The organism is Yersinia alsatica (assembly GCF_025133195.1).
GTDB classification, from domain to species: domain Bacteria; phylum Pseudomonadota; class Gammaproteobacteria; order Enterobacterales; family Enterobacteriaceae; genus Yersinia; species Yersinia alsatica.
Genome location: NZ_CP104006.1, coordinates 57672 through 115342, shown reverse-complemented (window position 1 = coordinate 115342; position 57671 = coordinate 57672). Strand labels below are relative to the sequence as shown.

Sequence of the window (57671 nt, the reverse complement as noted above, 5' to 3'; positions counted from 1 at the left end):
GAGTATAAGGGTGGCGTGGGTTATTAAAAATGGCCTCTTTGCTGCCTTTCTCAACACAACGCCCCAAATACATCACCATCACTTCGTCAGCAATATGTTCCACCACAGACAGGTCATGGGAGATAAAGACATACGACAGCCCCAACTCCTGCTGTAAATCCATCATCAAGTTCAATACCTGCGCCCGCACTGACACATCCAGTGCAGAAACCGGCTCATCGGCAATCACCACATCAGGATTCAACATCAAACCCCGGGCAATGGCGATTCGCTGGCGTTGCCCGCCCGAGAACATATGCGGATAGCGATCATAGTGCTCAGTTTTCAGACCAACCTTTGCCATCATCGCCAATGTTTTTTCGCGACGTTCTTGGCGATTGAGCTGGGTATTGATTTGCAGCGGCTCTTCCAGAATCTGCCCCACTTTCTTACGCGGGTTCAAAGAACCATACGGGTTCTGGAACACAATCTGGATTTTCTGACGTCGTAGCTTTTCAGCACTTTCATCTGGCTTGAGTAAATCCTGACCTTGGTAGTAAAGCTCACCGCCGGTCGGAATTTCTATCATGGTCAGTAAACGGCCCAGTGTGGATTTACCACAGCCAGACTCCCCAACCACTGCCAATGTTTTGCCCCGTTCCAAGGTGAACGAAACCCCATCCAGCGCCTTAACCAAGCGCTCCGGCGCAAAGAACCCTTTTTTGACCGGATAATATTTTTTTAAATCGATGGCTTGCAACAGAGGCTTTGATGCCTGTGATTCATTTTTCATTTCAGTTGATTGGCTCATAAGGTCGGCCTCCCCGCATCATCGAGCGGTGTATGGCATTTAACCTGACGCCCCGCCGGCCCCAGTAATTCGGGTTCTTCACGGCGGCAACGATCATTAGCATACGGGCAACGTGGATTAAGCAGACAACCTTCAGGCCGGTCATATTTGCCCGGAACCACACCCGGTAATGATGCCAACCGCGCTTTATCCTGGGCAAACTCCGGGAGCGCCCGCAATAATGCCTGGGTGTAGGGATGACGTGGCGCACGGAAAATTTCGGATGACTTGCCGGTTTCGACCACCTGACCGGCATACATCACAATAATATGATGAGCTGCCTCGGCAACCAGTGCCAAGTCATGGGTAATCAGCAATAGCGCCATATTTTCTCGCTGCTGTAATTCCAGCAGCAATTCAATAATCTGCGCCTGAATAGTCACATCCAGAGCCGTCGTCGGTTCATCGGCAATCAGCAACTTAGGCCGACAAGCAATGGCCATCGCAATCATCACGCGCTGGCTCATCCCACCCGACAGTTGGTGCGGGTACACGTCCAGCCGCGAGGCCGGATCAGGGATTCCCACCAGTGTCAGCAAATCGACTGCTCGCTGATGACGGGTTTTGCGGTTGCCCCCCTGATGCACCTTCAGCGCTTCCATGATCTGGAAGCCGACGGTGTAACACGGGTTAAGACTGGTCATCGGGTCTTGGAAAATCATCGCGACTTCCGAACCCACCAGCTGACGCCGCTCTTTTTCCGAAATCTTCGTCAGGTCGCGGCCATTAAACTCCAGCTTATCGGCCATCACTTTGCCGGGGTAATCAATCAGCCCCATGATTGCCAGTGAGCTGACTGATTTACCGGAGCCGGATTCACCGACGATCCCAACCACCTGACCTTGATCAATACTGTAACTGATACGATCTACTGCTTTGAACGGCGCGCCTTCGTCACCGAAGTGCACCGACAATTTGTCTACATTTAAAAGTGCCATCTCTCTCTACCTCTGTTACTGCTTGAGTTTGGGGTCGAGAGCATCACGCAGGCCGTCCCCCATCAGGTTAAACGCCAGAACCGTCAGCAGAATCGCCACACCGGGGAAGGTCACGACCCACCAGGCGCTTTGTGCGAACTGCAACACATCAGAGAGCATGGTGCCCCATTCTGGTGTTGGCGGTTGTGCACCCATACCGAGGAAGCCAAGAGCCGCCATATCCAGAATGGCGTTAGAGAAGCCGAGAGAAGCCTGCACGATTAACGGCGCAAGGCAGTTTGGCAAAATATTGATAAACATCTGACGCATCGAACCCGCGCCAGCCACTCTGGAGGCCGTCACATAGTCGCGATTGACCTCAACCAGCACCGCGGCCCGTGTCAACCGCACATAGTGCGGCAAGGCAACAAAGGTTAGCGCCAAAGAGGCATTCACAATCGAAGGCCCGAATACCGCCACCAAGACTAATGCCAGCAGCAAGCTTGGCAGTGCCAGCATGATATCGACAACACGCATAATGATGGCATCGACGATACCGCCAAAATAACCGGCCAATAAGCCGAAAATGACGCCCATGACTAGCGACAGCACCACTACCAGACAGCCAACCAACAGCGAGAGGCGAGCGCCATACATCAGGCGGGACAAGACATCGCGGCCCACATCATCAGTACCGAGAATAAACTTCCAGCTACCACCCTCTTCCCAGACCGGCGGTTTTAATAATGCATCACGGAATTGCTCTGCCGGGCCGTGCGGGGCAATCCAGGTTGCGCCTGCGGCAATCAGCAGCATAAGAATGATGTAAAACAGGCCGATAACAGCCCCTTTATTGCGCTTGAAATAGTGCCAAAACTCCTGCAAAGGAGTCATCGGCTTCGGCGCACTTTTTACTGTCGACTCAGTAAGTTGAGACATTTTGCGCCCCTTATTTCTTGTGACGAATACGCGGGTTAACTACGCCATAGAGCACATCTACCAGCAAGTTAACTAAAATAATCATGATCGCGACCAGCAATACCCCACCCTGTACCACCGGGTAATCTCGACGTTGCAATGCATCCATCAACCAGCGGCCTAATCCCGGCCAGGAGAAGATGGTTTCCGTCAGAATGGCACCTGCCAGCATGGTACCGACCTGCAAGCCAATCACCGTGACTACCGGCAATAAAGCATTGCGCAGGGCATGGACCACAATCACGCGCATCCGGCTCAGGCCTTTGGCACGCGCCGTACGGATATAGTCTTCACCCAATACTTCCAACATTGAGGAGCGGGTCATGCGCACGATAACGGCGAGGGGGATGGTACCTAATACAATGGCGGGCAAAATCATATGCATTACGGCGTCTTTAAAGTCGCCGGGTTCACCCCAGATAAGGGTGTCAATCAGCATAAAACCGGTCAGCGGCAGACTGTCATCAAGGAACACAGTATCGCTAACCCGCCCCGAAACCGGGGTGAGGTTCCATTGCACCGAAACCAGCATGATCAACATGATGCCCCACCAGAAGATAGGCATCGAGTAACCGGTCAGGGAGATCCCAACGGCGGTGTGATCGAATATTGAACCGCGTTTGACTGCCGCCAGCACCCCGACAGGAATACCCACCGCGATAGCAAACAGCATCGCGCAGATCCCCAGTTCCAGGGTCGCTTTAAAGCGGGGAACAAACTCTTCCCAGACAGCAATACGGCTTTTCAGCGAAATGCCGAGGTCACCATGTAATACGCCATTCACATAATGGAAGTATTGTTGGTAGAGAGGCTTGTCTAGCCCCATTTCCGCCATGATTTGAGCATGGCGCTCAGCGGAGATACCGCGTTCCCCAGCCATGATGGTCACCGGGTCGCCCGGGATCATATGAACAAAAGCAAAGGTCAGCAAAGTAATGCCGATAAACGTTGGGATAACTAACCCCAAACGTCGGAGTATGAACTGCAACATATCCCGAACTCTCTGTGTAGAATGCCGAGCTGCTCGTGGGCAACCAAGCTTATTAAACCTCCCAATAAGTTATTTTACTTGCCATTTTGACCTAGGGCAGTGCTCACCACCGTCACGTACTGCGTGTACGCTCCAGTGTTTGCGCGCTGTCCATGCTCAAAATTTCTGCGGCAATGACACTCATTGGGCGAGGTTATATGGCTCACATCTGTATCTGTCTTAACCTAAATGAAGAAGCCGGTGCACATGCTATGCACGCCCACCGGCTCTACTTTCTAGATTAAAATTAATCCAGGGACACGTTCTCGAAATGGTGTTTACCCAACGGATCAACAACATAGCCTTTCACTTCTTTACGCACTGGCTCGTACACGGTTGAGTGAGCAATAATTAGCGCTGGCGCTTGATCATGCATGACAACCTGAGCTTGTTTGTAAAGAGCGACACGTTTGTCGTGGTCAGACTCAGCACGCGCTGGCTGGATCACGTCTTCAAACGGCTTATAACACCAGCGGGAGTAGTTGGAGCCTTGTTTGGCGGCATCACAGCTGAACAGAGTGGCGAAGAAGTTGTCTGGGTCCCCATTGTCCCCGGTCCACCCCATCATCACAGTTTCATGTTCGCCATCTTTAGCACGTTTGAGGTACTCGCCCCACTCGTAAGTCACGATTTTGGCTTTCACGCCAACTTTCGCCCAGTCAGACTGGATCATTTCAGCCATACGACGAGCATTTGGGTTATAAGGGCGTTGAACTGGCATAGCCCACAGGTCGATGGCGAAACCATCTGGCAGACCCGCTTCTTTCAGCAACTCTTTCGCTTTAGCCGGATCATATGGGTAATCTTTCACCTCATCGTTGTAGCCCCACATAGTTGGTGGGATCAGGTTCTTGGCCGCTTGGCCCGCGCCCTGATAAACCGCATCGATAATGGCTTGTTTATTAACCGCCATGGTCAACGCTTGGCGAACTTTCACGTTATCCAGTGGTTTTTTCTCAACGTTGAAGGAGAGGTAACCAACGTTCAGGCCCGGTTGCTCCATCAGGCTGATGGTTTTGTCTTCTTTCATGCGAGCAATGTCAGCCGGGTTAGGGTATGGCATAACCTGACATTCATTTTTCTGCAATTTCGCATAACGAACAGAGGCATCTGGTGTAATCGAGAAGACCAGACGATCAATTTTCGGTTTGGTGCCCCAGTAGCCATCAAAGGCTTTGTACAGGATGCGAGAATCTTTTTGATATTGCTGTAACTGGAACGGGCCAGTGCCGATTGGGTTCAAATCGACTTTTTCTGGCGTGCCGGCTTTCAGCATGCCGTCAGCATATTCAGCAGACAGAATTGACGCGAAGTCCATCGCCAAGTCAGCCAGGAATGGCGACTCTGGACGAGCCAGCTCGAAGCGAACCGTATTATCGTCAACTTTAACAATATTGGTGATCAAATCACCCATACCCATACCCTGGAAGTATTCATAGCTGCCGCCAGACACTTTATGGTACGGATGTTTATCATCTTTCTGACGCATGAAGGAGTAGATCACGTCATCAGCATTGAAATCGCGGGTGGGTTTGAAGTCTTTATTATCTTGCCACTTCACACCTTTACGCAGATGGAAAGTGTAGGTTTTGCCGTCTTCACTGATTTCCCATTTCTCAGCCAGACCGGGTTCAATTTCGGTCGTCCCGAGTTTGAATTCAACCAGACGGTTGTAGATAGGTACCGAGCTTGCATCATATGTCGTGCCAGAGGTGAAAAGCTGCGGGTTGAAACCTTCCGGAGAACCCTCAGAACAATAAACCAATGTTTTCGCTTGTACACTGGCCGCGACAGTCAGTGCAATCAGCCCAATACCGAATTTCAGTATCCCTGTTTTTCCCAAGGAAATCGTCATCGCTTGTGCTCCATTATGGTGATGTGTGTTGTGTGTACGGCCAGGCCCTATAATTTTTTAGTCCGCGGACTGTGCCGTTTTTGCCCATTAATAGCAGGGATGCGGGATTGAGATGCCGGATAAATGCTATCGCGACGACAATTTTGAATGAGTGGAATCAGCCAAACTGCTCTCGATTACTACCCCTGAGGGTACCAATTTGGCAACAGTTGATGGCAACGTCAATACGGTCTGAAAGGATTTATCAAGACAATGAGAAACAGCATGCAAACATAAAAAAAACTTCTTGTTAACATTATCAGCATTAAAATTTATGCTATTAGCAATTAACTAGAGGGATTAACTGGCTAGATTAAATAAAGCAGTTGCAACATCCACTGACAAACAAAAAAACTTTGTTGCGAATTGATGTCTATCTGTTCAGATTTTTTTGTAATATCGACAGAAAATAGATGGAAATGCTGTTGCCGCAGCCGATAAGTGACGTGAATGTTGTCACATACAACCGGAATCACGCACATCCTGCGTGCTGCTAAAAAAGCGAAATATTCACTCGGCAATAGATTATAGCCAACAGCCGCTATAACACACCGACCCGACGCACAATATTGGTGCCCCAAACCAGTGCATGGCATTTTACCTGGTAATAGAAGCGGTAAGGTTTACCGACATTGCCAAGACAATGGCGTCGCAATGGCAACACCGAATTGCAGCATTGAGCATGAGGATGGCTACATTGATGGCTTAGGGCTTAATCGTTCGATTGACTTCAATACCTGCGTGTATAATCCCCTCCTCGCTGATTAGTGTTTTATAACCCAGATCCACGTTTTTAAACGCGCTGATAATCCTACCTTTATTATTTCTTAACTCAGAGGCATCAATCTGTATATTCTGAGATGTCACTATTTGGCCATAATCGTTGGTTATTATTTTAGCCTTTATTCTGATGTCAGCAGGCCCAGAAAGCGCATTTGATTTAATGACACCATCCCAATTATTAAAAAACCCCTTAGCTTTAATCGACGTGTATCCACTGTTAGCATAGATGCTCCCAGCTCGGTTATTAACATTCCGCCCTGAAATCCTAATACCGAACTTCTCATTAGCCTGATAGTCCAAGCCGTGCCGCTCACTTTTAATCTTCCCATCTATATTATCAATATCGCCTACACTTCTGAGTTTTAACTTAGGGGCGTATATCCTACCACTGCTATTTTTAATAAATGATGTTGAAACTAAATTAGCCACCGTTTTAGCATCTATCATTCCTTTATTCTGGACACCACCACTATTGGCATAAAGGAATATTTTATTAGTATACATCCCGCCCAACTTAGTCACATCAATGGCAACATTAGCACTATTATAAGGGCAATTATCTCTCGGTTTAATATCAAATTTTTCACCAATATCAGTAAAACTAATATGGCTTTTCCCTATCACCGCCAAGATATCCTCCGCTCTGACTTCTCCTTCCACAGTGAGTGAAGTAGAAAATAAATTGAGAAAGGTATCTGAGCCATCATGGTGTTTTAGCCCATTTCGGCCAATACTCACCGCGCCTTGCTGAATATCATAACCCATTAAAATATCAGAATTAAATACAGGCACCCCGGTAGTAAGAGTGACATGGCCCATATTACTAAATTGACAGTTATTGCAATAAATCCCTGATGGGTTAGCAATAATAACATGGGCTTGAGAACCAATAACGGCCAAATCTCCATGCAACAGACTTGGCTTATTTGATGTTACTTCATTTAAAATAACCTTTGCTGTTTTATCGACTAAATTAGGGTTACCAACAAAGCCAGGAGCATCAATTTTCTGGTTATTAAAAAATAATTTATTATGCCCTGGACCAAACGTCAAACTGAGTTCATCGTACTTATTATGTGAAATCCCTTGTTCATTTGGTGTTACTATATTTATAGTCGTAAATATAGCCCCCTGACAATGAGCATTTTGAGTCATACATAATTTTTTATTCTCAATATAATGATGTATTTCTGGTTGCTGATCTTTGGGTGCTTGAGTGTCGGCAATAATATTGGCAAATGAGTAAAAGCTCATGGTTGCTAATAGACAGTAAATAATCAAGAATAATTTATGAATGAAAATTTTATATTTTTCTACTACATAGCAGTATATGCCCATTATTTTACCTCACTGCTTTTATAAAAATATAATTGTAGTGAGTTACATACTCAAATAATCAGCCAATGACCACAAGCTTAAAAATACAAAGTATATATATTAATTATGATATGCCCTACTTATATAAGGATCATTAGCTAGTATTGCCAATTAATCATAAAACCCAAAACTAAGGCATCAGTTTGAAAATTAGCCGGTTTATAGAGCGGAATGCCAACATTCAAATCATAACCAAATCGATGATAGCCACCGCGAATACCTGCAACAGCACCAACTAAAGTGTCACCAAGTAAGAATTGCTCCCCTTTTTCACTCACTTGACCATAATCCATCCCCATATAGAGCTGGCTACCAATATGTTGATTTACCCATACAAGGTCATTTTTCAAAAACCACCCTTGAGAACCGGTTAGCACATTGCCGGTCGAGAAGCCGCGTACTGAATTACGCCCTCCAATAGAGAATTGGTCCTGCATCTTAAGATTGGACCGTGAGTATTGATGGCTAAATTCAGGTTGAAAATGAAACCGCTGTTCACCCAGCATAAAAGGGATATCCAGCGCCGCGGTGACATTAACCAGCCTAGTTGCCTGGAATGCGGTTGTGCCTGCCGAAGAGCCGGAGCCAAACCATTGAGTGCCTTGCTGATAATTAATCCCCCCAGTTATCGTGGCCCAGTGGGTATAGTGAAGATGTCGAAAACCGAGTTGCCAATCGACAGTATCCTGTCGCTGAATTTCCAGTTCAATATCAGCAAAAAAACGATTGGATTTACGAATTAATGCGCCAGTGTAGCCCACCGTTTTATAGTTATGGCCTCGCATTAACAGCCGTTGAATTTGTATATCCAGGGATTGCCAATAGGTACGATATTCAAAGGCAGTATCGGCTATCAGTAATGTTTGATAGTAAGTCCCCTGACTACCCGTAATACTCCACAACCAATTCCCAAAGGGGACGGAGTAATGTAGCGAAAGGTAACCACTCCCCTTATCATGATGATTGTCCAACTCCCGGCTAGCAGACAGATAAACCAAGTCACTTAACGATAAGGGATTATCCAGAAATAACGTCGCTCCAGCACGATAGCGACCGACGGCATCATAGCCCGCATTATCAAGAAAAGTATTGATACGCCAGAAACGGGACTGTTGCCGATTCACCACAATCTGGCTAGTTAAATCCTCCTGATTTAATTGAATTTCCATAGTGGCATCTACCGACGGCAGGCGTTGCAGATTCTCCAGCCCTTGTTCAATATCGCGCAAATTTGCCAAGTCACCGGCCTTGCTCGGGAATAATGTATTGAGCTGTGCATAACTATCACTATTTTCATGATGCTCAATGCCATTCACTCGACCAGGAATTAAAGTCAGAGACAGTACCCCGTCGGCATAGCTGTCTTCCGTGAAAGTTACCTGTGAAGTGATATAGCCGTCATCCACCAGTTTCCACTGAAGATTATTCTGCAATGCTGATAGCCCTTTCTCACCCAAACAGTGTCCCTGAGCTTGTTTTGCCCATTGCGCTAACCGGGCAGCATTGGGAAAGGCACTCATATTAAGCAGCTCGACGCGGTCAATAACCAAACAGGATATTTCATCTGAAGAGATAACACCCTCCAGCGCAGCTGATTCACTCTTCATTTGAGTATGTGATAATGGCGGCGTGAGGCTATTTTTTAACTCTCGCTGCTGTTGTTCTAACATAACTGCTTGAGTTGAATTGACATCGGCATAAGTGATTAAGGGGAAAAAAAATATAAAACTCCGTAAAGACAATAAGATTACTGTTATCCATTTTTTATTATAGCCACGTGGAACACCCTCACTTACTGCTAGCAGCTTCATGCCATAAACTCCATTTCAATTAAATTTTGAAAACAGTTAGCCACAGATATAGCTAACTGTTTTGATAGATATATACTTATGGTTTATTTACTATGAGATTTTTCTATTAGAACTTAATTTCCTCTCGTTTATGTAACATCGTCTTAATTATATTTAACCTTTATATTCTCAACATACACAGTGTCATAACCACTACGATGTATACCTTTATCTTTTATTGTCATCTTTTTATCAGAGTTATAGATATCACCCTTAGTACTGATATATAGCTTACCATCTGCTACTTTCATATTCGGATTCTTTATCACATTAGCATCTGAAACAATACGTACCCTATTAGCATGCATCCCCCCAACTTTACTAATATCAACACTCGTGTATTTATTCACATTATCCAAACGTTCAGATATTTTCTTAAACCCGCTCGGATTCCCATCGGAATCTACTTTTATTTGATGGCCGCCGATCAGCATATCAATCTTATCTATATAAAAATCACCACTGGCTTTTAGATCATAGGAATACATTTTTAAATATGCGGAGTCACTTCCTTGGCTAGCTCCATGAATATTGATATTCCCTCCCATAACGTTGAACCCTTCAAGCTTTCCATGCTTAAATAATGGATTACCCGTGGTTAAAGTCACATTAGTCATTCCTGAACCTAAACACCCATTACAATCAATACCCGCTGGGTTAGCAATAATTACATGAGCCCTCTGTCCGGCAACAGTCACACTGCCAGTTAATTGACTTTTTTGATAAGAATTTACTTCATTTAAAATAACTTTAGCCGGTGCGCCTTTTAAATGTGGATTACCATTTTTTTCACTAAATAATTTATTATTCAGAGTGATTACGTCAGAAGTACCCGGGGTATTAAATTTAGTATATTTATTATGTGATAAACCATTGTCATCTGGTGATTGAATGTTAACAATTGTTTTATTTACATTTGTGCTTGAGCTACTATAACTATTGTGATGAAGAATGGGAGCTTCTTTTATATCTGGTTGTTGATGCTCAGGTGCACCCTTGTCAACCATGACATCAGCCGCATAAGAGGCAGAAACACCACAAAGTGAAAGGAATATAGAAAGAGGCAAGACTGATAGCTTTATTTTATTGTTTTCATGAACTGAATTCATATAATCACCTTATATATTAATTGGTTCGCTTATAATATTGTTTATATTGCCGATTAAAAACGACGATTAATTAGCGGTTTTTTATAAAACAAAGTCAATGCAGCAAAGTATATAAAATATATTATAAGAATGATAAATATAGGTTTTAAAATTAGTAATATATATAAGATAAAAAGAGATCATTGTGAAAACAAAGAGGGTTTATAGCAGTGAGGATTGAGAAAAAATGAGGTTAGATTAAATTCTATCTGAGCTAATTAAGAAAAAAACACAAAAAAACCCTGACGTTTCCGTCAGGGTTCTTAAATTTGGTCGGCGAGAGAGGATTCGAACCTCCGACCCACTGGTCCCAAACCAGTTGCGCTACCAAGCTGCGCTACTCGCCGAATTGGGCCGCATCTTACTGCTACACATTTGGGCCGTCAATCACTTTTTAACAACCCGCTGGCGACTGTTGTTAAAAGCATCACCAGCGGTTAAAACTGAATCACTCGGGCTATACCTGAGCTTCGGCGGTTTTTAGTTGAGGTGATTGCGCCCGCAGGAATGGCAGTAAGAAGAAGGCAGATAAACAAGCAGCAACTGAAATCACCACAAAGAAACCATTCCAGTGCCAAACCTCCATCACACGGGCAATCGGATAACCCGAAAGCGCGGCACCCAAGTATGCAAATAACCCAACAAAGCCCGTCGCAGCCCCAGCTGCATCCTTATGCGAACATTCTGCGGCAGCCATACCAATCAGCATCTGAGGGCCAAAAATAAAGAACCCAATGGCAAAGAAACATCCCGCCTGCAACACATAGCTGATACCGGGCATCACCCACAGTGATGCGACAGAAAGGAAAATACCGATGGCGAATATCAGATTCATTGGGCCACGATTACCACGGAACCATTTATCTGACCCCCAACCCGCGACCAGAGAGCCGATAAATCCACCCACTTCAAATAATGAAATGGCAGAGTTAGCGGTCATTAATGAATAGCCTTTCTCTTGAGTTAGATAGAGATTACCCCAGTCATTAATTGCCGTGCGAACGATATAAACCAACACATAGGACACCGCCAGCAACCAGATATATTTATTGGTTAACACATAGCGCTTCACAATCTCTTTGTTCGATAGCCCCTGACCTTCAGACTCCTGCACCAGTTCCATGGCATCATTGCGCCACTTACCCACACTTGGCAGCCCCATGGTGCTGGGCTTGTCTCGCAGACGCCAACACATCAGCAAACCAATGACCACACCAATAATACCGGGGATAATCATGCCGTAACGCCAGCTAAAGTGCAGAGAAATAAAACCAACTAACAATGGAATCAATGCGCCACCAAAATTATGCGACGTATTCCAGATGGCCCACCAGCTACCGCGTTCTGAGCGAGAATACCAACTAGTGAGTATTTTGGAACATGGCGGCCAGCCCCAGCCCTGAAAGAAAGCATTGATAATCCACAAGCTACCGAACACTAACAGTGAGGAACTCATACCAAACAGGATATTGATAACCCCGGTCATGACCAGGCCAATGCCCATAAAATAACGGGGATTTGAGCGGTCGCTAATCATCCCCGAAATAAATTTTGAACACCCATAAGTGATATAAAACAATGTACCTAAAATCCCAACATCTGACATCGTCAAGCCCAAGTCGCTGAGCATGGCTGGCATAATGAAGTTAAAGCTTTTGCGAGTGAAATAAAAAGCCGCGTAGCCGATATACATCGTCCACATTAATTGAATGCGCCAATATTTATAGGATGAATCAATCTGCTCTTGATTCGTTACCACCACTTCGCTATCGCGACTTTTGAGGAAAGACCACATGTTGAACCTCAGAATATTTTACAAGTGCAGTCATCATGCTGCGCACGCGCGCGAAACTAATTAGGGAAATTCCCGCTGCATACGAGAATATTTCTTAGTTTCCATCAATGGGTTAGGAAACTGTGGGTAGGATCACATTTAAACAAGTGCCCTGATCCACACTCAAGTTAAAACTTCCCCCCAGCGCGCTCACCCGCGATTGCATGCCACGTAGCCCATAACCCGGCGTTAGTGTAGCCAAATCTATACCTTTTCCATTATCCCGAATCGTCAGATATATCTGCTGGCTATCCTGCCTCGCATTAATCTCAATCCGACTGGCGGCACCATGCCGATAGGCATTGGTCACCCCTTCCTGACAAATCCGGTATAGCGTAATTTTGAGTGTTTCATCGATAGGATTATCATCAAGCTGCCAGTGTAATACACCGACAACAGATTGATCTTGCGGAATAAGCTCACGCATTAGTGCCGCAATGGCCGCCGACAGTGGTAAATTATTTAATGCCGCCGGCCATAATTTAGCTAATACATCATGGACACCGTCATAGACCCGCAATGCCTGTGTCTCTATCATTTCCGCACTGGTCAACACCGACTGCTGTGTAGTTAAGCGCTTAATAACACTGGCCTGAGTGCGGATAACCGTCACTGTCTGCCCGACCTCATCATGCAGTTCACGCGCCACATCACGCCGGGCGTGTTCCTCTGCTACCACCAATGCTTTGGCTAGCTCGCGATTTTCATTCAGCCGTATTTGCAATTGCTGGTTCAGCTCCCGCTGCCGCTGAATTCCCGCTCCCAGTAATAACCCCGTCAGGCTTTGTGCCAACAGTGATAACAGCAGGTCGCGGTGAGAATCTAATTGCAAAGGAGTATTGATTAATAACACCACGCCATTCAGTAATGTTGCGACAGATGCCCCCTGCCAACCATAACGATAAGCCATGAAAACAATAGGTATCGCCAAACAGAATGGGGCAAACAGGTATAAATCTGATTCAGTGACTTGATTCTGTAGCCAGATACTCAAGGCAAAGAGCAACAGATACCACATGATATGGTGCAAACGCAGATTAATAGGCTTATGAATTAGCCCCGGCTCTAAAGGTAGCCAAATCTGGCGTGCCAGATAGTGCCACAATAACAAGCACGTCGGCGCAATGGTGAAGCCACCGACTAACCCCAGTAATAAGGCCATTGCCCCTTGACCACTGGCAATTTGCCATCCCAAAGCCTGTATCAATACCGCCCCAACAATCACTGCACCTTGCATTAAGGGCCATTGCCATTCGTTCTGATTTTTCTGATGGCGTAATAACCAAGGGGAGGCAAAAAAGGCCAGCAACGTCGTCGCCAATAGCAGTGGAATAGCGCACCACAGCAGATCTACATAGCCAAACTGGTCAGTCAGCAACCACCATAGCAAGGCATCCCCGAGCAGAATTCCCGGCCAGTACTGACGCGGGCTTTGCAATAAAATCCCAATACGCAAGCCAAAGGGGAACAACAGCAATGCCTGTAAAGGGCGGTCAACAAGCTGGGTGCCGACTGACCATAAACAAAAAGCTGCAGTGGTATAGATAAAGAACAGTGCCAACACCATGACCAACCGCTGCATCATAGATTCAGCACCTGCTTCGCCAGTTCAACATTGTTATTAACACCGAGCTTGGCAAATAAGTTAGCGCGATGGACATGGACGGTTTTGGGAGATAGCCCAAGTAACTCGGCAATTTCGCGCACTTCTCTACCTTGCGCCAATAATATGGCGACCTCACGCTCACGGCGGGTCAAGGGATCGACTGCAATACGGGCGAGTTTTTGTGCAATTTCGGGCATCAGATACACCCCTCCACTGCCCACGGTTCGGACGGCAGAAACCAAATCTTCCGGTTTACAACGTTTGGTGAGAAAGCCGCGCGCACCGCGCTCTAAAGCCATTTCGACTAAAGCCGGGCTATCATGCATCGACAACATAATGACGCCCATTCCCGACGGGAGATCTTTCAATAAATCCAAGCCACTTTCATCAGGCATAGAAATATCACAAATACAGATATTCGCCTGCAAGCCCGGTAATCCGGCACGCGCCTGTTTTGCCGAGCTGAATTCTCCTACCACCTGAATATCATCTTCCAGAGAGAGAAGCTGGGCAAAACCGGAGCGCACAATGTCATGATCATCAATAAAAGCAACACGGTAGGTCATGGCAGACTCCAGCCGGGAAGGGATATGAGCTGAAGTATACCGCAACCTTATAATTGCGATGTGAATTGGTATCAAGGTTTACGCCATATCAGATGTTACCTACATCAATTGGCTATATTGCAGGCTGAGCCTGCCGGTCAGGTGCGCGGCACCAGTTATTCTCTGCATTAATTCCACCATCCGGTGAGGTATAACCTAAGCAACCCAGAATTGAGTCAAACAGTTCAACCTGACGGTGAGTTTTGCCGACCCGCTGCTCTGCCTGGAGCTGTTCGAAAGCAGTGAGGTGCTCCGGTTGTGCCAGAAATTTATCTGATGCCCAGACCATCAATGGCACTCTAAACTGCTCCGGTGGTGCCATTTCTCGTGGGGTGCCGTGGAAGTGAGAGTTATCGTCAATAGATTCGCCATGGTCGGCGGCATAGAACACTAAGGCTTTTTTATCTCGCATTTGGTCAATCACATTAGCGATAAATGAATCGGTATATAACACGCTGTTATCAAAAGCATTAACCAACTGCTGTTTGCTGCAAAAATCATCTACGCCCATACATTCCGGTTGATAGCGGGCATAGCTGCGGGGATAGCGCTGAGAATAAAGATAATGGGAGCCTTTGGTGTGGAGCACCACCAGATGCTTGCCCGCAGGATAACGCGCCAGTGACTCTTTCAACTCATCCACCAGCAACATGTCATCTACCGGCTTATCATCATTGCGCTTCTCGGAAGCGATCAATTCTCGGAATGAATAGTTATCGGTATTCGCATTATTGTAGAACCACATCTCGCTCTGCATCGCGAACAACTCGGAGGTGAAGCCCAGCGACTTCATCACCGCGAACACATTTTGCTCTTTCAGCGTGCGCTGAGGGTTATCTTCTGTGCCGCCCTCCCGCACAAACATACAGCGCAGTGAAAGTTTGGTCGAGGTGTCACAGGATGTGCCACGAAAAGCGACTAAATTCTTTTCTTTACTGAGACGAGGGGTGGTATCTCGTGGATATCCCAGCAAGCCCATATGGTCCCAGCGAGTTGTTTCACCAATGATAAACACAACATAAGTGTCATCAATACCAGCAGGTGCAACATAAGTGTGGTGCTCTGCGGGGTTGTACAAAGTTGCCGCGTCATACTGTTCATCGTATTGGGTATAAACGTATAAACCCAATGCCGCCAACCAGTTAGAAGGCAAGTAGGAGTGAGCAACCACACCACCATAGCTGGGTAAATCTACCGTTTTTAGCTGTTCATCAGCATGCTGCACTTTATCCAGATAGCGAATAGGCAACCAAACCAAGGCGACGGTAACCAGCATCAATAAGACCGGTTTAATACGTTGGCCCGGCGTGCGCAATTGCTCCAACAAAGTTAAGTGCAGGGTATTTTTCCAGATAAGCAGTAGAGGCAATGCGCTGACCAGCGCCATCCAAATGACAAAATGGAGGCCAATGACCTCTTTAGAGAGGTCGGTATCCGTGGTCAATACGGAAATAACGATGCCATAACCAATCACGACATTGAAAAAAGTCATGTAATAACTGGCGGCGACTGAAATTAATACCAGCAGGGTGGCAACCACGCGGTAAAACCACCGCCCACCAAGGGAGATAACCCGCATGACAAAGAAGGTAAACAGAATAATGGCTATCACTTCAGTGATAGCTGACACGACTTTTATGCCTTGAATACCTTGGCTAAAGGTGTCAAAACGACGATAAAAGACAGAAATATTCAGGAAAATACCAATATAAACTGCCAACAACAAAGAGATGCTTTGCTGCGATAAAGATTTAACTCTGTCCATATAACGCAAGGTCTCCAAAGACACTATTTGCGGCTTGAATCAATCAGACAGTGAACCCCTCCTCAGGTTCAGTGCAGAAAAGATAAGCGTGCTATTGATTTTAATTACAAGAATTATCTTAATCATTCTTAGTGAACAAATCCGCGAGCCAGCGCTTAATACGAGGAGTATATATTCGTCTATTTGTTTGAAAACAGGGGATAAGAAAATGTAAGAGAATCACGTAACACTCAGAACCCCACAAGATAATTCTCATGAGATTCTGAGGCGAATTATTGAGTTACTTGATATTCAGAGTGACGTCGATATTGCCACGTGTGGCATTAGAGTATGGGCAGACAACATGTGCTTTCTTCACTAAATCTTCTGCTACGCTGCGTTCAATTCCCGGCAAACTGATATCCAACTGAACTTCAATGCCAAAACCTGTTGGGATCGCCCCGATACCAACGGTACCTTCGATGCTGGCATCATCAGGTACTTTTATCTTTTCTTTTGATGCAACAAACTTCAGTGCCCCGAGGAAGCAAGCAGAGTAACCGGCAGCAAACAGCTGTTCTGGGTTAGTCACCGCACCACCTGCGCCCCCCATTTCTTTAGGAACACCCAATTTCACATCCAGCACGCCATCAGAGGATGTTGCCCGACCGTCGCGGCCACCAGTGGCTTTAGCTTTGGCACGGTATACGACTTTTTCAATAGACATAGTGCTTTCCTTTAAGGGTCATTAAATATGAATATACCCTGCATATCGGGGTATAGGCTTATGATACAACCAGTTAAATAACTTGCGATTAAATCGCACACTACTTAATTAGTTGCATACTAATAAGTGTAGAACATATCCCATACTTAGCCTCTGCAGGCCAAGTAATGCATCTGGGTTGGTAACGGTTATTTCTATCCAACCCAGCGACATCATTCAACTAATCAATAATATTTAGCCGTGCTGTAACAGCTTGCCACGTAAGGATTCAAGTTGCTGTTTAATATCAATTAACTGATCAACATCGCACTCGCTTGCACACATAATTGCTGCAGGAATTGACTGCGCCTGTTCACGTAAGTTTCTGCCCTGCTCAGTCAGACGAATGATGACCTGACGTTCATCATCCATGGCGCGTGAGCGAATTAATAAACCAGCACTTTCCATACGTTTCAGCAAGGGCGTCAATGTGGCGGAATCCAGAAACAACCGCTGACCAATATCAGAAACCGTTAATTCATCCCCTTCCCATAACACCAACATGACCAGATATTGCGGATAGGTTAGGCCCAACTGATTCAGCAACTTACGGTAAACCTTATGCAAGGCCAGATTGGCTGAATACAGGGCAAAGCACATCTGCTGGTCCAGCAATAACGGATTTTTCACCTGAAACTCACTGCGTGGTGGATCAATACACTCAATATAGATAGCGCACGATATAATAGCAAGCGTGTTTTTTATGAACGGCTAATCATGAAATGCGGGCTATAAAAAAGCCCCCAATTTGGGGGCTTCAGAAGCAATCTTATTTAGCCGGTGTATCTATCTTGTCGTCTATGCGCTGCAACATATACGGATAGAATGGGTTTGATGAAATTCGCATCAGTGAATCTAATCCAACCACCAGAACTGCACGCTCACCACGAGCAGCAAACGTCCCCAAGCTGATACCGTATTGGTCACGTGGATCGGGATAACGACCATATAACGAATCACTCATTGGGAATGGCAATGCCACATGAGATAACGAGAAGATATCCGGTGGATAAATCAGCCCAGTCGGCACGGACGTCTCGTTAGTCTCACCCGCCAGAGTAGTCAGCGCTACAGTTTCATTACTTTGCGGCGAAACGTTGGTGATCACCGTGGCACTGTAATTACGTGGTGGTGGCGGTAACAAGCGCGCCAAAGCAGTATAAGAAGAAGTTCTCAATAACGGGCCGAAGCTAGCCGCACGGTTCAAGTCGAACAGCACCACTTCGCTGCCATTTTTCGGCAAGTGGTTATAAAGCGCGGTCACTACTGCTCGGGTACTAACCGTCGAGTCCATTAATGACTGGAAAGTCAGGATTGGCGGTAACTCTTCCATCTTATTGTTTCTGGCATCGCGCGCAATTTGCTGTTGCAACACAGAAGTCAGTAAATACGACTGACGAGCAGCATTAACCGGGAATGAGTTGTATTTGAAAGGATTAAACTCTGGCACTATCCCCAGCCAAGCCGCTTTGGCAAAGGCAGGGAAAATAGCTGGCCAACCGGCAATACCCGCAAAACGCGCAAAGCTTGTTACGCCAATCATTGGAGATATCAATATGACCCGCGCGGGTTTTGCCAGTGTTGGATCATCCATTGAGTCCAACGTGTATTTCATTGCCAACGCGCCGCCATTAGAAAAACCAACAACATGCAGTGGTAAATCTGGGCCACTCAATGCTTTAGCTTCACGAACTGCCAGCCGTGTTGCCGCGAGCCAATCTTGCCACTCAACATCGGTCAGGCCCGCTGGCACAGTGCCATGAGCAGGCAAACGAATACCCACGGCAACATAGCCACGCTGACGATAGTTCTCTGCAATATGGCGCAAGCTGTAAGGGGTATCAGTTAAGCCATGCAGTAATACGACCGCACCTTTAGGTTTACCTTCGGGTTGCAGAATATAAGAACGGTTCCAATCATTTTTAAAATGAGGTGGATAAATCGCGCTACCAGAATAATAACGATTTAATGGAACCTGGGTTCTTGGTTCCAATTTTTCGGTAACATTAATCCGAACTTCATCAAAAAGATTATTTTCGGCTTTGATGTAATCCGCCCAATTGGCTTTATCAATTTCAGCGGCGCGCATATCGTGAGGAACAAACGTATGCCAAAGCTCAAGCTTCGGACCTCGTTGTGTATCGTAAATTCGTATTGCCAGTATGGTAACGGACATTACCACCAAAACCAGAACAATCCGTTTAATCCACCGCTTAATGGCTATGGCAGGCATGGGCCGTTACTCCGTATCTATATAATTTTTCACAATTGAGGTCAGTTTATCACCCTCTATCTACGCCGCTACTTTAAACGCAAAACATTATCTTGGTATATAGTGCGCTATTAATAAAATTAGTATGTAGTTATTACTGTCAAAGAAACCGTCTTAAACAGCTTAATTTCCCGTTATTCATCTCATTTCACTATAGTATTAAATAACCTTGTTTAGCTTTATTGCGGTAATTTCATATCAAAACCGCTCACTTGCTAGGATTGCCAACTATGAAAACGACTGAATCGGTGACCGAACAGCAACCAACCCGCCAGCGGAAAGTAGATTACTTTCGTTTCCATCGCCCACATGAGCATTTATCTAATCCTTTCGGTAATGGCTGGTTTGCCCTAAAAGCTGAAGCTTTCGCACGCTTTTTTGGCACACCGGTTTTTCTCGGCGCACAGACATTAATTGTGGTGGTATGGATTGGCCTGAATGTAATTGGCGTCGTCAAGTTTGACGTTTATCCCTTTATTTTGCTGAATTTAGCTTTCAGCTTGCAGGCGGCCTATGCTGCCCCACTCATTTTACTGGCACAGACTCGTCAAGCCGAGCGTGATAAAGCCAACGCCGACGCCGATGCACAACACCGTGAAGCGCTGGCCATCGCCAATGAAGAACGCCAAAAAATAGCGGCACAAAATACGGAGGTAATGTTGGAATTACTGCGGCAGAATACCGAATTAACGGCCCTGACTAACCAATTAACAACTCGCCTTGAGAGCATGGCACTGGAGTTACACCAGAAATTGGTGCTCAATCCCCCCACTCCGCCGCATGTCTGAAAATAAATCGGGCCACTCACCCTATGATTGTGGCCCGAAACAGTGTTATCGCGGCTACGCTTCGCGACTTTCTACCGGTTCTTGAATGATACGTGGTGGCGCTTTGCGCAACCAAATCCACCAGGCAAGTGTCATTAATGCCACCCAAGCCAGGCCGACATACATGGCAATTCGGGTGTCAGGGAAATACCCCAGAACCGCAATAATAAATACCATAAAGATAATGGTCAGAATCGGTGCTGCTGGCCAGAAGGGAACAGGGAAGGCCAGACGGGCAACATTTTCTTTGCTCATCGAGCGGCGCATCGCCACCTGTGATATCAGAATCATTAACCACACCCAGACCGTCGCAAAAGTCGCAATTGAAGCAATAATCAGGAATACATTTTTCGGAATCAGATAGTTCAACACCACGCCACATAACAGCGCAATTGCCATCACCAAAATAGTCATCCATGGCACACCATTGCGCGTCAGGCGGCTAAAGCACTTAGGTGCTAATCCTTCCTGTGCCATGCCATACATCATACGGCCCGCACCATAGATGTCGCTGTTGATCGCTGAAATTGCCGCAGTGATCACCACTAAATTCAGAATATTGGCTGCGGAGCTAATACCCAAGCTACTGAAAATTTCCACAAAAGGACTGCCATTTTGCCCAATACTATTCCATGGATAGATGGCCATCAGAACAAATAGGGTCAAAACATAGAACAACAGAATACGTACCGGAACTGTATTGATAGCGCGGGGCAATACTTTCTCGGGATTCTTCGCCTCACTGGCGGTTACCCCAATAATTTCAATACCGCCAAAAGCAAACATCACTACGGCAAATGAAGCAATTACGCCCGAAATGCCATTGGGCATAAACCCTTGATGAGACCATAAATTGCTGACCCCGGTACTCTCATGACCCGCACCAAAGCCAAACATCATAATCCCCAGTCCTGCTGCGATCATGGCGATAATCGCGGTCACTTTTAGCAGAGATAACCAAAACTCCATCTCACCAAAAACTTTGACTGAACAGAGATTTAGCGCGCCAATAAAGAAAATAATGCTCAAAACCCAAACCCACTGCGGGGCATCAGGGAACCACAGGCCCATATAAATCCCAAACGCCGTGACATCGGCCAGCGCCACAATAATCATCTCAAAGGTATACGTCCAACCGGTCAGAAAACCGGCCAGTGGCCCCAGATAGCGGCTGGCATAGTGACCGAAAGAGCCTGCAACCGGATCATGTACGGCCATTTCGCCCAGTGCTCGCATCACCATAAACACTGCAGCGCCACCAATCAGGTAAGCCAGTAATACTGCCGGCCCTGCCAGACGAATTGCCTCGGCAGAACCATAAAATAAGCCGGTACCAATAGCGGAACCTAACGCCATGAACCGGATATGCCGGGCACTAAGGCCGCGTTTCAGCGTGGATGAATCATTCTTCATGGTACATTCTCGCAAGATTTGTGCCCTTTCAGGCAGGGGTTCAGAGAGGGTGATCCCGGTTACCGGGATCACCTATAGGTCAATATAACGACTGCTTATTATTCGATTAGTTATTAAAGACTTGGTAGTAGATGCGGAGGCATCAATTCATTCATATGATGCTGAGCAATAAGTTGACTTGCAGCTTCAATATCGGGGGCAAAGAAACGATCTTTTTCGTAGTAGGCAACATGCTTACGTAACAAGTGGCGCGCGGGTTCCAGTGCATCTGATGTTTTCAAGCCTTTACGCAAATTCAGCCCCTGACACGCCGCCAGCCACTCGACAGCCAAAATACCGCGCACGTTCTCAGCCATCTCCCATAAGCGTTTACCTGCTCGTGGAGCCATAGAAACATGATCTTCCTGATTGGCTGAAGTTGGGATGCTATCGACACTCGAAGGGAACGCCAGCCCTTTGTTCTCACTAGTGAGGGCCGCGGCCGTGACCTGAGCAATCATAAAGCCAGAGTTTACACCGCCGTTTTCCACCAAGAATGGCGGTAACTGCGACATATGTTTATCCATCAATAGCGAAATACGCCGCTCGGATAACGAGCCAATTTCCGCCAATGCCAGTGCCAGATTGTCCGCCGCCATAGCCACCGGCTCTGCATGGAAGTTACCACCAGATAACACGTCGCCTTGCTCAGCAAACACCAATGGGTTATCTGACACTGCGTTTGACTCAATTGCCAGCACTTCTGCTGCCTGACGCATTTGGGTCAGGCAGGCACCCATGACCTGTGGTTGGCAACGCAAAGAGTATGGATCTTGCACTTTGTCACAATTTCGATGAGATTCAGAGACTTCGCTACGTTCGCCAAGTAAATGACGATAAGTGCTCGCGGCATCAATTTGCCCACGCTGGCCTCTCACTGCATGAATACGCGCATCAAATGGGCTGCGAGAGCCTAATGCCGCTTCCACCGTCAAGCTGCCAAAGACCGAGGCCGCAGCATACAGATCTTCTGCTTCAAATAAACCGCGCAATGCATAAGCGGTAGAAACCTGTGTGCCATTAAGCAGTGCCAGCCCCTCTTTTGCCGCGAGAGTCAGAGGTTGCAAGCCCGCTTTAGCCAATGCGGCGCGGGCATCCAGCCACTCCCCTTGATAACGAGCTTTACCTTCACCGAGCAATAACAAGCTCATGTGAGCCAGCGGAGCCAGATCACCAGAAGCCCCCACCGAGCCTTTTAATGGAATATGCGGGTAAACTTGCGCATTAACCAAGGTGATTAATGCTTGAATAACTTCTAGACGAATGCCGGAGAAACCACGAGCCAGGCTATTGATTTTTAACACCATAATCAGGCGCACAATAGCATCATCATTTGGTTCGCCAACACCTGCCGCATGGGATAGAACAATTGAGCGTTGCAGGTTTTCTAAATCTTCGGTCGCAATACGGGTCGATGCCAGTAGGCCAAAGCCGGTATTGATACCATAAGCTGTGCGCTTCTCTGCCAATATGGCCTGCACACAATCCACACTTTGTTGAATAGCCGCGTAAGCATTTTCATCCAGAGTGATATGAATTGGATGTTGATAAATATGCCGCAAGTCAGCCAGAGTCATCTGGCCGGGGCGCAGGGTCATGGTTTCGAGGGTTGTTTTCATTATTTTTTACCTTGAGTCGCGGCAACCATTGGCAGGTTCAACCCCTGCTCTTGTGCGCAATGAATAGCGATGTCATAACCCGCGTCAGCATGGCGCATCACGCCAGTCGCCGGATCGTTATGTAATACTCGGGCGATACGTTCTGCGGCCTCGTCACTGCCATCACATACCACCACCATGCCTGAATGTTGTGAGAAGCCCATCCCCACACCGCCACCATGATGCAGTGACACCCAAGTTGCACCACTGGCAGTATTTAGTAATGCGTTAAGCAGCGGCCAGTCAGAGACGGCATCAGAGCCATCCTGCATCGCTTCGGTTTCACGGTTAGGGCTGGCCACTGAGCCAGAGTCCAGATGATCACGACCAATCACAATCGGAGCCGATAATTCACCGGTACGTACCATCTCATTGAAGGCCAAGCCTAATTTAGCGCGCTGACCTAAACCGACCCAGCAAATACGAGCCGGTAGCCCTTGGAAGCTAATACGCTCACGCGCCATATCTAACCAGTGATGCAAGTGCTCATCATCAGGGATAAGTTCTTTAACCTTAGCATCCGTTTTATAAATGTCATCCGGGCTACCAGAGAGTGCGACCCAGCGGAATGGACCAATGCCACGGCAGAAGAGTGGGCGAATGTAAGCAGGAACAAAACCAGGGAAATCAAAAGCATGGATCACGCCCATATCTTGTGCCATTTGGCGGATATTATTGCCGTAATCAAAGGTCGGGATGCCCATATTGTGAAAGGCCAGCATCGCTTCAACATGTTCAGCCATAGAGGTTTTCGCTGCGTTAACCACCAGCGCTGGCTCACTTTCAGCACGTTGACGATACTCTTCCCAGCTCCAGCCTTTTGGTAAATAACCATTTAGTGGATCATGAGCACTGGTTTGGTCGGTCACCATGTCCGGGCGAACCCCGCGACGTACCAGTTCAGGTAAAATCTCGGCCGCATTGCCACACAAGGCGATAGAAACAGCATCACCCGCCGCGGTGTATTTTTTGATTCGAGCTAATGCGTCATCCAGATCAATGGCTTGTTCATCAACATAACGAGTTTTCAGGCGAAAATCGATGCGACTCTGCTGGCACTCAATATTGAGAGAACAAGCGCCAGCCAAGGTTGCTGCCAGCGGCTGTGCTCCCCCCATGCCACCCAATCCTGCCGTCAATACCCAGCGCCCTTTCAGACTACCGCCAAAGTGCTGTCGACCGGCTTCCACGAAAGTTTCATAGGTGCCCTGCACAATGCCTTGGCTGCCGATATAGATCCAACTGCCCGCAGTCATCTGGCCATACATAGCCAGCCCTTTAGCATCTAATTCGTTAAAATGTTCCCAATTAGCCCAATGAGGCACCAGATTCGAGTTAGCAATCAATACTCTAGGTGCATTACTGTGAGTTTTAAATACTCCCACCGGCTTGCCTGACTGGATCAGCAAAGTCTCGTCATCATTCAGATGAGTCAGACTTTCCACAATCTTGTCATAACATTCCCAGTTGCGGGCTGCACGGCCAATACCGCCGTAAACCACTAATTCTTTGGGATTCTCAGCGACTTCAGGGTCAAGATTATTCATCAACATACGTAGCGGAGCTTCAGTCAGCCAACTTTTGGCAGTAAGTTTTGTGCCACGCGAGGCTCGAATCTCATTATCACGGAATCTGTTTTGGGCAGTCACGGCAATTTCCTTCAACCAGTTTTTCAGGTATCGACGACATTACTTAGCTTGAGTATTTATTAACATATACTCGTATAGACAAGTACAATCAAGCAGCAAAAAAATGATGGAAGCTCGCTGTAACTCAAAAAAATAGGGACTATAATCACCTTTAAAATTAGTTGGTTATATAAAATCCCATTCTGTATTAAGACCAAGCGGGAGGATTTTTGACATGATTTCAGCAACCAAAGCAGCATAAAATTGGTTTGTTTTTGCGCACGAAGTCACATATATTTCACACGAATTTTACATTACATCATCAGAAATGCGGGATGCCTCGCGTGACAATTGAGGGATATTTGCCACTTAACTTAAGAAGGTCAGTAGCAAAGAGATAGCAGAAAGGGTCGATTAGAGTTGCGGTTTGCCCTAGTAACCCCTGCCAACCTATTTATTTGTGATGAGCCTGGCTATCAACGGGCGCCTGCTCTCGTTCCGTTAAACCATAGTCCCGCACTACCGTCGCAACCCGCAGACGATAACCGGCGAAGACGCCATCACGCCCAGCCTCTTGAGCCATTCGATGCTGTTCAATATTTCGCCATTGCTTAACCGCATCTTCATCACGCCAGAATGACAGCGACAGTAATTTTTGTGGGTGGCTCAAACTTTGAAAACGCTCCACCGAAATAAAGCCATCCATTTGTTCTAACAAGGGTTTTAATGCTGCGGCGTAGTCTAAATATGCATTGTATTCACCCTCTGCGGGTTCTACTTCAAAGATGACTGCGATCATAGGGTTACTCCTGCCAGTCGGGTCTTCAGAACAGCACGGTTTTGCTTCTAAAGTCAGTTCGCTATAGCCAAGTTATTAGCAACTAAGCCAGTGCTAATGAACTGCATTCGTTATGACGATATCGGCAATGTAATCAAATAGTTCGAAACTTTATAGTGCTCATTTTTAGCTGACGCTGCAATTCACTACCTCACATAGCCCCAACTCCATACCTATCTTCATAGCGAAATGTGATCCACTGCTGATTATTATTTACTCACCTGAACTATTATTTGGACATTATTAAATGCAAACGTTGTCATTATTCTCTGTGACAGCCTTAGTGTTTATATCTATTAATTTGTTTTGTATGAGATTATTTTTTTAATCATTTATGCAAACGTTGTCATTAAGGTAATGCATGGCCAATATAATTGATATTGCGAAGAAAACAGGTCTTTCTGCCTCAACCGTGTCACGCACCTTGACCCGGCCCGAGAAGGTCGCGGCAGCAACGCGTGAACGCGTGATGAAAGCCATCGATGAACTGGGCTATGAAGCCAATATCTTTGCCCGTAATCTTCGCCAAGGCGGCTCACAAGTCATTGGTTTGGTGGTGTCCGATATTCTCAACACTTTCCACGCTACCATTGTGAAAGCGGTACAGGACGTTGCTTATAAAGCAGGTTATACCCTGATTGTCGGCAGTACTGATGAAGACTCGCTACGTGAAGAGCAACTGATGACACAGCTGCGTAGCCATATGCTACAAGGCCTAATAATCACTCCAACACATAACACACGCGATAACTTACAGCGTTTTACCAATATTCCGGTGGTAGAAATAGACCGAATTTCAGGCCATGCCGGTAGCGATACTGTATTGCTGAATAATATCCTCGGGGTGAATATGGCAGCCCGTCACCTGCTGGACTTACAGCATTCCCGTATTGCTTATATTGGTGGTAGTACACAGACCATCACTTTTGCTGAACGTTTGGCGGGTTTTCGCCAATCTTGTCCCGAACAGGCCAATACCGATGTGATTGAAATTCCAGCAACAACATCACTGTTTGCCGATGCCTGCGAACAAACTCATCTGTTGATGTCCAAACCCGCCGCCCAGCGCCCAACGGCAATTATTGCAGCAAATAACGATATCGCCGCGGGTGTAGTGCATGCCATTTATCAGCGCAATATCAGAATGCCTGATGAAGTCTCAGTGGTCGCCTTTGACGATCCGGATTGGGCCAGCTTCTTCCCATGCCCACTCACAACAATTCGCCAGCCGGTATATGACATGGGGAAACATGCGGCTGAGTTATTAATAGAACGCCTACGAGGCAATATCAGCGGAGCTGCTGTTTCAGAACGTTTTGATCCACAACTCATTGTACGCGCATCAACAGCACGGCCTTATTGAGGCCCGCTTTTTTTGTTTTTTTAAACCAATACCAGGGAATTATTAGAGGATAAATGATGACTATAGCCTTACATACCATCCCATTAATTGAGCCAACTGCGGAGAACCTTGCCCCCTTTGCCCGTTGGGTCGGTCAACCCACAACCTCTCCCACATTGGCAAGAGGCGATATCGATTGTTATCACAACATTTGTGATGCCAATGATTTCAATGAGCATCCGGTCGCCAGCTACCTGATTTGTTATCCACGTCCGTTATTAATGGAGCAAATAGAGCGGCATCGCTTAATGGAAGAAGCTTTTATCCCCTTAAAGGGAGACAGTGTGATGGTACTTGGCGCTCCCGGTGAGCTTGATCCGCAAAAACTGGTCGCAGTTTATATGGATGGATCGTTTGGATTAATTCTTTACCGTGATACTTGGCATTTCGCTCCCTTTGCATTAGGACAACCAGCAACCTATATGCTGCTGTCAGGTAAAGATTCGGGGCCAGATATCGAAGTCGTTGATCTCGGTCCGTATCCTATTAGCCAACCGGAATATCAGGAGCGAAAATGAAACGGATTATTTGTTATGGCGAGAGTTTGATCGACTTTACTCATGACGGTCATGCTTTTATTCCTCACCCCGGCGGCTCACCCTATAACGTGGCTATTGCACTTGGTCGCCTGGGCTCACAGGTAGATTATTGCACGCAACTCAGTACCGATATGTTCGGCAATATGCTATTGCAGCATTTACAGCTCAATCATGTGGGCACCACCACCATTAGCCGTAGCCCAGCACCTTCAACATTGGCATTTGTATTAACTCATCCGGAGACTGAACCCGAATATGCATTTTATTCCCGTCAGGCCGCAGATGTTATTATTCAACCAGAAGATCTCCCCGCACCAATTGATGCAAAATTACATCATTTCGGGTCTATTTCTTTGATGCAAGAACCCTGTGGAACAACCTGGGAACATTATTTAACACAACTTGATGGTTTTATTTCTTTTGATCCTAACATTCGCTCAAGTTTAATTCCTGAACGCCAGGTTTATCTTGACCGATTTAATCGCATCACCCGGAAAATACAATTATTACGCCTCAGTCTTTCTGACCTTCAATGGCTTGCACCTAATGAAGCTGTTGAGCATTTTGTCGCTCGAATGTTTGCACAAGGCATTTTGATGGTGGCCATTACCAGTGGCAGTGATGGTGCTTGGGTTTATACCCCACAATCGAAGCAATACCAACCCGTCACACCAGTGGAAGTGGCTGATACCATTGGGGCTGGCGATACATTTACTGCGGGATTATTGTCAGTTCTGGTGGAGGGGATTGAAGGTAAAACCTTGGCGAAACTGAATGACAGTATGCTATTACGGGCACTGAAAACCGGCAGTATCGCAGCGGCATTAAACTGTTGTAATAAAGGGGCTAATCCGCCAACAGCAGATGAAATAAATAAATTGATGTAATTATTCACCCTCTTACAGATAAAAGATATGCCCTTCCATGGGTAGGGCCACTTTTATCTGAAAACAAAAAATCATGGGGTAATATTATGAGCATGAAAAATATGTTCACCACGCCTGATGGAAAAAACCACGGGTTTACATTCTTTCTTCTTACCTGTCTTTTTTTAGTATTAGGTTTCAGTACCGGGTTAATTGATATTCTGAATAAACATTTTCAAAATACCTTGCAGGTTTCTAAAGCTGGCTCTGCATTAGTACAATTTGCTAACTATATCGGTTATTTCGTCATGGCAATCCCCGCGGGGATACTGGCTCGACGTTATGGATATAAAGGCGGTATTTTTATTGGTTTAGCATTAATCGCACTGGGAGCATTCTGGTTTATTTCTGCTGCCAGCATCGGGGAATATTGGGCCTTTTTGGTCGGACTATTTATTCTGGCAACCGGCCTAACCTGCATTGAGACGATTGCTAATCCTTTTGCTACTGTGATGGGTTCACCTGAACAGGGCGCGGCACGTCTGAACTTATCGCAATCCTGTACCGGCATTGGCTTGATATTTGGCCCACTGATCGGCGGACACTTTATTTTATCGGCCACCGGCGATGTAAATACCAGTAATGATGCTCTATTCATTCCGTATATGGGCATTGGTTTGGCAGTCGCCATACTGGCACTGGTTTTTTTCTTCACAAAAATTCCAGATATCACCCCCGAATCGGATATTCCGCAAGAAGGATATGCCCAGAACACCCCTTCTTTATGGCAGCGCCCTCACTTTGTGTTAGCCATTATTGCCCAGTTCTTATATGTGGCGGGGCAAACCGGTGTATTTAGCTTCTTTATCAACTATGTTGTCGACCATTCCCCTCTATTTAGCCAAGTTGTCGCAGCATTTTTACCCGATAGCTGGAGCTGGCAATCACCTGATGGTTGGAAATTCACTGAACGAGGTGCCTCACAGTTATTGGCATTTGGTGGCTTTGGGTTATTTATGATCGGACGATTCACTGGCGGTCTGCTATTGAGCAAGATTTCAGCTCACAAACTGCTGTGGATCTTTGCCGCAATTGACTGTGTATTGATGGTTATCATTATGTTTGCTGAAGGCTGGTTGGCAGTAACATCACTGATTCTTAGTTTCTATTTCATGTCCATTATGTTCCCGACCATCTTTGCCCTGGGTATTTTTGGGCTAGGTGAGCAAACGAAAAAAGCCTCGTCCTATATTGTTATGTCGATTGTGGGTGGAGCCGTGATGCCGATGCTCATGGGCGGCATTGCGGATGCCTATTCAATGGCGCTAGGATTTATCATGCCACTAGGGTGCTTCGTTATTATTGGATTGTATGGAATATTTTGGACAAAACTGCATGCACAAAGCATCAGCCAGCTTAAAGCGATGCCCTTAAATCCAACGCCATAGCGAGAATATTCATAGTTTGTAGCTGAGTATTCTATTCAGTCCCCATGCCACCAACAGAATTCATGCCTGCTTGGTGGCTTCAACATTTTATAAATGACTTATGATAGGAATAAAGCCAGTCCAATACCTATAAACGACAAGTCATATCCATGCATCTAAGGTTGGTTTGTGCTAACTGCGATGGATAAAAGCTTTCACTGATTAGTGTAAAACCATTCTTTTCATAAAATGCAGAGGCATTAGGTGTTGAAGCAAGCAACAGTGTTGTGAAGCCCCGCACTCTGGCTTCATGCTTGATAGCATCCAGAATCAGAGTAGCCATACCCCGACCTTCAAATTCCGGTAAGGTGAAAATAGCCTCCACACTACCTGACGATAAATCCAGAAACCCCGTCGCAACAGGAACTTGACTGTTTGGATCATCAACCACGAAGAATGGATTATTCGCCACCGCTTGCCGGTATCCTTCAGGCATCAAATCCGGGGTCCATGCCGCCAATGTTTTGCCATCATAAACATCTCTACACCCATGCCTAATGGCTTGATTTCTCACCCACCAAAGCTGCTCTGCTTCATCAGGTGACGCTAACCTGGCTTGCATACATCCTCCTGTTTTTATTCGCTATAACTCCATTGTAAATAATAGCTGGCCCCAAAATGATAAAAGCCCCGACTAGATTTAGTCAGGGCTTTTAAGGTACTACACATTTAAAATTAAACATTAATCAACTTAATAACGTGATACTGACTTTCGTACTGTTTATAAAGATGTACATGATTTACAGGAATATTTTCGTTGGTAACTAACTATGCCCTCCAATATATTAACTGAATGGTAACATTCCCAGTCTAATTTAATTTAGCCATGTTTTTGATAACGCTAGCTAAATTAGTACACCACCCTCGCGATATATACTCTTTGTTACGTGGCTTTACTTTCGTCGCGATATTCTCGATCTCATACTGATGTACACAAATCGCGAACATTACTATTAACAACAAAGCCTTAACTCATCGCGTATCGTCCACAAAATGCGATTATGAAGATTTACTGCGTGACCTTAAAGCATCATCGCATGAGTCAATTATAGGAAAACTCATAGCGAATCTCACATAAAAAAATATTTCGTGACCTTTATCGCATTATTTAAATCTGCTACATGGACACCGGCTAAATAAAAGTTTGCTACTAATTGCACCGGTGTTGAATTCCAATCTACGTGTTATAGATGAGATGTCAATACTGTTTTTAAGCACATGTCTTTATTATCAGTACTATTGCAAAATTTATAGCGATTTATTGATTTAAAATAACTTCCATCATCGGCTTTAGGACAAAAAATACACAAAGACCTTGCCGCACTGTTTTATGGAAGCAAAAAAATTTTCCCATGAAAACTATGGGTTTTGAGAAGAGTGGTACGGAAGCGTTTTGACAAAAGATCATAGATAAGATTAACAATGAGTATATCTATCCTGTTATCTATCAAGAGATTGGTACGTTAAATGCTTAAGTGACGTGAGGTGGCGTGATTCTTAATCTTTAAAGGTATCCCACGATGCCTTTTTGTATTTTGGCGGTTATGCCGCAGTTTCTAGAGGCTCGTTGAGATCTTGATAGTTAATGCGAGAGAGGCCGCGTTTGTGGCAGGAGTGTGTGTGTAACACATCAGTATTAAAACTCAACCATAAATCATTTAATAAGATTTAAATTAGTTAATAATTAGATTTTTTGTTGACCATACATGCCTGCAGCCCTACTATCTAACCTTAACAGCGGATGTGATCACTTATAAAAGTGAGGAACCGATGGTCAAGGTTGACTGGTCGAAGAAAGCGGTTAAGCAATTACTTTCAATAGATATTAGATATCGAAAAGCTATCAGTGAAAAAGTTAATAAACTAACGAATTTTCCTGCTATTGATTTGGATATCAAAAAGTTACAAGTTGGTGATAATCAATATCGGATGCGTGTAGGGAATTACAGAGTAATTTTTCTGATTGTAGAGGGGACACCGGTGATATGCACAATCCAAGAGGTTAAGCGTCGAACCACGACAACCTATTAGATTAGGTATACGTTTTTCCCTCAAAGGCATGGCGTTGTTTCTCTAAACTAAGGTGAATCAGATGGCAAAACTACAATATATTCATGATGAAGCAGGAAAGCCTCAGTTTGTGGTCTTACCCATTGCCGATTATCAACAGCTTATCTCTAATGCGAAGTATGAGGATATTCCCTATATCGCTGATCACAATGATGACCAGACGATACCGAATGAAGTTGTACAAATTATGGTAAATGATGGTGTCAGTTTGCTGGCTGCCTGGCGTATCTACCGTGGCTTTTCACAATATGAAATCGCAGAATTACTTGGTACCACTCAATCCGCTGTATCACAGTGGGAAGCAGTAGATTCTCGTCCACAGAAGAAAACCAGAGAGAAGTTAGCGGCGATTTATAAATGCCGGGCAGAGCAGATGATTATGTAAATGCTGAAAAAGTGAAGATAAGCTTTTGGCGGAAGATCACAGGAGTTGAACCTGCCAAGGACCGCTGGCGGCCCCATCTGGATTTGAAGTCCAGCCGCCCCACCGGGGACGATGATCTTCCATAAGGAAAGATGGTAAGGGGGGGATTATAGCGTGTTTATTGTATGGTGCTATCCATTAGATAAGTATCATGAATAAATCACCCGACCAGACGGCGGGTAAAATTATCATCATCGGCACGGAAATGGCTAATAGCTGACTTCGCCATATTTATCACGGTGTTCTTTCGGGGTAATCGAATAGCCTTTTTTGAATACCGAATAGAAATATTGCAGTGATGGATAACCACACATTTGCGAGATTTCATTGATAGGCAATGATGTCGCCGACAGTAAATTGCGCGCCCGATCGAGTTTTTCTTCATGAATAACACCATGAATAGTCTGCCCAATGTCATCTTTAAAGCGCTTTTCCAAATTCGATCGCGACATTCCCACAGCATCCAGCACCTGCTCGACCTTAATCCCCTTACAAGCATGATGACGAATATAATGCATGGCCTGAATCACTGCCGGATCACGTAATGAGCGGAAATCAGTGGAGCGCCGCGCCATCACTTTAACGGGTGGTACCAGAATGCGCTGCAATGGCGGGGATTCTTGCTGTTTCTGGCGCTGGTTAAGGCGTTGATGCAGCATCTTGGCTGCCCGATATCCCATCTGCCGGGTGCCTTGCACTACCGACGACAGTGCCACTCGCGATAAATAGCGGGTTAACTCTTCATTATCAATGCCAATGACACTCAATTTCTCTGGCACTGCAATATCCAAATGCTCACACACTTGTAATAAATGGCGCGCTCTAGCATCAGTGACAGCAATAATGCCCGTCTGATGCGGCAACGTCTGTACCCAATCTGACAACCGGTTTTGCGTGTATTGCCAATTAGCGGGCGCCGTCGCCATCCCCTGATAAACCACGCCCTGATATTGCTCTGCTGCCACTAATTGTCGAAAAGCATATTCCCGCTCCTGCGCCCAGCGCTTATCACTGCTGGCAGGTAATCCGTAGAAGGCAAAACGATTTAATCCCTTCTCTTTCAAATGCATAAAAGCAGCCTCTACTAAAGCCGCATTGTCAGTCGCAATATAATCTACTGGCGGATAATCTTCTGCTTGATGGTAAGAGCCTCCCACACCAACAATCGGGACATCAACATTCGCCAACAATTGCTCTATCTGCCGATCATCAAAATCTGCAATGACACCATCACCTAACCAATCCTTGATATTATCAATGCGGCAACGAAAATCCTCTTCAATAAAGATATCCCAATCACATTGTGATGCTTGCAGATATTCGCCGACACCTTCCACCACTTGCCGGTCGTACACTTTGTTAGCATTAAATAGCAAGGTTATCCGGTAGCGTTTCTCAAACATGGAATAGCTCCTGAAATGAGTGGAATAGAGGAATTGAGTAGCAAAGAGATCAATGCAATATCGCATTGATCTCTTTGCCGTGGGATGGGGTTACACCCGCCGTTTTGTGGCGGAATCCATCCACACAGCCAACAGTAAAATGGCACCTTTGACAATGTACTGCCAGAAAGTCGGCACATCTAGCATGCTCATCCCATTGTCGAGAGAAGCCATAATAAATGCCCCCATGACTGCCCCGGCAACGCTGCCTATCCCACCGGCAAGACTGGTGCCGCCAATAACACAGGCGGCAATAGCATCCAGTTCGGCAATGTTCCCCGCAGAAGGTGAACCCGCCCCCAGACGTGAGCTGAGAATCAAGCCTGCCATGGCGACCATCAGGCCGTTAATCGCAAATACCGCTAATTTAGTGCGTTCAACGTTCACCCCAGACAAGCGAGCAGCATCAATATTGCCACCAATGGCATAGATCCGACGGCCAAACGCGGTGCGGGTCGCCATAAATATCCCAGCCAGCATCAATGCCGTAAGAATTAATACCGGAGTAGGAACACCACGATAATCATTCAATAAATAGATGGCACCAAGAACAATAACCGCGGTAATAGATTGGCGGGTCACATCCCCCTGTGGAGCCGCTACGGGTAGGCCCAACCGGATGCGGTGACTGCGCCGACGCCACTGCCAGGCAACAAACAGCATCAGACCAATGGCACCAATACCAAATCCGAGTCCATTCGGCAGATAACTTTGACCAATTTGTGACATGGCACTACTGGTTGGTGACACCGTGGTGCCGTTGGTGATACCAATCAAGATGCCGCGAAAAGCGAGCATCCCAGCGAGTGTGACAATGAACGAGGGCACTTTGCGATAAGCAACCCACCACCCGTTCCAAGCGCCGAGCAGCAGGCCCAATCCCAATGTCACCACGATAGTGAGCGGCAATGGCCAGCCGAGCCACACGTCAAAAATTGCCGCGATACCGCCCAACAACCCCATCATTGAGCCAACCGACAAATCAATTTCTGCCGAAATAATGACGAAAACCATCCCCACAGCCAAAATGCCGGTAATGGCGGTTTGCCGCAGTAAATTCGAGATATTTCTGGCGCTGAGATACGCCCCTTCGGTGGTAAAAGTGAAAAAAAGCATAATAACGGCAATGGCCGCCAGCATGACAAAAACCTGTAAATTAAGCGATTTTAGCCGAAATAATGGCTTTTTATTGCCATTTTCTGGTGTGTTTGCTTCAGTTTGATTAGCTTGCGACATGGGTTTCACTCCTGAGTGCGGCTTCCATGACCTTTTCTTGAGTCAGGTTATGGTTAATGAGATCAGCTTTAATGCGCCCTTGATGCATGACCAGCACACGATCACTTAATCCCAATACCTCCGGCAATTCAGAGGAAATCACAATAACCGCTATCCCCTGCTGGACCAATTGATTGATAAGCTTATAAATTTCATATTTTGCACCGATGTCGATGCCGCGAGTCGGTTCATCGAGAATCAAAATTCGTGGGTTCAACAGTAAGCATTTGGCAAGAATCGCTTTTTGCTGATTGCCCCCACTCAGGCGAGCAATTGCCAGTTCCGAAGAGGACGTTTTCACTTTTAAGCGGGCGAGGGACTGCACGATAGTTGATTGCTCTTTAGCGTCATCCAGCATGCTAAAAGCACCGGTAAAATCATCTAATGCAGCCAGTGTGATATTGGCCCCCACCCCCATAACCGGCACGATGCCATCTTTTTTACGATCTTCCGGCACCATCGCAATGCCCAGTTTCATGGCCTGCTGACAATTAGTGATGGTTACCGCCTGACCATCAATAAAAATATCCCCCTGCCAACGGCCTGGGTAGACACCAAACAAGCATTGCACTGTTTCTGTCCGGCCAGAACCCACCAGCCCGGCAACGCCAAGAATCTCGCCGCGTTTCAAGGAGAAAGATACCTCATCCACTCGACGGATATGGCGATTTACCGGGTGCCAGGCGCAGAGATTTTCTATACGGAGAATTTCTTCACCAATATGATGAGCTTCGTGGGGATAGAGCTCTTTTAGTTCGCGCCCCACCATCATGGCGATGATGTCATCCTCACTCATAGTTGCCGCCGGGCGAGTACCAATATGGCGACCATCGCGAATCACACAGATATGGTCCGATATAGCTTTCACTTCATTTAGCTTGTGCGAAATATAGATGCAGGCAATACCGTGATTACGTAGGTCACGAATAATATCCAGTAAAATAGCGGTTTCGCTCTCAGTGAGAGAAGCCGTTGGCTCATCCAGCACCAGCAGTCGCACTTGTTTGTTTAGCGCTTTCGCGATTTCAACCAATTGCTGCTGCCCTAACCCCAACTCACCCACCGCCGTGTGAGGGTCTACCACCAGTTTTACCTGTGCCAGCATCCGCTGGCAGCGCAAATACATGGCATCGTAGTCCATAATGCCGAAACGCCCCCATTCGGAGCCGAGGAACATATTTTCTAACACTGACATTTGCTTCACTAATGCCAATTCCTGATGAATTATGGCAATGCCTTTTTGCTCTGTATCACGAATATTTTTGGCCTGAAGCGTTTCACCTGCAAAAATTATTTCCCCTTGAAAGGAGCCTATAGGGTAAATACCACATAACACTTTCATTAGTGTGGATTTTCCAGAACCGTTTTCCCCGCACAAAGATAATACTTGTCCAGCCTCAAGTGTCAGGCTGATATTATCGACAGCTTTAACAACGCCGAATTGCTTGGTTATTTCTTTCATTTCTAGCAGGTAGGGCATAATTCCCCCATATAACCTTCGTACTTGAGGCTGTAAAGTGTTAGCCACAACCTCAAGCACTTTGGCATATATGAAATAACAGTTAATTTAATAAGCCAGATAAAACCCCGGCAGTAAATTAATTAATATCTGCTTTTTTGTGGAACCCATCGGCAATAACTGTACTATCGATATTGTTTTTATCCACAGAAATTGGCGTTAATAAATAAGCGGGGACATCCTTAATGCCATTATTTAATTTGCTGTTTGATTGCGGTTGTTCGCCTTTACCTAAGGTCACGGCAATTTCTGCAGCATCATTCGCTAATTTACTGATTGGCTTATATACCGTCATGGTTTGGGTGCCAGCAACAATACGTTTTATTGCTGCCAAATCAGCATCCTGCCCGGAGATAGCCACTTTGCCTGCCAACCCTTGTGCTGCCAATGCCTGAATAGCACCCCCTGCAGTGGCATCATTAGAGGCGACAACAGCATCAATATTGTTATTGTTCGCTGTTAACGCATTCTCCATGATTTTTAACGCATTTTCCGGTAGCCAGGCATCAACCCACTGGTCGCCCACAATCTTTATTTTCCCGTCTTTTATCAAAGGATTAAGGACATTCATTTGCCCCTGACGGAACAATTTGGCGTTATTATCGACTGGGGAGCCACCCATCAGGAAATAATTACCCTGTGGTACTCTTTCAACCAAACTTTTAGCTTGTAATTCACCGACTTTTTCATTATCAAAGGAGATATAAAAATCAATATCAGCATTATTTATCATGCGGTCATAAGCTAAAACTTTTATCCCTTCTCGTTTTGCTTCAGCAATAACATTACTTAATACTTGTCCGTTGTAGGGAATAATAACCAACACATCAACGCCGCGATTAATCATATTTTCAATTTGCGACATTTGAGTTTCTTCATTGCCATTTGCTGATTGGACAAATACTTTAGCGCCGAGAGACTCAGCTTTGTTAACAAAAATATCGCGGTCTTTCTGCCAGCGTTCAAGACGGAGATCGTCTATCGCCATACCGATTTTAATTTCTTTACTGAATCCGGGCTGGCTAATCATTACCAGTGCGGCGCAAGCGGAGAGTAAAATGTTCTTAAATTTCATCTTTCGGTACCTTTCTTATTGTGCAAGCAGGGTAAGAGAAACGGTAAACATCAACTGCAATAGGGATTGTTGACGCTTATTTGTCCATCGGCAATTACAGATTTTTATCCACCAATTATGTTTTTTGGTTTAATGTTAATTTTATGATAACGATCATGTTTTCTTTCCTACAAAATACATAATTCCAGCCAAAGATGTTATCAGCGCAATGAATATTAAGGTGTTTCTATAATTAATCGGTTATTTATGAGATCTACGCCACAATTAATAATTCTCTGAATTTAAGTGTGAAATAACGTAATTGAGAGAATGGCCAACAACTCCGAAGATAAAAGCTCACCAGCCCGGCGATGCGGGCCAGCTTCCAAGGAGTATTGCATGCAATCTTATTTTGATGAATTAGAACAAGTGCGTTACGAAGGCAGCCAGAGCGATAATCCGCTGGCATTTCATCACTACAATCCGGATGAAATTATCCTTGGTAAGCGGATGGCTGACCATCTGCGCTTCGCCGCTTGTTACTGGCACACATTCTGCTGGGCCGGTGCCGATATGTTCGGTAGCAATGCCTTTAACCGCCCATGGCAACAACCGGGTGATGCAATCACCTTGGCGAAACGTAAAGCTGATGTCGCTTTTGAGTTCTTCCACAAACTGAATGTGCCTTATTACTGCTTCCACGATATCGATGTTTCTCCAGAAGGGGCATCTCTTAAAGAATATCTGAATAACTTCGCAGTAATGACCGATGTATTGGCCGAGAAACAAGAGAGCAGCGGCGTAAAACTGTTATGGGGTACTGCCAACTGCTTCACTCATCCGCGCTACGGGGCCGGAGCTGCAACCAATCCAGACCCGGAAGTCTTTAGCTGGGCGGCGACTCAAGTCTTCACTGCCATGAATGCCACCCAAAAACTTGGCGGCGAAAACTATGTGTTATGGGGCGGGCGTGAAGGCTACGAGACACTGTTAAACACTGATTTACGCCAAGAGCGCGAGCAAATTGGCCGCTTTATGCAGATGGTCGTCGAGCATAAACACAAAACCGGTTTCCAGGGCACCTTACTTATTGAGCCAAAACCACAAGAACCGACTAAGCATCAATATGATTATGATGTTGCGACTGTTTATGGCTTCCTCAAGCAGTTTGGGCTGGAAAAAGAGATTAAAGTGAATATTGAAGCCAACCATGCCACTCTGGCTGGCCACTCATTCCATCATGAAATTGCTAGCGCCATTGCTTTAGGCATTTTTGGCTCGGTAGATGCAAACCGCGGAGATCCGCAACTCGGTTGGGATACTGACCAGTTCCCGAACAGTGTGGAAGAGAATGCGCTGGTGATGTTTGAGATCCTTAAAGCGGGCGGTTTTACCACCGGTGGCCTGAATTTTGATGCCAAAGTACGCCGCCAAAGCACCGACAAATATGACCTGTTTTATGGCCATATTGGGGCGATGGACACCATGGCGTTAGCCCTGAAAATTGCGGCCAAAATGATTGAAGATGGTCAATTGGATCAACGCGTCGCAAAACGCTATGCCGGTTGGAATACTGAATTGGGTCAGCAAATCCTGAAAGGCAAAATGTCGCTAGAAGATTTGGCGCGCTATGCCGGCCAACATAACCTGAACCCGCAGCACCAGAGTGGGCATCAAGAACAACTGGAAAATCTGGTGAATCGCTATATCTTCGGCTGATAGACCCAGCGAATAGATAGAGGTTTAGATATTCCCAAATAGTTAATAGGCATAATTGGCGCAGGCAGTTTGGGCCTGGACAGCGCACAGGAGCCGGAGCGTACACCTAGTACGTGAGGATTCTGAGCACTGCTCAGGCTCAAAATGGCAAGTGAGATAGCCTATATATTAAGGAAAACATATGTACATTGGCATCGATCTGGGCACCTCCGGCGTTAAAGCTATTCTGCTGGCTGAAAACGGGCAAGTGATTGCCAGCCAAGGTGCTGCGTTATCCGTCTCTCGTCTACATCCTTTATGGTCAGAACAAAACCCTGCCGATTGGTGGCAGGCAACTGATCAAGCCATGCAAGCCCTTGCCGCAAAAAATGATTTACAGCAGGTCAAAGCCCTTGGGTTGACCGGGCAGATGCACGGCGCAACCTTACTGGACAATCAGCGTCAAGTGCTACGTCCAGCCATTTTATGGAATGATGGCCGCAGTTACTCCCAGTGTCTGGCGCTGGAACAAGCAGTGCCGGAATCACGTCAGATTACCGGTAACTTGATGATGCCGGGCTTTACCGCGCCGAAACTGAAATGGGTGGCAGAACATGAGCCAGATATTTTCAGCCGGGTCGATAAAGTGCTGTTACCAAAAGATTATCTTCGTTTTCTTATCAGTGGTGATTTCGCCTCTGATATGTCAGATGCCGCCGGAACAATGTGGCTGGATGTCGCCAAACGTGACTGGAGCGATGAAATGTTGGCGGCCTGTGGTTTGAATCGCCAGCACATGCCAGCCCTGTTCGAAGGCAGCCAGATTACCGGTCATGTCAGCGCTGATATTGCAAGCCGCTGGGGAATAAAACCAGTGCCGGTAGTGGCTGGCGGTGGTGATAATGCTGCCGGAGCCATCGGCGTTGGTCTGTATCAAACCGGGCAAGCGATGTTATCGCTGGGCACTTCCGGTGTCTATTTTGCGGTCAGTGACGGCTTCCTTAGCAATCCCGCCAGTGCAGTTCACAGTTTTTGCCATGCATTACCGAATACCTGGCACCTGATGTCCGTCATGCTGAGCGCCGCATCCTGTCTTGATTGGGCTTGCCAACTCACCGGAGCCGAGAGTGTTCCCGCACTCATTAAAACCGTGGAAAATACGCCACCAGCAGACACGCCGGTGTGGTTCCTGCCCTATCTCTCTGGCGAGCGCACGCCTCACAATAACCCAAATGCTAAAGGGGCTTTCTGGGGCTTTACTCACCAACATGGTCAGGCAGATTTAGCGCGTGCGGTGCTGGAAGGAGTGGGATTCGCATTAGCCGATGGGATGGATGCCCTGCATGCCAGCGGGTTGCAGCCTAAATCGGTCACATTGATTGGCGGTGGCGCACGCAGCCCCTATTGGCGGCAAATGCTGGCGGATATCAGCGGCCAAACACTAGAATATCGCACCGGAGGGGATGTCGGCCCAGCACTGGGTGCGGCTCGATTGGCACAAATTGCTCTGAATCCGGATATTCCATTGGCAGATTTACTGCCCGCACTGCCGCTGGAACAGACCCATTATCCTGATGCTCAACAGCATGAGTATTACGCTGCTCGTCGCGGCACCTTTAAACAGCTTTATCAGCAATTATTGCCCTTAATGTAAATCAGCGCGCTGATCTGGTCTCTTTTGTTCCCTATGATGGCCGGATTTGGCATTCCACTTAACGTAAAACGCGGTGATGATGGCCCTCTACCCATACAGCGGAGGGCCGGAAATGACTAACAGCGCATTACTGATTATTGATGTCCAACAATCGTTCGAGCATAAAGATTTTTGGCAGCCGCAAGATTTACCGGCATTTTCTGCGGCATTAAGCCAGCTAATAACGGGCTGCAAGCAGCGGGGCGTGGCTCTGGTGGATGTCTTCCATGTGGCCGCTGAAGGGCCGTTTTCACTGGCTTCTGGCTATGTTAAACCTATGTCGCTAGTGTCCCATCAAGCAGATGTTACCGTGCAAAAGCGGGTGCATAATGCACTGACTGACTCGGGGCTGGATCAATGGCTCAAGGAGCGGCACATCAATCACCTGATTATTGCCGGGATGCGCACGGAGCAATGCTGCGAAACCACCGCTCGCGTGGCGTCAGATCTGGGTTATCAGGTAACATTTGTCACCGAGGCGACACTCACCTTCCCGATGACCCAACCCAATGGCGTGCTACTCAGCAGTGCGGAACTCAAGCTGCGCACTGAAACCGTGCTGGTTGAGCGTTTTGCCGCCATCAAAACTGTGGCACAAGCTCTGGATGCATTGGATTCACAACCGCCCGTCACTGTCACTGAAAAAAACCTCAGCTGGCAACCACAACCTTATTTACCTCGATCCATCACGCCCTGCGGTATCAAAAACCTGAGCCGCTGGCAGTTGAAACGCTATGTAATTCGTTATTCGCAGGCTCAAGGGGCGGCTCCCGATTACACTCCGGCTTATCAACTCGTTAGGCAGTGGTTACCTAATGAAGCTGAAACGGTAAATCGCCCCGGGGTAGGGTTGGTGATCGAGCATCAAGGTAAGACACTGAATTACTTGATTGTCGGGTGGTGGGATAATGAAAATGAATTGCGGGTGAAAGTCTGGGTACAGGAACAGGGAGTTTGGCGCGCGGCACGAGATGAATCTTTCTGTGTGTGGGATTTGCAGGTAATCGCCTTTGAGCGCGATGCTTTTGTTGATACTTTGCTACAGCATGCTCCGGATATTCCGGCTTATATGAACCGCACTCTGACGGTAACTGTGGATTAATTATGCAACGAAATGTCTACTTTCTCTTGCTGCCCGACGTGTTGTCGCTGGATTTAACTGGCCCGGCGGAAACTTTACGGCTGGCGGGGTCGTTTAAACTTTCCTATATCAGCCCATTACCCGAGGTGATGTCCTCCACCGAGATGATGTTGGGCCAGTTACAGCCACTGCCCGATAATTTGCCAGAAGGCAGCTTGTTGGTGGTGCCGGGAGTGAGTGATTCGCGCCACTTCTTTGCGACCGAAACAGCAGCCATCGCCCGTCAGTGGTTACAGCAGCAGAAAGCCGCCATTGCGCAGCAAAAAATCATCTTAGTTTGTGTTTGTTCTGGCGCACTGCTGGCGGCCCAAGCCGGATTACTCGATGGTTATCAATGCACCACTCATCACCACGTATTGGAGCGGTTGCGCCAACAAGCACCGCGCGCGCAAACCAAAGAGAACCGGATATTTGTTGAAGACCGTGGGGTGTATACCAGTGCTGGAATTACGGCGGGTATTGACCTGTCTTTGCATCTGATTAGCCGCTATTGCAGCCCACAAACTGCATTGGAGGTGGCGCGAGAGATGGTGGTTTACTTCCGCCGCTCCGGTGATGACCCACAGCTTTCACCTTGGCTACGTTATCGCAATCACCTTCATCCAGCAGTTCATCGCGCCCAAGATGTGATGTCCGCAGAACCGCAAGCAGAGTGGTCGCTGCGACAGGTTGCGCAAAAAGCACATGTCAGCAGCCGCCATTTGACCCGACTATTTCGCGAACATGTCGGTATCAGTGTGCGTGAGTTTCACGAGCAATTACGGGTGGCAGTGGCTGAAGTCCGTTTGCAGGAAGGGCTTAATCTGGAGAAAGCGGCACTGGCAGCCGGATTTTCCTCCGGACGCCAGCTACGTCGCGCGCAACAACGTGGGCTCGCCGTGGTTAACTGACCAAGCGCCGCCGGTCAATGCGCTGTAGCCCCATCGATAATAACGTGCTCAGTATCAGAGCCAAGGCGAAGACATAGAAAATATCCAGTATCGGATAAGCAGTAAAATCATAATGATGGGTGCGGATAAAATGAATAATCAGCGCGTGGAAACCGTAAATCGCCAGTGAATGCCCGGCAAGCCAACTCAACCAGGCAATCGGCTGGTTAAGGCAGTTTTTAAACCACACCAGCAGTGACACGGCAGCAACAAAGACCAGCGGGCCGCAATACATATAAAAAGTATCGGCGAAGCTACCATTGATTCGGGTCTGTTTCTCCGTCGAGATGGCAATCAATATGACACTCACGATAAACAGCAATGCCGCCCCCCAACTGATGGCCCGCCCTTGAGTTTCCAGCATGCCAATTGCCCGCCCCAGCAGGGCATACAGCAGATAATAGAAAGTATCGCCATAGATATAGAGGTTTATCGGCAGTAAATGGAAGCCGCCAATCGAATATTTACTGGCCTGTGGATTAGCCAGCACGGCCAACAGCAGGATGATAACGGCCAAATAACGGCCCGATACCGGCTTGACGTTAATCAGCGGGGAAACCAGATAAACCACGATAATGGCGTAGAAAAACCACAAATGATAAAACACCGGCTTTTGCAGGATATTCATCAATGCAGCCCAACCATTGATGGAGGTCAGGGTCGAAATATAAATCAGCGCCACCAAGCTGTAGAACAACAGACACAGCCCGATACGGGTAAAGTGCTTTGGCTGCGCGCTTTTTTCACCAAAAAACAGATAGCCGGAGATCATAAAGAACAGTGGCACACATGCCCGAGACGCCGAATTCAGTAGATTGGCAATGTCCCAGTTTGCTTCTCCCACCTGCGCACCGCTGGTGACGTAATAGGTGGTGGCATGGATCATGACCACCATAATGCAGGCCACAGCCCGCAGATTATCAATCCAGCCAATCTTATTGGTCATGCATACTCTCTATCACCCGTCTTACTGTTACCGACATAAAAGTGCTTATCTATTTAGAACTCAAATAATCAGGTGGCAAACAATAACGTAAATTTGAATATATACACAAAGTAAATACCTAAAGTCATTAGCATTCCAGTCAGCCAATAAACCAGGCGGAGCCAAGGACGATGGGTAATTGTTGCTATAAGGTTATATTGACGGCAAAATAGCCGTCCCGACATGCTCTGATTGTACATCCTGCTTGAGCGGTCTCATTTTTTTATGTTTACTATTAATAGCTTAATCTATGCAAACTTCATTTTCACCCGCGACGCGTTTAGGTCGACGGGCGCTTTTATTTCCTCTGTGTTTGGTATTGTTCGAATTTGCCGCCTATATCGCCAACGATATGATTCAGCCAGGTATGCTGGCGGTGGTGGCAGATTTTAACGCCAGCGTAGAGTGGGTTCCGACTTCCATGACCGCTTATCTAGCGGGCGGTATGTTCCTGCAATGGCTACTTGGCCCCTTATCGGACCGTCGTGGGCGACGCCCGGTGATGCTAGCTGGCGTGGCATTCTTTGTCGTGACCTGTCTTGCTATTTTACTGGTCAATACCATTGAACAGTTTATTGCCATGCGTTTCCTGCAAGGCATTGGCTTGTGCTTTATTGGCGCGGTGGGTTACGCCACCATTCAGGAATCATTTGAAGAAGCGGTCTGTATTAAAATCACCGCACTGATGGCAAATGTGGCACTCATTGCTCCATTGCTTGGACCATTGGCCGGTGCTGCCCTGATTCATGTGGCCCCGTGGCAGACTATGTTTGTGCTATTTGCCGTGCTGGGAGCCATTTCATTTGTTGGCTTGTGGCGCGCTATGCCGGAAACCGCCTCGCGCAAAGGTGAGAAACTGTCAGTCGGTGCAATGTGGCACGACTATAAGCTGGTGCTTGCTAACCGCCGCTTCCTGTGCGGTTCGCTGGCATTAGGCTTTGCCAGCCTGCCCCTGCTGGCGTGGATTGCTCAATCGCCGGTCATTCTGATTAGTGGTGAGCAGCTCTCGACGGTTGAATACGGTATCTTGCAGGTTCCTATCTTCGGCGCACTGATTATTGGTAATCTGACACTGGCAAAGTTGAGTGGCAAAACCAGCGTTCCACAGCTTATTCGCTATGGCGCAGGCCCGATGATTATTGGCCTGATGGTTGCCGCTGGCTCAACACTCTATTCATCCCACGCCTATCTGTGGATGACCGCTGGGCTGAGCCTTTATGCCTTTGGTATTGGTCTGGCAAACGCCGGTTTGGTACGACTGACACTGTTCTCCAGTGATATCAGTAAAGGGACGGTATCCGCCGCCATGGGGATGATCAGCATGATGGTCTTCACCCTAGGAATCGAGTTTGCCAAAGTGGCTTACCTGTGGGGCAATAGCGGCGTCTTCAACCTGTTTAATCTGATCAGCGGCTTGCTGTGGCTAGGCTTGGTGGTGATATTTATCCGCCGTCAGCCGGAGACAACAGCAGAGTAATGTTATTAAATGCTGAAGGAATCTCTTCTTCAGCATTTAATAACGATGATTTACAGCCGAAAATCGGTGTGTAGTTGCAACCAATGGGCCCTTAATATTTTTTTATGGGCTTCATTCATAGGTAATAAGGCTAACATATCAGGCCATGTTTGACGGGCAATTTCCATTGCATCATCTAAATGGGCCTTAATAGCCAGATAAGGCGCATCTATTCTCTCACACCATTTTTTGAACGTGGAAAAATTGATTAAATACCACTGTTTCTCTTTTGCCATTCTCAATGCAAGTTCGGACTCATTTGTCATATACACTTTAGTGCATACAATGTCATATGCAGGGGATAACTTTGCATGACGCCCATCAGGGTAAGTCACCGTCCAATTTTTCAAATGGGCATCCCCATTGGCTAATAAGATATTGCCTAATAGGCGACGAGCCATTTGTTGCAGATCGGCTAAACCACCAGCATCGTTATATAAAACAGCAGCAATTTGTTCATAATTTTTGTCTGCGTATTTTTTGCTGGGATACAAATTAAAAATTTGTGCAAAATCCTCCGTGTGTATTCGCCCTGTTCCTTTTGCAGAACGATCAAAACGGCGGATAAGATAAGCATGCTCACCTGTGGGGAGTTGGATATCAGGTAAATTATCGATCTCGTCTAGTGAAACCAAATTTATTTCGGGGATCTCAATGCCAATGGCTTGCGCCAGGCGCATCACTGAGTATTCATTTTCGGGAACATTTTTATGCACTGTTGACGGTGTTTTAACAATCCAGTCATCCTCACCCACTTCGGTGGTTATCAAGTATCGCCCATCTTGATAACGAGATGAAAACTTCATCTGTATACCCGCCAAAGAAAATTTATCCGCTATATTTTTTATATCTATCTGTACTGCTTCTATTTTATTGTGAGCGGACAGTGCCCATTGTGGAATACTACCTCTGAGCAGCGGGCGGGCAACTAAAGCGCCAGCAAGATTCTCACCAGCCCGCGCTAATAGCGGAAACTCATTATCTTCATGAGTTTTTAACTGCGTTGTCATCATCTTCCGTAGCGCGCCTTCAGGTAATAAATTAGATAATACTGGTGGTAATCTTTGCTTATTAATTTGTACTTTCCGTAAATAATCTGGGTCAACTTGCTGAGTTAAGGTAAAAATTGGCCGCCGTATTTCTGGCATCGCGATATAATCAGGATCAAACGATAAAGCATTGCGCCCACCGGTATAGTGAACCAAAACGCCAATGCGGATATCACCTAAATAAAGCGCCAGCCCCTCTACTTGCTCAACTTGCTGCGCCATCAGCTAGTCCTCCAGATTTTTATATTTTGTTTGCCAGGGATCATTCTGTGCTGTGATGTTTTCATCATCTATTACTGTGTTTGTCGTCATCCTGCCCGCGCGAATTTCCTGTGCCTGTTCTCTGGTCACTAACAGTATTTCCAGATCGAAACCAGCCAAAATGCGTAAAAAGGTGGAGAGCTGAATATCCCCCCCTTTTTCAAATTTGGAAACCTGCTGCTGCGTCATGCCGTTGACTAAGCGCATATCTGATTGTTTCAGTTTTTTCTGTTGGCGGATCTCTTTCAGCTGTGTCGCCACATCATTGAGTGTTCTCATTCGGCCCTCATGACATTAATTATGATGTACGCTAAGACTAGCACATCTAAAGAGATGTAATTGAGAGATAAAACATACGATAAGATGTGTAAAACACGAAAAACATCAATAAGTATGTGTCAGAGATTAAATACATCTTATATTATGTATTTGATTCAATTTACATTAAATTCGATGTATTTAATGAATAAAACATCTAAAGAGATGTTTAGGATGATGGCAGAGGAGGAGAAAACAATCCTCGGTCGCGCAAGAAGTGGTCGTTACCCCGGCGTCGGGTAAATCCGCTGCGGTCAAAGAATTCGAGAATCTGAATGGCCAGCTTGCGGCCAATGCCCAGCCGATCGCGAAAATCTGCGGCGCTGGTGCTACCTTGACTGGCATCCAGCTCACGAACTAAATCAGCAAACTGCTCAATACACTGACTCAGATAGTAGCGGTCCGGAACTATTGCGGTGATATGGCCCAGTTGCGCCGCTTTTCGTAGCAGGCTACGCATCTCATCTTCATCTATTGGCAGTGTGACGGCCAAATCACGTACCCACCACGGAGAATCAACAAAGTAGGGAGCGACTTGCTGCCATAACTCCTGCTCCTGCTCGGTAAATGCCAACCCATGCTGCGGTAGATGCAACCAGCCACGGGTATTTTTTAGCGCCCCTTGCACCAGCAAGTTATCAATCAGGCGAAATACCAAACCCTCATCTAATGTCGGCAATGCCATACGCCGCAAACGTGCACGGCCTAGCCCCAATTGATCGCCATGTTGCTGATGATATAAGCATAAAACATGTAATAGTGTCTGCTGCGCCTGCTGAGCATGTGGGGGTGACAACGCGATATCACCGGCCACAATGCTATTCGTGCTCGCCAGCAACGCGGCGGTATCAGCGTCTTTAAGCTGGCGCGCCCAACTGAACTTATGTATCGAGACCGGCCCTTGCGTCAAATGCAAATCCAAGACTTCACGATCACTGGTTGCCTGCGCCAACTCGGTTAACCAAGTCAAGAATGCTGGCTGCCGTTTGCCCCGTTTAGGGACCGCCAAATGAATGACCCGCGCACCGCCCAAGGTCTTCTTCGCGGCAATGTCTCGCAGGATTAAACGATCATTCTCAGCCAGCCAAAGAGGGTTATCCAGTAACAGCTCGGCCAATATCAATTGAGGTTTATCATCAGCGGGTTGTGGGCTGCTGAGCAGCGAAAAACGCCCGGTGATATGGCTGGCCGCATGGTGCAAATGCAGCGGTTGCCAATGCTGTATCGGCGCGTCTGCATCAACGACAACCAGCACGCGATCTAGCGCCTCTGGCGGCTGTTGCGCTAAGAGCCAGTCCCCGCGATTAATCTGTTGCTTGCTAATATCGCCGCTGATATTCAGGGCAATACGTTGACCGGCTTGCGCCTGCTGAGTATCTTGGTTTTGGGCATGGATACCACGAACTCGAACCGGGCAATCACCACCGGTGAGCCACAATGTATCGCCCACCGCGACCTTGCCTGCCAATGCCGTGCCAGTCACCACTAGACCGGCACCTTTCACACTGAATGCGCGGTCAATAGCCAGACGAAAACGCCGTTGCAACCGGCTGTTATTTTCATCTGGCGAATAACAGTGCGCCAAATGTTCGCGTAATTCACTGATACCCAGAGAGGTGGTCGCCGCGGTAACAAATAGCGTCACTTGCTCTGCTTGCCAGCCCTGTGCCGCCACTTCAGCCATCACCTGCTGGCGCACTTGGCTAATGCGCTCGTCATCAACTCGATCGGCTTTGGTTAGCGCGACCGTCAGTGTCGGATGCCCACTCAACCGTAAAATGGCCAAATGCTCACGGGTTTGTGCCATTACGCCGTCATCGCAGGACACCACCAGCAGAGCATGGTCGATACCGCCTATGCCAGCGAGCATATTGGCTAAAAACTTTTCATGGCCGGGCACGTCTATAAACCCGATAATAGTGCCGTCAGGTTGCGGCCAATAGGCATAGCCCAGATCAATCGTCATCCCGCGCTGTTTTTCTTCGGGTAGACGATCGGCATTCACGCCAGTAATAGCCTGTAAAAGTGTGGTTTTGCCGTGGTCAACATGACCCGCGGTTGCAATAATCATGGTGCCAATTCCCTGAGCAAGGTTGCTTCATCCTCGAGACAGCGTAAATCCAGCCATAAGCGCCCATCAGCGACGCGGCCAATCACAGGTTTAGCCAAACTGCGCCAGCGCTCGGTTAGCGCTTCCAAAGCACTGCCGCTGCCATCTTTGGGGGCAAACGTCACCGCCCAACTGGGTAATCTATCTACCGGTAACGAGCCGCTACCAATCTGCGACCAGCATGGCTCTACTGCCAGGGTAAAATGAGCATAATGGTCGGCCAACGCAGCCCGTACCCGCTGGGCACTCTCGGCGATAGCTTCTGCCGGGCGGGTCAGTAATCGCATGGTCGGTAATAGCTCGGTCAACCGGTCTGGCTGCTGATAGAGGCGCAAAGTCGCATCCAGCGCAGCCAGCGTCATTTTATCGGCCCGTAACACCCGCTTGAGTGGATGCTGCTGCAACTGGTCAATCCACTGTTTTTTACCCAGAATTATCCCTGCCTGAGGGCCACCCAGCAGCTTATCACCCGAGAAAGTGACCAAATCGACACCCGCCGCTATCAATTGCTGTGGCATAGGCTCGGCAGGTAAACCATAGCTAGACATATCGATAAGCGAACCGCTTCCCAGATCGGTGGCGGTAGGGATGGCAAACTCACGCCCCAAAGTGGCCAGTTGCTGCTCGGCAACCGATGCAGTAAAGCCTTCGATGCTGTAATTGCTGGTATGGACCTTCATCAACAGGCCGGTATGTTCATTGATAGCCTGACGATAATCTTTCAGATGCGTGCGGTTGGTAGTCCCCACTTCAACTAATTCACAACCAGCCTGGCGCATCACATCGGGAATGCGAAAAGCACCGCCAATCTCGACCAATTCGCCACGAGAAACCACCACCTGTTTCCCGGCCGCCATCACGGTTAACATCAGGAACACTGCCGCAGCATTGTTATTGACGATGCAAGCATCCTCAGCCCCGGTCAATTCACAGAGTAAATCCGCGACCGCCCGGTCACGATGACCACGACGCGCGCCACTCAGAGAATATTCCAGAGTCACGGCCCCGCGCATGGCGTCATTCACCGCGGAAATGGCAGATTCGGCCAACAGCGCGCGGCCTAAATTGGTATGCAGGACGGTACCGGACAGGTTAAAGACGGGTTTTAATGCGGGCTGACGTTGGCTTAACCGGTGACGTAGAGCAGCAGGCCAGTCGATACACCAATCAGCCAACCTATCAAATTGACGAATATGCTCTCTGGCCTCTAACTGCATCTGGCGTAAGGTTTCAGCCAATAGAACAGAGCCATATTCTGCCAGCAATGGTGCCATTTCAGGCTCACGCAGCAGGCGATCAATTGCCGGTAACTGACGGTATAACAAATGTGATTCTGCGCTCATAGTCACTCAGATATTCGTCACTCTGCGGGTGGATTAAACAGTATTGACGCTAGCATTAAGTATTATTCACCGGGAAACAAAAACGGATTGATACTGCTGCGGGCAAAACCTTCGCCTTCCATCTTGGCATCGAGAATCAGCGAGGCCAAATCATCGGCAACAGCTTCCACTTGAGGGTCTTTTTCCTGATACAAAATTTTCAGGTAAGTGCCGCAATCACCACAGCTTTCGGCTTTCACTGCCGCCAACTCGCTGTCCAATGACCAGTAGTTTAGATCTCGCGTCTGTTCGCAGTTACTGCATTTAATCCGCACCACATGCCACTCACTCTCACACAAGTTACAGTGCAAATAGCGCAAACCATTGTTGGTGCCAATATGTACCACACTGGATACCGGAATACTGCCACATACCGGGCAGAACTGACGGTGTTCACCATACTCTGCACGGGCTTTGCCAGGAATCTGGCTGGCCATTTGTGCCCAATACAGTGACAACGCAGCCCAAATAAATGGCGATTTTTCGCTACCAATCTGTGCAAACTCGCGGTTTAACAGCGCATCGGCGTACAGTTCCAGCTCATGCACCGAGGCCTTATCCAGATTATCCAATACCGCCTGAATATGGTCGGGGGCATCTGGGCGTAGCTCGGCGATCAGCGCTGACAGTAGCTTGCGCCAATGTTCAGTACGCGGAAAAACACTCAAATCCAGCGGTGGTTTACCGCTCGCCGCGGATTGCGCCAACTCGGCTTGCATATCCAGCACCAGCGGATGGTCATGCAGCGCTTTTTGCTGGGCTTGCGTAATTTTAGCCGCAAAGTCCAGATAGTCAGCTAATGGGTTATCCAGCGCTAACTGCTGCAAACGTTCAGTGCGCCGGGTATACAGACTTTTTAAATTCGCGAAAAGTAACGGCGGGATATTCCCCGCCGTTGTACCTTTTTCGCTCTGTTTTCCTAATTGATCTTTAGGAACAATGCGAATACTCATCAGGGTTTCTCTTCCTGTTTTTTCTGAAGCTGCCGTTTGGCGTTGACCTCACGATACCAACGTGGATGGTGCTTTTTAGCCCATGCTGCCGGTACCCAACCTTCCACCATCGCGGTAATCGTGCCTTTCACCCATAGGGCGGCATAGATATGCACCATAATCACGATAATCAATCCCACCGCCGCCAGTGAGTGCACTAACAGTGCCAGGCGAATCAGCGGAATCGGGAAAGAAGGCGCAAAGTAAGGCCGCCAAATCACCACGCCACTGGCCAGTAGCAGCACCAGACTGATAATAGCAGCCCAGAATACGCACTTCTGACCAAAATTATAGCGTCCAGTGTCGCCCACTTCCTCATTCATGGCAATTTTGTGGATATTTTTAGCCCATTCCAGGTCTTCCTTGTTAATCAAGTTATGTTTCCAGTAACGGAAAAACATGATCAGGAAGGCTGCGAACATAATCACCCCAGCGAAGGGGTGAAGGATGCGCGCTAGCTGGGGAGTACCAAAAATATTCATCAACCAGTTAAATGACGGGAAGAAGAACCCCAAACCACTGATAGCCGCCAGCATGAAACAGAAGGCAACTATCCAGTGGTTGATTCGCTCCGGCGCACTGTAGCGCTGGATCCGCTTTTCTTTTTTCATTTCCGCGTCTCCCCGTCGTCTGAGTGCTCAGCGGTGGTCTGCTCTGGTTCCTTAGGCGCAGTATCAGAAGGTGTGGCATCCGGCTTATGCTCTTCGTCCTCTTCTTCTTCAACCCGGTTCGGGCCGACACCAACGTAATGGAAGATACTGGCGGCAAAGGTGGCTGCAAAGCCAACCGCCGCCAGTGGTTTCCAGATACCTTTCCAGAAGGTCACTGTCGGGCTGATGGTCGGGTTCTCCGGCAAACCATGATAAAGCTGAGGTTTATCCGCATGATGCAGCACATACATCACGTGGGTACCGCCAACACCCGCCGGGTCATATAACCCAGCGTTATCAAAGCCACGGGTTTTCAGCTCCGCCACTCGGCCAGCAGCCACTTCCTTCATCGACTCTTTAGTACCAAAGTGAATCGCCCCGGTCGGGCAGGTTTTCACACAAGCAGGTTCCTGGCCGACACCCACGCGATCGACACACAAGGTACATTTGTACACCCGATTATCGTCTTTGTTCATGCGCGGCACATCAAACGGGCAACCGGCGATGCAATAACCACAACCGATACAGTGCTCTGACTGGAAATCAACGATGCCATTAGCGTACTGAATGATTGCCCCTTCCGACGGGCAAGCCTTCAGGCAGCCCGGGTCAGCACAATGCATGCAGCCATCCTTACGGATCAGCCATTCCAGCTTGCCGCTCTCTTCATCTTCAACTTCAGAGAAGCGCATCACCGTCCATGATTTAGCCGTCAAATCAGCGGGGTTATCGTACACCCCGACGTTATGACCCACTTCATCACGAATATCGTTCCACTCCGAACACGCCACCTGACAAGCTTTACAGCCAATACAGGTGGTGACGTCGATAAGCTTGGCCACCTCTTCCTGATGGTTACGATCCTGTGGCGGCGGCGTAAGGGAGTTGGTGCCGGAGCGCCGGATAATGTCTTGAGTTTGCAGTGACATAGGTTCTCTCCGTTACACCTTTTCCACGTTGACCAGGAACGCCTTAAACTCTGGCGTTTGCGTATTAGCGTCACCGACAAACGGCGTTAGGGTATTGGCCAGGAAGCCTTTTCTCGCCACCCCTTCGTATCCCCAGTGAATCGGAATACCAATGGTGTCCACTTCCTGTCCATGGACATTCAGTGTGCGAATACGTTTGGTCACCACCGCCTTGGCCTTGATATAGCCACGGTTGGAGCTGACTTTTACGGTATCGCCCTGTTTGATGCCCTTTTTCGCTGCCAGTTTTTCGCCAATTTCCACAAACTGTTCCGGCTGCGCGATAGCGTTGAGCAACGCGTGCTTAGTCCAGTAGTGGAAATGCTCGGTCAGACGATAAGTGGTACCGACATACGGGAATTGCTCATGAGAACCCATCGCGGCCAAATCGTCTTTAAATACACGGGCGGCCGGGTTAGATATCACATTCGGATGCAGTGGGTTGGTACCCAACGGCGTTTCGAATGGCTCATAATGCTCAGGGAATGGCCCTTCGGCCATTTTGTCGATGGCAAACAGACGCCCCATCCCTTCAGGCTGCATAATGAATGGCCCAACATCACTGCCCGGCGCAGCCGCGCTGTAGTCAGGAATATCAATCCCGGTCCATTTAGCACCATCCCACTCCAGCAACTGGCGTTTCGGATCCCAAGGTTTACCCTGTGGGTCGGCAGAAGCACGGTTATACAGAATGCGGCGGTTAAGCGGCCATGCCCATGCCCAGCCTAGCGTATTGCCAAGGCCGGATGGGTCTGCGTTATCACGCCGCGCCATCTGGTTACCCGCTGGCGTCCAGCTACCCGCAAATATCCAGCAACCACTGGCGGTGGTACCGTCATCACGCAAGTGAGCGAACGTACTAAGCTGCTCGCCTTTTTTGACTAAGATCTTGCCATCGGCATCGGTGATATCTGCCAGCGCCTTACCGTTGCTCTCCATTGCCACTTCTTCTGGCGCTGGATTTTCTGGGGTCAGGTAATCCCAGGTCATATTAAGCACCTGTTCTGGCACCGCACCGCCTTCCCGGCGATACATCTCGCGCATACGCATAAAGATGCCCGCCAGAATTTCACCGTCGTTCAGCGCTTCTCCTGGGGCATCAGCACCTTTCCAGTGCCATTGCAGCCAGCGGCCCGAGTTAACAATGGAGCCATTTTCTTCAGCAAAGCAACTTGATGGTAAACGGAACACTTCGGTCTGAATTTTCGACGGATCGACGTCGTTAAATTCACCGTGGTTTTGCCAGAAGTTCGCCGTCTCAGTATTGAGTGGGTCAATAGTGACCAAGAACTTCAGTTTCGACAGCGCCCCTACCACTTTGTTTTTGTTCGGGAATGAAGCAACCGGGTTAAAGCCTTGGCACAGATAGCCATTCACTTTGCCCTGCGACATCATCTCGAAATACTGCAAGACGTCGTAGCCTTTATCCCACTTCGGCAACCAGTCGTAGCCCCAGCTATTTTCTTTCTGGGCTTTATCGCCATAGAAGCTCTTCATCATACTGACAAAGAATTTCGGATAATTGCTCCAGTAGTTTACCTGGCCCGGCAACAGGGTTTTCGGCGTGTTGGCTTTGAGGTAAGTTTCAATATCTGGCTGTTTTTCTGACGGCAGGTTCATATAACCCGGCAGGCTTTGCGACAGCAAACCGAGGTCAGTCAGACCCTGAATATTAGAGTGACCGCGCAAGGCGTTCACGCCGCCGCCCGCCATGCCCATATTACCCAGCAGTAACTGAATCATCGCCATGGTACGAATGTTCTGCGCACCCACGGAGTGTTGCGTCCAGCCCAAGGCGTACAGGAATGAAGCCGTTTTATCGGCAGCACTGGTTTCAGCGATATATTCACATACCGTCAGGAAATCTTCTTTCGGCGTACCACAAATATTGGAGACCACATCCGGCGTGTAGCGGCTGATATGCTCTTTCAGTAGGTTCCACACACAGCGCGGGTCTTCCAGCGTGACATCGCGTTTCGCAAAGCCGTTTTCATCCAACTGGTAGTTCCAGGTGGTTTTGTCGTATTTGCGGTTTTCGGCGTCATAGCCACTGAACAGGCCATCATCGAAGGTAAAATCTTCCCGCACCAGCAAGCTGGCGTTGGTATAGGCTTCGACGTATTCGCGGTTAATTTTTTCGTTGGTGATCAGGTACAACAATACGCCGGACAGGAACGCAATATCGGTACCGGAGCGGATTGGCGTATAGAAATCGGCCACCGACGCAGTACGGGTAAAGCGCGGATCTATCACGATCAGCTTGGCATTGTTGTGGATCTTGGCTTCCATCGCCCAGCGGAATCCCACCGGATGCGCTTCTGCCGCATTACCGCCCATGACGATAATTAAATTCGCGTTCTTGATATCAACCCAGTGGTTGGTCATCGCACCGCGACCAAATGTTGGAGCAAGACTTGCTACCGTTGGTCCGTGTCAGACACGTGCTTGGTTGTCTACGGCAAGCATGCCGAGAGCGCGACTAAATTTCTGGGTCAAATAACCCGTTTCATTACTGGATGCCGAGGCACACAGCATACCGGTACTCAGCCAACGGTTGACGGTAACACCGGCGTCGTTGGTCTTAATGAAGTTAGCGTCCCGGTCTTCTTTCATCAGCTTGGCAATGCGGGTAAAAGCATCATCCCAAGTGATTCTCTGCCATTTATCAGAACCCGGCGCGCGGTATTCGGGATATTTCAGGCGGCTTTCGCTATGGATAAAGTCCACCAGGCCGGCACCTTTTGGACAAAGTGCCCCACGGTTTACCGGGTGATCCGGGTCCCCTTCAATGTGGAAAATACTCTCTTTGGCGTTTTTCGCGCCGTCGCCGAGGCTATACATCAAAAGCCCGCAACCGACAGAGCAATATGTGCAGGTATTCCGCGTTTCACGGGCGCGCAGCAATTTATAATTGCGCGTTTCCGCTAGCGCCACTGACGGCGTAAAGCCGAGTGCCGCGACCGTGGTTCCCGCCATACCGCCAGCGCAGATCTTAAAGAACTGCCTTCTGCTGACCTGCATGGGTCTCTCCTTCATCTCACGATTGTTACAGTGTTTTACCCTTCATACTTCGAGCGATATGTGCGTTGGCTGCTGTCGCTCACCCAAATCACTTACTTAACTAAGCTCATTGGGACTCATTCGCTTGCCACCTTCATGCAACTCGAATTATTTTGGGTATGAATTTAAAATTCAGTCCACGCTTCCCTCAACGAAATGGGAGGCGTTAAAATCGCTTACGCGATATCCAGCTTTTCAGTGTGGGATACATTTCTGATAACAGAATATAGCCACACTATTCTTGATGTGAATGTTACCACATTGTGATTATGGGTTATAACTTTCAGGACCGCATAGTGAGCCAGATCAAACCTTCAGAAAATGACCTTTCCACCGAAATTTGCGGTGCCAAACAACTTAACGTGCTACAGCGTCATCAAATGACAGAGCCACAACTGGATTGGCTGGCGGAAGAAGTGCCGGTAGCGCTGGTGTATAACGGTATTTCTCATGTGGTGATGATGGCGACCCCCAAAGATTTAGAAGCTTTCGCTCTCGGGTTTTCGCTCTCGGAAGGCATTATTTCTGCACCAAACGAAATCTATGCCATTGATGTCACTCCCAGTTGTAACGGCATCGAAGTTAATATCGAGTTATCCAGCCGCCGTTTTGCTGGCCTAAAAGAACGCCGTCGCGCGATGGCGGGCCGCACGGGATGTGGTGTCTGCGGTATTGAGCAGTTGGACGATATTTTCCGCCCCATCGAACCACTGCCTTTCACACAAACCTTTAATTTAAATCAATTGGACCGCGCGCTTTCACAACTCAAGCACGTACAAACTGTAGGGCAACTGACGGGTTGTAC

Annotated in this window: 46 protein-coding genes and 2 tRNA genes (2 of these 48 cut by a window edge); 13 read left to right on the top strand and 35 right to left on the bottom strand. The window is 47.5% G+C overall.

Features of this window, described 5'->3' with window-relative positions; genetic code table 11:
* The 16 genes from dppF to N0H69_RS00415 all read right to left on the bottom strand — a co-directional run.
* Nucleotides 1–772, bottom strand: partial view of a dipeptide ABC transporter ATP-binding subunit DppF gene (gene dppF, locus N0H69_RS00490; RefSeq protein WP_050110412.1) — the 5' portion only. 233 nt of this gene lie to the left of the window's left edge; the window shows 772 of its 1005 coding nt (coding positions 1–772); it begins with the start codon at nucleotides 770–772; the stop codon falls past the left edge of the window.
* A 14-nt stretch (nucleotides 773–786) separates the two neighbouring features.
* A complete protein-coding gene (gene dppD / locus N0H69_RS00485) occupies nucleotides 787–1767 on the bottom strand; it encodes a dipeptide ABC transporter ATP-binding protein (RefSeq protein ID WP_050110387.1) in 981 nt (326 codons plus the stop codon).
* A gap of 15 nt (nucleotides 1768–1782) precedes the next feature.
* Complete coding sequence (gene dppC / locus N0H69_RS00480; RefSeq protein ID WP_050110386.1) at nucleotides 1783–2685, bottom strand: dipeptide ABC transporter permease DppC; 903 nt, start codon at nucleotides 2683–2685, stop codon at nucleotides 1783–1785.
* Between the two features lie 10 nt (nucleotides 2686–2695).
* Nucleotides 2696–3715 (bottom strand): dipeptide ABC transporter permease DppB, encoded by a 1020-nt coding sequence (dppB, locus tag N0H69_RS00475; RefSeq protein ID WP_050110385.1) that lies wholly within the window; start codon nucleotides 3713–3715, stop codon nucleotides 2696–2698.
* 286 nt (nucleotides 3716–4001) lie between these two features.
* The gene (gene dppA / locus N0H69_RS00470) at nucleotides 4002–5609 is read right to left on the bottom strand and encodes a dipeptide ABC transporter periplasmic-binding protein DppA (protein ID WP_050110384.1); all 1608 of its coding nucleotides are present in this window, start codon (nucleotides 5607–5609) and stop codon (nucleotides 4002–4004) included.
* Between the two features lie 744 nt (nucleotides 5610–6353).
* On the bottom strand, nucleotides 6354–7769 hold the full coding sequence (locus N0H69_RS00465; RefSeq protein ID WP_050151891.1) for a two-partner secretion domain-containing protein: 1416 nt from the start codon (nucleotides 7767–7769) through the stop codon (nucleotides 6354–6356).
* A 137-nt stretch (nucleotides 7770–7906) separates the two neighbouring features.
* Nucleotides 7907–9619 (bottom strand): ShlB/FhaC/HecB family hemolysin secretion/activation protein, encoded by a 1713-nt coding sequence (locus tag N0H69_RS00460; protein ID WP_050151890.1) that lies wholly within the window; start codon nucleotides 9617–9619, stop codon nucleotides 7907–7909.
* Between the two features lie 143 nt (nucleotides 9620–9762).
* Complete coding sequence (locus N0H69_RS00455) at nucleotides 9763–10767, bottom strand: two-partner secretion domain-containing protein (protein ID WP_050151889.1); 1005 nt, start codon at nucleotides 10765–10767, stop codon at nucleotides 9763–9765.
* Nucleotides 10768–11076: 309 nt separating this feature from the next.
* Nucleotides 11077–11153, bottom strand: a tRNA-Pro gene (locus N0H69_RS00450).
* 110 nt (nucleotides 11154–11263) lie between these two features.
* The gene (locus N0H69_RS00445; RefSeq protein ID WP_050123663.1) at nucleotides 11264–12601 is read right to left on the bottom strand and encodes an MFS transporter; all 1338 of its coding nucleotides are present in this window, start codon (nucleotides 12599–12601) and stop codon (nucleotides 11264–11266) included.
* 112 nt (nucleotides 12602–12713) lie between these two features.
* Nucleotides 12714–14225 (bottom strand): signal transduction histidine-protein kinase/phosphatase UhpB, encoded by a 1512-nt coding sequence (gene uhpB, locus N0H69_RS00440; protein ID WP_050109191.1) that lies wholly within the window; start codon nucleotides 14223–14225, stop codon nucleotides 12714–12716.
* The gene (gene uhpA / locus N0H69_RS00435; protein WP_050109192.1) at nucleotides 14222–14812 is read right to left on the bottom strand and encodes a response regulator transcription factor UhpA; all 591 of its coding nucleotides are present in this window, start codon (nucleotides 14810–14812) and stop codon (nucleotides 14222–14224) included. Before uhpA ends, uhpB begins: the two co-directional genes overlap by 4 nt.
* A 112-nt stretch (nucleotides 14813–14924) precedes the next feature.
* On the bottom strand, nucleotides 14925–16616 hold the full coding sequence (gene eptB, locus N0H69_RS00430) for a kdo(2)-lipid A phosphoethanolamine 7''-transferase (protein ID WP_050123771.1): 1692 nt from the start codon (nucleotides 16614–16616) through the stop codon (nucleotides 14925–14927).
* A gap of 280 nt (nucleotides 16617–16896) precedes the next feature.
* A complete protein-coding gene (locus tag N0H69_RS00425; RefSeq protein ID WP_050109194.1) occupies nucleotides 16897–17322 on the bottom strand; it encodes an organic hydroperoxide resistance protein in 426 nt (141 codons plus the stop codon).
* Between the two features lie 234 nt (nucleotides 17323–17556).
* Nucleotides 17557–17961 (bottom strand): MarR family winged helix-turn-helix transcriptional regulator, encoded by a 405-nt coding sequence (locus N0H69_RS00420; protein WP_050123770.1) that lies wholly within the window; start codon nucleotides 17959–17961, stop codon nucleotides 17557–17559.
* Nucleotides 17962–18130: 169 nt separating this feature from the next.
* Nucleotides 18131–19594, bottom strand: coding sequence for an alpha/beta hydrolase (locus tag N0H69_RS00415; protein WP_050135234.1), 1464 nt, complete (start codon nucleotides 19592–19594; stop codon nucleotides 18131–18133).
* A 269-nt stretch (nucleotides 19595–19863) separates the two neighbouring features.
* Between N0H69_RS00415 and N0H69_RS00410 the strand changes: the two genes are divergently transcribed.
* A complete protein-coding gene (locus N0H69_RS00410) occupies nucleotides 19864–20421 on the top strand; it encodes a DUF1003 domain-containing protein (RefSeq protein WP_050109196.1) in 558 nt (185 codons plus the stop codon).
* A 54-nt stretch (nucleotides 20422–20475) separates the two neighbouring features.
* Here N0H69_RS00410 and hutT read toward each other — a convergent pair whose 3' ends face one another.
* The 4 genes from hutT to N0H69_RS00390 form a co-directional block, all read right to left on the bottom strand.
* A complete protein-coding gene (gene hutT, locus N0H69_RS00405; protein ID WP_050123661.1) occupies nucleotides 20476–21873 on the bottom strand; it encodes an L-histidine transporter HutT in 1398 nt (465 codons plus the stop codon).
* Nucleotides 21874–21986: 113 nt separating this feature from the next.
* Nucleotides 21987–23531, bottom strand: a complete 1545-nt coding sequence (hutH, locus tag N0H69_RS00400; RefSeq protein WP_050151888.1) for a histidine ammonia-lyase — start codon at nucleotides 23529–23531, stop codon at nucleotides 21987–21989.
* Complete coding sequence (hutU, locus tag N0H69_RS00395) at nucleotides 23531–25219, bottom strand: urocanate hydratase (RefSeq protein WP_050151887.1); 1689 nt, start codon at nucleotides 25217–25219, stop codon at nucleotides 23531–23533. The genes hutH and hutU overlap by 1 nt, the downstream gene beginning before the upstream one ends.
* A 433-nt stretch (nucleotides 25220–25652) precedes the next feature.
* Nucleotides 25653–25997, bottom strand: a complete 345-nt coding sequence (locus N0H69_RS00390; protein WP_050151886.1) for an antibiotic biosynthesis monooxygenase family protein — start codon at nucleotides 25995–25997, stop codon at nucleotides 25653–25655.
* A gap of 400 nt (nucleotides 25998–26397) precedes the next feature.
* Between N0H69_RS00390 and N0H69_RS00385 the strand changes: the two genes are divergently transcribed.
* The 4 genes from N0H69_RS00385 (at nucleotide 26398) to fucP (ending at nucleotide 30291) form a co-directional block, all read left to right on the top strand.
* A complete protein-coding gene (locus N0H69_RS00385) occupies nucleotides 26398–27399 on the top strand; it encodes a LacI family DNA-binding transcriptional regulator (protein WP_050109201.1) in 1002 nt (333 codons plus the stop codon).
* Nucleotides 27400–27452: 53 nt separating this feature from the next.
* The gene (locus N0H69_RS00380) at nucleotides 27453–27956 is read left to right on the top strand and encodes an ureidoglycolate lyase (RefSeq protein ID WP_235897412.1); all 504 of its coding nucleotides are present in this window, start codon (nucleotides 27453–27455) and stop codon (nucleotides 27954–27956) included.
* The gene (locus N0H69_RS00375) at nucleotides 27953–28864 is read left to right on the top strand and encodes a carbohydrate kinase family protein (protein ID WP_050109203.1); all 912 of its coding nucleotides are present in this window, start codon (nucleotides 27953–27955) and stop codon (nucleotides 28862–28864) included. Before N0H69_RS00380 ends, N0H69_RS00375 begins: the two co-directional genes overlap by 4 nt.
* 86 nt (nucleotides 28865–28950) lie before the next feature.
* The gene (gene fucP / locus N0H69_RS00370; RefSeq protein ID WP_050151884.1) at nucleotides 28951–30291 is read left to right on the top strand and encodes an L-fucose:H+ symporter permease; all 1341 of its coding nucleotides are present in this window, start codon (nucleotides 28951–28953) and stop codon (nucleotides 30289–30291) included.
* Nucleotides 30292–30418: 127 nt separating this feature from the next.
* On the opposite strand, the gene N0H69_RS00365 is transcribed toward fucP, so the two are convergent.
* A complete protein-coding gene (locus N0H69_RS00365; protein ID WP_050151883.1) occupies nucleotides 30419–30892 on the bottom strand; it encodes a GNAT family N-acetyltransferase in 474 nt (157 codons plus the stop codon).
* A gap of 1208 nt (nucleotides 30893–32100) precedes the next feature.
* Between N0H69_RS00365 and N0H69_RS00360 the strand changes: the two genes are divergently transcribed.
* On the top strand, nucleotides 32101–32361 hold the full coding sequence (locus N0H69_RS00360) for a type II toxin-antitoxin system RelE family toxin (protein WP_050135230.1): 261 nt from the start codon (nucleotides 32101–32103) through the stop codon (nucleotides 32359–32361).
* A gap of 61 nt (nucleotides 32362–32422) precedes the next feature.
* Nucleotides 32423–32785, top strand: a complete 363-nt coding sequence (locus N0H69_RS00355; RefSeq protein ID WP_050123643.1) for a helix-turn-helix domain-containing protein — start codon at nucleotides 32423–32425, stop codon at nucleotides 32783–32785.
* Between the two features lie 26 nt (nucleotides 32786–32811).
* Here N0H69_RS00355 and N0H69_RS00350 read toward each other — a convergent pair.
* The 5 genes from N0H69_RS00350 to xylF form a co-directional block, all read right to left on the bottom strand.
* Nucleotides 32812–32906 (bottom strand) — tRNA-Sec (locus N0H69_RS00350).
* Between the two features lie 127 nt (nucleotides 32907–33033).
* Nucleotides 33034–34227, bottom strand: a complete 1194-nt coding sequence (gene xylR, locus N0H69_RS00345) for a D-xylose utilization transcriptional activator XylR (RefSeq protein ID WP_050109216.1) — start codon at nucleotides 34225–34227, stop codon at nucleotides 33034–33036.
* Between the two features lie 90 nt (nucleotides 34228–34317).
* Nucleotides 34318–35502 (bottom strand): xylose ABC transporter permease XylH, encoded by a 1185-nt coding sequence (gene xylH / locus N0H69_RS00340; RefSeq protein WP_050123796.1) that lies wholly within the window; start codon nucleotides 35500–35502, stop codon nucleotides 34318–34320.
* Complete coding sequence (locus N0H69_RS00335; RefSeq protein ID WP_050151882.1) at nucleotides 35489–37021, bottom strand: xylose ABC transporter ATP-binding protein; 1533 nt, start codon at nucleotides 37019–37021, stop codon at nucleotides 35489–35491. The genes xylH and N0H69_RS00335 overlap by 14 nt, the downstream gene beginning before the upstream one ends.
* Before the next feature lie 118 nt (nucleotides 37022–37139).
* Nucleotides 37140–38135, bottom strand: a complete 996-nt coding sequence (xylF, locus tag N0H69_RS00330; RefSeq protein ID WP_050109219.1) for a D-xylose ABC transporter substrate-binding protein — start codon at nucleotides 38133–38135, stop codon at nucleotides 37140–37142.
* A gap of 378 nt (nucleotides 38136–38513) precedes the next feature.
* On the opposite strand from xylF, the gene xylA reads away from it, so the two are divergent.
* The 4 genes from xylA to N0H69_RS00310 all read left to right on the top strand — a co-directional run bounded on the left by xylA (nucleotide 38514) and on the right by N0H69_RS00310 (nucleotide 43536).
* Entirely contained in the window at nucleotides 38514–39833 is a 1320-nt protein-coding gene (xylA, locus tag N0H69_RS00325) for a xylose isomerase (protein ID WP_050109220.1), read from the top strand.
* Between the two features lie 181 nt (nucleotides 39834–40014).
* The gene (xylB, locus tag N0H69_RS00320) at nucleotides 40015–41466 is read left to right on the top strand and encodes a xylulokinase (RefSeq protein ID WP_050151881.1); all 1452 of its coding nucleotides are present in this window, start codon (nucleotides 40015–40017) and stop codon (nucleotides 41464–41466) included.
* A 112-nt stretch (nucleotides 41467–41578) separates the two neighbouring features.
* On the top strand, nucleotides 41579–42607 hold the full coding sequence (locus N0H69_RS00315; protein ID WP_050151880.1) for an isochorismatase family protein: 1029 nt from the start codon (nucleotides 41579–41581) through the stop codon (nucleotides 42605–42607).
* A gap of 2 nt (nucleotides 42608–42609) precedes the next feature.
* Nucleotides 42610–43536 carry a GlxA family transcriptional regulator gene (locus N0H69_RS00310; RefSeq protein ID WP_050151879.1) on the top strand — a complete coding sequence of 309 codons (927 nt, stop codon included), beginning with the start codon at nucleotides 42610–42612 and terminating at the stop codon, nucleotides 43534–43536.
* Here the strand turns inward: N0H69_RS00310 and N0H69_RS00305 are convergent.
* On the bottom strand, nucleotides 43529–44521 hold the full coding sequence (locus N0H69_RS00305; RefSeq protein ID WP_050151878.1) for an acyltransferase: 993 nt from the start codon (nucleotides 44519–44521) through the stop codon (nucleotides 43529–43531). The genes N0H69_RS00310 and N0H69_RS00305 overlap by 8 nt on opposite strands.
* A gap of 289 nt (nucleotides 44522–44810) precedes the next feature.
* Between N0H69_RS00305 and N0H69_RS00300 the strand changes: the two genes are divergently transcribed.
* Nucleotides 44811–46037, top strand: coding sequence for an MFS transporter (locus N0H69_RS00300; RefSeq protein WP_050151877.1), 1227 nt, complete (start codon nucleotides 44811–44813; stop codon nucleotides 46035–46037).
* A 50-nt stretch (nucleotides 46038–46087) separates the two neighbouring features.
* Here the strand turns inward: N0H69_RS00300 and N0H69_RS00295 are convergent, their stop codons facing one another.
* The 8 genes from N0H69_RS00295 to fdnG form a co-directional block, all read right to left on the bottom strand.
* Complete coding sequence (locus N0H69_RS00295; protein ID WP_050135221.1) at nucleotides 46088–47347, bottom strand: type II toxin-antitoxin system HipA family toxin; 1260 nt, start codon at nucleotides 47345–47347, stop codon at nucleotides 46088–46090.
* A gap of 3 nt (nucleotides 47348–47350) precedes the next feature.
* Complete coding sequence (locus tag N0H69_RS00290) at nucleotides 47351–47665, bottom strand: helix-turn-helix domain-containing protein (RefSeq protein ID WP_050135218.1); 315 nt, start codon at nucleotides 47663–47665, stop codon at nucleotides 47351–47353.
* A 208-nt stretch (nucleotides 47666–47873) separates the two neighbouring features.
* Nucleotides 47874–49775 (bottom strand): selenocysteine-specific translation elongation factor, encoded by a 1902-nt coding sequence (selB, locus tag N0H69_RS00285; RefSeq protein ID WP_050151876.1) that lies wholly within the window; start codon nucleotides 49773–49775, stop codon nucleotides 47874–47876.
* Entirely contained in the window at nucleotides 49772–51157 is a 1386-nt protein-coding gene (gene selA / locus N0H69_RS00280) for an L-seryl-tRNA(Sec) selenium transferase (RefSeq protein ID WP_050145995.1), read from the bottom strand. The genes selB and selA overlap by 4 nt, the downstream gene beginning before the upstream one ends.
* Nucleotides 51158–51219: 62 nt before the next feature.
* The gene (fdhE, locus tag N0H69_RS00275) at nucleotides 51220–52149 is read right to left on the bottom strand and encodes a formate dehydrogenase accessory protein FdhE (protein WP_050123816.1); all 930 of its coding nucleotides are present in this window, start codon (nucleotides 52147–52149) and stop codon (nucleotides 51220–51222) included.
* Complete coding sequence (fdoI, locus tag N0H69_RS00270) at nucleotides 52149–52799, bottom strand: formate dehydrogenase cytochrome b556 subunit (protein ID WP_050109231.1); 651 nt, start codon at nucleotides 52797–52799, stop codon at nucleotides 52149–52151. The genes fdhE and fdoI overlap by 1 nt, the downstream gene beginning before the upstream one ends.
* Nucleotides 52796–53767: a formate dehydrogenase subunit beta gene (gene fdxH, locus N0H69_RS00265; protein ID WP_050109232.1), complete on the bottom strand. Its 972-nt coding sequence runs from the start codon at nucleotides 53765–53767 to the stop codon at nucleotides 52796–52798. Before fdxH ends, fdoI begins: the two co-directional genes overlap by 4 nt.
* 12 nt (nucleotides 53768–53779) lie before the next feature.
* Entirely contained in the window at nucleotides 53780–56827 is a 3048-nt protein-coding gene (gene fdnG, locus N0H69_RS00260; protein ID WP_151420028.1) for a formate dehydrogenase-N subunit alpha, read from the bottom strand.
* 308 nt (nucleotides 56828–57135) lie between these two features.
* Here fdnG and fdhD point away from each other — a divergent pair, with 308 nt between their 5' ends.
* On the top strand, nucleotides 57136–57671 hold the 5' portion of the coding sequence (gene fdhD / locus N0H69_RS00255; RefSeq protein ID WP_172665459.1) for a formate dehydrogenase accessory sulfurtransferase FdhD. Its footprint extends 316 nt past the window's final position; only the first 536 of its 852 coding nucleotides appear in the window; the start codon lies at nucleotides 57136–57138; the stop codon falls past the right edge of the window.

Bases quoted from the DNA above. Each gene is read 5' to 3' on its own strand.
- xylH (WP_050123796.1), bottom strand. From the start codon at position 35,502: ATGTCGCAAGCTAATCAAACTGAAGCAAACACACCAGAAAATGGCAAT.
- N0H69_RS00295 (WP_050135221.1), bottom strand. From the start codon at position 47,347: ATGGCGCAGCAAGTTGAGCAAGTAGAGGGGCTGGCGCTTTATTTAGGT.
- xylA (WP_050109220.1), top strand. From the start codon at position 38,514: ATGCAATCTTATTTTGATGAATTAGAACAAGTGCGTTACGAAGGCAGC.
- dppB (WP_050110385.1), bottom strand. From the start codon at position 3,715: ATGTTGCAGTTCATACTCCGACGTTTGGGGTTAGTTATCCCAACGTTT.
- N0H69_RS00465 (WP_050151891.1), bottom strand. From the start codon at position 7,769: ATGGGCATATACTGCTATGTAGTAGAAAAATATAAAATTTTCATTCAT.
- N0H69_RS00380 (WP_235897412.1), top strand. From the start codon at position 27,453: ATGATGACTATAGCCTTACATACCATCCCATTAATTGAGCCAACTGCG.
- N0H69_RS00300 (WP_050151877.1), top strand. From the start codon at position 44,811: ATGCAAACTTCATTTTCACCCGCGACGCGTTTAGGTCGACGGGCGCTT.
- xylF (WP_050109219.1), bottom strand. From the start codon at position 38,135: ATGAAATTTAAGAACATTTTACTCTCCGCTTGCGCCGCACTGGTAATG.
- N0H69_RS00365 (WP_050151883.1), bottom strand. From the start codon at position 30,892: ATGCAAGCCAGGTTAGCGTCACCTGATGAAGCAGAGCAGCTTTGGTGG.
- N0H69_RS00425 (WP_050109194.1), bottom strand. From the start codon at position 17,322: ATGTCTATTGAAAAAGTCGTATACCGTGCCAAAGCTAAAGCCACTGGT.
- N0H69_RS00290 (WP_050135218.1), bottom strand. From the start codon at position 47,665: ATGAGAACACTCAATGATGTGGCGACACAGCTGAAAGAGATCCGCCAA.
- dppC (WP_050110386.1), bottom strand. From the start codon at position 2,685: ATGTCTCAACTTACTGAGTCGACAGTAAAAAGTGCGCCGAAGCCGATG.
- N0H69_RS00385 (WP_050109201.1), top strand. From the start codon at position 26,398: ATGGCCAATATAATTGATATTGCGAAGAAAACAGGTCTTTCTGCCTCA.
- eptB (WP_050123771.1), bottom strand. From the start codon at position 16,616: ATGGACAGAGTTAAATCTTTATCGCAGCAAAGCATCTCTTTGTTGTTG.
- N0H69_RS00315 (WP_050151880.1), top strand. From the start codon at position 41,579: ATGACTAACAGCGCATTACTGATTATTGATGTCCAACAATCGTTCGAG.
- N0H69_RS00460 (WP_050151890.1), bottom strand. From the start codon at position 9,619: ATGAAGCTGCTAGCAGTAAGTGAGGGTGTTCCACGTGGCTATAATAAA.
- N0H69_RS00445 (WP_050123663.1), bottom strand. From the start codon at position 12,601: ATGTGGTCTTTCCTCAAAAGTCGCGATAGCGAAGTGGTGGTAACGAAT.
- N0H69_RS00455 (WP_050151889.1), bottom strand. From the start codon at position 10,767: ATGAATTCAGTTCATGAAAACAATAAAATAAAGCTATCAGTCTTGCCT.
- N0H69_RS00360 (WP_050135230.1), top strand. From the start codon at position 32,101: ATGGTCAAGGTTGACTGGTCGAAGAAAGCGGTTAAGCAATTACTTTCA.
- N0H69_RS00390 (WP_050151886.1), bottom strand. From the start codon at position 25,997: ATGATCGCAGTCATCTTTGAAGTAGAACCCGCAGAGGGTGAATACAAT.
- fucP (WP_050151884.1), top strand. From the start codon at position 28,951: ATGAGCATGAAAAATATGTTCACCACGCCTGATGGAAAAAACCACGGG.
- dppD (WP_050110387.1), bottom strand. From the start codon at position 1,767: ATGGCACTTTTAAATGTAGACAAATTGTCGGTGCACTTCGGTGACGAA.
- selA (WP_050145995.1), bottom strand. From the start codon at position 51,157: ATGAGCGCAGAATCACATTTGTTATACCGTCAGTTACCGGCAATTGAT.
- dppA (WP_050110384.1), bottom strand. From the start codon at position 5,609: ATGACGATTTCCTTGGGAAAAACAGGGATACTGAAATTCGGTATTGGG.
- fdoI (WP_050109231.1), bottom strand. From the start codon at position 52,799: ATGAAAAAAGAAAAGCGGATCCAGCGCTACAGTGCGCCGGAGCGAATC.
- fdhE (WP_050123816.1), bottom strand. From the start codon at position 52,149: ATGAGTATTCGCATTGTTCCTAAAGATCAATTAGGAAAACAGAGCGAA.
- N0H69_RS00355 (WP_050123643.1), top strand. From the start codon at position 32,423: ATGGCAAAACTACAATATATTCATGATGAAGCAGGAAAGCCTCAGTTT.
- fdxH (WP_050109232.1), bottom strand. From the start codon at position 53,767: ATGTCACTGCAAACTCAAGACATTATCCGGCGCTCCGGCACCAACTCC.
- N0H69_RS00420 (WP_050123770.1), bottom strand. From the start codon at position 17,961: ATGTGCTTTGCCCTGTATTCAGCCAATCTGGCCTTGCATAAGGTTTAC.
- N0H69_RS00415 (WP_050135234.1), bottom strand. From the start codon at position 19,594: ATGCCTGCCATAGCCATTAAGCGGTGGATTAAACGGATTGTTCTGGTT.
- hutH (WP_050151888.1), bottom strand. From the start codon at position 23,531: ATGAAAACAACCCTCGAAACCATGACCCTGCGCCCCGGCCAGATGACT.
- xylR (WP_050109216.1), bottom strand. From the start codon at position 34,227: ATGTTTGAGAAACGCTACCGGATAACCTTGCTATTTAATGCTAACAAA.
- hutT (WP_050123661.1), bottom strand. From the start codon at position 21,873: ATGAAGAATGATTCATCCACGCTGAAACGCGGCCTTAGTGCCCGGCAT.
- xylB (WP_050151881.1), top strand. From the start codon at position 40,015: ATGTACATTGGCATCGATCTGGGCACCTCCGGCGTTAAAGCTATTCTG.
- N0H69_RS00305 (WP_050151878.1), bottom strand. From the start codon at position 44,521: ATGACCAATAAGATTGGCTGGATTGATAATCTGCGGGCTGTGGCCTGC.
- N0H69_RS00375 (WP_050109203.1), top strand. From the start codon at position 27,953: ATGAAACGGATTATTTGTTATGGCGAGAGTTTGATCGACTTTACTCAT.
- N0H69_RS00335 (WP_050151882.1), bottom strand. From the start codon at position 37,021: ATGCCCTACCTGCTAGAAATGAAAGAAATAACCAAGCAATTCGGCGTT.
- selB (WP_050151876.1), bottom strand. From the start codon at position 49,775: ATGATTATTGCAACCGCGGGTCATGTTGACCACGGCAAAACCACACTT.
- uhpB (WP_050109191.1), bottom strand. From the start codon at position 14,225: ATGATGCAGCGGTTGGTCATGGTGTTGGCACTGTTCTTTATCTATACC.
- N0H69_RS00310 (WP_050151879.1), top strand. From the start codon at position 42,610: ATGCAACGAAATGTCTACTTTCTCTTGCTGCCCGACGTGTTGTCGCTG.
- uhpA (WP_050109192.1), bottom strand. From the start codon at position 14,812: ATGACCTACCGTGTTGCTTTTATTGATGATCATGACATTGTGCGCTCC.
- N0H69_RS00410 (WP_050109196.1), top strand. From the start codon at position 19,864: ATGAAAACGACTGAATCGGTGACCGAACAGCAACCAACCCGCCAGCGG.